Genomic DNA, 56,073 nt, shown 5'->3' on the forward strand with positions numbered 1-56,073 from the left:
CCATCCGAGAGTTCGAATCTCTCCTCCTCCGCCACATTTTACAGGCCAGCACGCAGTGCTGGCCTGTTTCGTTTCTGCTCTCTCTGTAACTTCTTCCTGTCTGAAAAAAGCGTGCCACTCTCTGTGACGCGTGGCTGCGCATTCATCTCTCCGGTGCATCTCTGCTATAGTCCACTCACCGTTTTTGCAAACATCTGGCGCTTTTCTGAGGCGAGCTGAGTTACACTGTTGATTACATCGCTCTGAGGCGAGCTAATCGGTTGATAGCCAGAGTGTTTCTTTACTGAATGAATGGAATAGGCACAATGATCAAGAAACTGAGTCTTTGCGCATTGTCAGTGCTCGCTGCATTGCCGGTCGGAACGGTAGCATTTGCTGCTGAGGGTGATATGCAGCTGCAACAGGTGCTGATGTTAAGTCGTCACAATCTGCGTGCACCGCTGGCTGATAATGGCAGCGTGCTGGCGCAGTCGACCAAAAAAAGCTGGCCGCAGTGGGATGTTCCCGGCGGACAGCTGACCACGAAAGGTGGTGTGCTGGAAGTCTACATGGGTAACTACACCCGTCAGTGGCTGGCACAGCAGGGCCTGGTGAAGAACGGCAGCTGTCCTGACAGCAATAACGTCTTTGTTTACGCCAACAGCCTGCAGCGCACTGTGGCCACCGCCCAGTTCTTTGTTAATGGCGCCTTCCCGGGCTGTGACGTCGCTGTTTCTCATCAGGATGAAATGGGCTCCATGGATCCTATCTTCAATCCGGTTATTACAGATGGCAGTGAAGCATTCAATAAGAAAGCGCTGGCTGAGATGGCCGCTGCGAATGAAAAACTGTCGCTGAAGCCTGCCTTCCAGCGCCTGGAAAAGATTGTTGACTACAAAGCATCGCCTGCCTGCAACAATAAAAAGCAGTGCGATCTCAGCAGTGGTCAGAACACCTTCAGCGCTGAAAATGGTAAAGAACCGAATGTCAGTGGCCCGCTGAAAACGGGGAATTCCCTGATGGATGCGTTCACGCTGCAATATTACGAAGGTTTCCCGCTGGATCAGGTTGCATGGGGTCAGATCAAAACGCCTGAGCAGTGGAAAGAGCTGTCAGCGATTAAAAATGGTTACCAGGATGCGCTGTTTACCAGCCCGGACATTTCCCGTGAAGTGGCGGCACCGCTGGTGGACTACATCCGCAGTCAGTTAGTGGACCAGGACAAAGCCAACGCGCCAAAAATTACGCTGATGGTAGGCCATGACTCAAACATCGCCTCGCTGCTGAGCGCGTTGCAGGTTAAGCCTTATGAACTGCCTGATACGTTCGAAAAAACGCCGATTGGCGGTCAGGTTGTTTTCGAACGCTGGCATGATGCGAAAAATGATAAAGACCTGCTCAAAGTTGAGTATGTCTATCAGAGCGCCGATCAGCTGCGCAACGCAGACGTGCTGAGCCTGAAGAACCCACCGAAGCGCGTTACGCTGCAGCTGGCGGGTTGTGAGACCGATGCAAACGGCTATTGCAGCTGGGATCAGTTCTCTCAGGTGCTGAATGCTGCGCTGCAGGGCACGCCAATGCAGCCAGCGGCGGCACCACAACCGGCAGCCCAGTCTGACGACGACAGTGCGAAAGCCGCAGCGACCAATGACGCTGCTGCTGATAAGGCTGAAGCGGATAAAGCGACCGCGGCGAAAGAGAAGGCTGACGCCGATAAAGCTGCCGCTGAGAAGTCTGAAGCCGATAAAGCCGCCGCTGAAAAAGCAAAAGCGGACAAGGCAGCAGCCGATAAAGCAGCAGCCGAGAAGGCAAAAGCGGACAAGGCAGCAGCCGATAAAGACGCCGCTGAGAAGGCAAAAGCGGACAAGGCAGCAGCGGATAAAGCCGCCGCTGAGAAAGCGAAAGTGGACAACGCGGCAGCGAAATCAGCCAGTGCCGATAAAGGTGCGGCTGACCAGGCTAACGCCTCGAACACGCCTGCAACAGCGCACAACGACGAATCAAAGTCAGCGGCTGTGGCAACACAGTAATCGTGCTTTCCGGCTGATAATAAAAAACCCCGTCGAGACGGGGTTTTTTTATGGCTGCAAGGCGATTAACCGGCCACGACCACCAGTTTCTGGTTAGCAAACTCTTTGATGCCCAGATCAGACAGCTCACGGCCATAACCTGAACGTTTCACGCCACCAAAGGGCAGCTCCGCTGAGGTGTCGCTCTGAGAGTTGATAAACACCATGCCGGTTTCAATGGCAGAGGCCAGTTTACGACCGCGTGCAATATCGCGTGTCCAGACCGAGCCGCCCAGACCATAGTGAGAGTCGTTCGCCAGCGCCACAGCCGCCTGATCGTCACCTATGACATAAACCTGCGCGACCGGACCGAAGAACTCCTGATAATAGGCGGGATTATCCGGGGTAATGCCAGTGAGAATGGTTGGCTGATAGTAGCAACCTGCACCGTCAACGGCTTTGCCGCCCGTAACCAGTTTTGCGCCATTGGCGACGGCTTCGTCTACCTGTTTCACCAGGCGATCACGCGCGTCAGCGGAGGAGAGCGGGCCAAGCGTGGTCTTTTCATCCAGCGGATCGCCCAGCGTAGCGGAACTCAGCGCGGCGCTGAACTGGCTGATAAAGCGATCGGCAATCTTCTCATGCAGAATAAAACGTTTTGCGGCGGTACAGACCTGTCCGCAGTTGCTGAGGCGAGCCTGCACGCCCTGACGTACCGCTTCATCAAGATCGGCATCATCCAGCACCACAAACACGTCATTGCCACCCAGCTCCAGCGTCGATTTCTTAAGATGCTTACCGGCCTGCTCAGCCACGGCGCTGCCCGCGCGCTCGGAACCAGTCAGGGCGACACCCTGTACGCGGTCGTCAGCAATCAGATCGGCGACCTGATCGGTGGAGATGAACAGGTTAGTCCAGGCCCCTTCAGGCGCACCCGCTTCACGAACCAGCTTCTCAAAGACATCGGCACAGTGCGGCACGATATTGGCATGTTTTGCCAGCACCGGGTTACCCAGCGCCAGGTTAGGTGCCAGCACGCGCATCAGCTGATAGTAAGGGAAGTTCCACGGCTCGACGGCGACTAAAACGCCAATCGGGTGATACTCAACCCAGGCTTCGCCCAGATCGCTGGGATAGGACTGCGGCTGCAGAATACGTTCCGCATTCTCTGCGTAGTAGCGGGCAATCTGCGAGCAGATTTTCACTTCTCCGCGGCTCTGACCAATCAGTTTACCCATCTCTTTACTGGCGATGGTGGCCAGTTCTTCCGCGCGGCTATCAATCAGGTCAGCCAGTTTTTTCAGTACCTGCAGACGCGGCTGAATATCACCTTTGCTCCATGAAGAATGGAAAAGGCGATCGGCCACTTCGAGGGCATGGCTGACGGCGGCTTCATCGTGTGACGGCCAGCTTTTCAGCAACTGGTTGTTTGCGGGATTAATGCTTTGATAGGAAGACATAGCGTACTCCTTGGTGAGCTAAAAATTGAGGGCGGGAAAGTCCCGCCCCTGAATCAGACGTTCTTACGTTCTACGGGCTTATCATCCCAGGTCAGGAGATCTTTATCGGTTTTTTCAAAGGCGCGAATCAGCACGTCATCACTGCCTTGCTGACGCCAGATCTCTTCTGCCAGTTTTTCATCGTAGTCAGCCACTTCGAAAATGGCCTCGGCAATTTCAGGGGAGGTATGACGCAGACTTGCCCATTCGCCAACGTGATGTGCTTTCGATTGTTCAGTAGACATACTTTTCTCCTTTGATTAAATCAGTCCTGCAGTTTGACGGTCAGTCCGGCAACATGTTCGCCCTGAAAACGGGCGATATTCAGTTCCGCTTCGGTAGGCTGACGCGAACCATCGCCGCCCGCCAGGGTGGTGGCTCCATAAGGCGTTCCACCGCGAACCTGTGAAATATCGAACAACTCTTTGGTTCCGTAGCCGATTGGCACAATCACCATGCCGTGATGCGCCAGGGTGGTCCAGACAGACGTGATGGTCTGTTCCTGACCGCCGCCGGTGCCGGTTGAGGTAAAGACGCTGGCAACCTTGCCAAACAGCGCGCCTGACGCCCAGAGTCCGCCGGTGCGATCCCAGAATGTCCGCATCTGTCCGGCCATGTTGCCGAAGCGGGTCGGGGTACCGACGATAATCGCGTCATAGTGCGGCAGTACCTCAGGCGTGGCTTCTGCTGCCTGCTGATCGGTTTTGCCACCCACCTGGGCAAAGCGATCGGCCTCCATCGTTTCTGGTACCCGCAGGATATCCACTTCCGCGCCGGGAACCCGACGAGCGCCTTCTGCAACCGCGTTCGCCATTGTTTCAATATGTCCGTACATCGAGTAGTAGAGCACCAGAATCTTAGCCATTGATCTCTCCAGATGGTTTTGACGTCCAGAAAAAGTATAGAAGAGCTTTCATTTTACGCAGGCGATGCCGAAGCCGGAACGGAGGAGTCGGGCAATAAATCAGCAGCTAATCGGTTGTAAGTCGGCAGAGTGTTCGTTGTTTAGCCAAATTTCTGGTGATTACTCTGTTGCTAAATGTGACTGGCGGACGAGTGAAAGGATAATCTGGCTATTATTTAAACATGGGCTGAGCTCGCGTTTCGGGCCGTCAGCCCTCTGTTTTTAATTCTTAATTATCGCACTACGCGACAGGAGCAAATCATGACAACACATCGTGGGGGTTCTGGAAATTTTGCTGAAAACCGTGAACGTGCCGCAGAAGCGGGACGTAAAGGGGGGAAAAACAGCGGCGGTAATTTTAAAAACGATCCGCAGCGCGCCGCGCGTGCCGGGGAGAAAGGGGGACGCAGCAGTCCTAAAAAACCGGACGCATAACCCCACACTGCCGCCGGTTGAGACCGGCGGTTAACGTCGTTGCTTTTCCCCCTCGCTCTCCCCACAATATTGTCCGGACACATCATCAGGTGAATTATGTCGGACACACTCCGCGGTTTAACCCTGCGCCTGACGCGGCAGGAGCTGGTATTACTTTTCATCACCATGATCTGGGGCGGCACCTTTCTGGTGGTGCATCGTGCGATGCAGCACTCCGGCCCGTTCTTCTTTGTCGGCCTGCGTTTTGCCACCGCCGCGCTGCTGCTGGCGCTCTTTTTCCGCCGCTATCTGGCAGGCATGACCTGGCTGGAGGTGAAAGCGGGCGCGCTGATTGGCCTGTCGATCGCCGGGGGCTATGGTCTTCAGACGTGGGGAATGCAGACCATTTCCAGCAGTCAGTCCGCCTTTCTCACCGCGCTCTATGTCCCTGTCGTGCCGTTGCTGCAATGGCTGTTTCTGCGCCGTCCGCCGGGATTGATGTCGTGGCTGGGGATTGTACTGGCGTTTACCGGCCTGCTGCTGGTGGCCGGGCCGCAGGATGGTCGCATCACTCTGAATGCAGGTGAAATAGCGACGCTGATCAGTACCCTGGCGATCGCCGCCGAGATCATCTTAATCAGCCGCTATGCCGGTAAGGTCGATGTGCGCCGTGTGACCCTGATCCAGCTGGCGGTGGCATCGCTGTGCGCCTTTGGTCTGATGATCCCCAATGGGGAAACGGTGCCTGCCATCTCAACGCCGCTGCTGCTCAGCGCGCTGGGGCTGGGTGCAGCCAGCGCCCTGATTCAGGTCACCATGAACTGGGCGCAACGCAGCGTTTCGCCAACCCGCGCTACGGTGATTTATGCCGGGGAACCGGTCTGGGCCGGCGTCGTGGGGCGTATTGCGGGTGAGCGCCTGCCTGCGCTGGCGTTGCTGGGCGGCGCGCTGATCGTCTGCGGGGTGATCGTCAGTGAGCTGCGGCTGAAACGAAAAAAAGCGGTGCAGCCTGCTGCCACACCGCTGGAGTAGGTCGTTAACCCTGCTGTCGCGCCAGTGGCTTGTCCTGCTTTGCCGCACTGCGTCGGCGCAGAATCGCATTGAGGATAATCGCGCCAAAGGTGGCGGTACCGATACCCCCCAGCGTGAAAGAACCGATTTTCAGCGCGAAATCACCGGCACCGAGCACCAGTGTGGTCGCCACCATGATCAGGTTACTGTTCTGGCCTAAATCAACATGGTTCTGTACCCAGATGCGGGCACCCGCTACCGCAATCAGCCCGAACACCACAATGGATGCGCCGCCAATCACCGGGGCCGGAATAGTGTGGATCAGCGCACCAAACTTCGGCGAGAAACCGGCGAGGATGGCGATGACCGCCGCGGCGACAAATGCCAGCGTAGAATAGACTTTGGTCACCGCCATCACCCCGATATTTTCGGCATAGGTGGTGACGCCACTGCCGCCGATCGAGCCGGAGAGCATGGTGGCCAGGCCATCGCCAACAAAAGCGCGTCCCATGTAAGGATCGAGATTGCGTCCGGTCATACCCGCCACCGCTTTCAGATGCCCGAGGTTTTCAGCCACCAGAATGATCGCCACCGGGGCGATAAGCACCATCGCCTGCAGATCAAAGGTGGGTGCAGTGGTGTGCGGCAGACCAAACCAGGCAGCCTGTGACAGCATCGTAAAATCGACCGGCTTACCCAGCCCCAGACCGTTGGTCAGCAGCGCATAGATCGCCCAGGCCAGAATCAGGCCGACCAGAATCAGCAGTCGCTGAATCATCCCGTGGGTAAATACCGCTACCAGACCAATGCAGAGTACGGTCATCACCGCAACCCAGCTGTCGAACGACGAGGCGGAGACGCTGTGAACCGCAATCGGGGCCAGATTCAGCCCGATAGCCATTACCACTGCACCGGTCACGACCGGCGGCATCAGATTTTCAATCCAGCGCGTGCCGGACTTCATCACCACCAGACCAATCAGCGTGTAGAGCAGGCCGCAGGCTATCACGCCGCCCAGCGCCACGCTGAGATTGGGATTCAGCCCCTGACCGCTGAAGCCGGTTACCGCAATGACCACGCCGACAAAGGCAGCGCTCGACCCGAGATAACTGGGCACACGACCGCCGGTGATAAAGAAGAACAGCAGCGTGCCTATACCCGAGACCAGAATGGCCAGATTGGGATCCAGCCCCATCAGCAGGGGCATCAGCACCGTTGCGCCAAACATCGCCACCGCATGCTGTAAACCCAGCACCAGCGTCTGCCCCAGAGGCAGGGTCTCATCCGGGGCGATAATACCGTTTTCTGTTAATGCCGACTTCTTTTGCCATTGCGGAAACCAGGATCGTGCCATCGTCTACTCCAGAGCGTTATGAATGCCGGTGGGATTCAGGGAAGCGTTAACAGGCATCCTGCCGCAACAGGGGATGGTATCCCCGGTCAAACCACGCCAGACCGTGGGTGTCATCATTGCGCACTAACCCCACGACTTCGCAGAACAGCGTGTCATGCGTACCGACGCTGACAATCTGAGTAATGCGGCAGTCAAAGGACGCGACGGCGCCGCTCAGCACCGGCGAGCCGGTCACGGCCGTTGACCACTCAGCGGCAATAAAACGATCAGCCATTGGCGTTTTGCCGCCGAACAGATTGGAGAGCGTTTCATGGCCCGCCGCCAGCGTATTGACGCAGAGCTGCATGTTTTCGCGGAACACCGGGTAAACCGAGGCAGAGCGGTTAAGGCAGACCAGCAGCGTCGGCGGCGAATCCGTGACGCTGCACACCGCCGAGGCCGTAAAGCCTGCGCGTCCGGCCGGGCCTTCAGTGGTGATGATGTTGACCGCAGCACCCAGCCGCGACATCGCATTACGAAACTCAGTTTTCTCAACGGCAGGGGTAAGGGTATCCAGGCTCATCGTGTTCTCCGCGAAAAGGTTATCCGACGACGCGCTGCAGCGGCTGCACGTCATCAGTCTGATCCAGCCACTGCAGCAGCAGGGCATTAAAGTTTTCGGGGGCGGTGACGCTCATGGCGTGGCCGCCCCAGGCCATCATCTGTTCAGTCGCATTGGGCAGGGCCGCGGCCAGCTCAGTTGAGCAGCTCCACGGCACCAGCAGATCGTCCTGGCTGGCGATCACCAGTACCGGTTGTGGAATGGCAGCAGCCCGCGCGCTGAAGTCGGCGCTCATCAGGGCGTGCAGCCGGCGCATCAGATTTTCCATCCCCTGAAAATGTGCGACGTGATAGCTATCTTCCTGATCCAGCCGCGTCTGATGCTGCGCCATCCACTCCGCAGGATAGAGAAACAGCGGCTGAGCGCGGACAAATGCCTCGACGCCGACGTTGAGCAGCAGGTCCTGGCGTACCTGAAAGCAGCGACGGGTATGGGGATGCAGCGTCAGCCAGCCATTGATCACCGCGATCCGTTCGATCCGATCCGGATAATCCAGCGCCAACTGCATCCCCATCAGACCGCCCAGCGCGTGACCGATCAGGCTGAAACGCAGGATGCCGTGCTGCGCCAGCGCGGCGGCCAGTTCTGACGCCATCATCGCCATGCTGTAGCCTTCCGGCAGGCTGTCAGCGCTGCGACCGGTGCCGCGCTGGTCATAGATCACCACCCGATAGCGTGCCGTTAGCGCGGCCAGCTGCGGCTGCCAGAAACCTGCCACGCCGCCCAGACCGGATGAGAGCACCAGTGTCGGTGCATCGGGATTTTGCAGACCCAGAATATCCAGCTGCATCAGACCTCCGCTTTGCCGATGTGCGCCACGCTGGCGATCTCAATCAGCGCATCAGGCTTGACCAGACCGCACTGAATACAGAAGCGCGCCGGTTTTTCGCCGGGAAAGTACTCGGCATAAACCTGATTCACCGCGGCGTAGTTCGACCAGTCGGTGATAAAAATCGAATTAAACGTCACATCGGTCATGCTGCCACCGGCGGTCTCGATCACCTTTTTAATGGTTTCCAGCACGTGGCGGGTCTGCGCTGCGGCATCACCCACATGCACCACGTTGTTGTCAGCATCAAACGGCAGCGTACCCGAGACATAGACCACGCCATCCGCCAGCGTGCCGGGAACGAACGGGGCGATGGGGGTGGAGGTGCCTGGCGGAACAATAATACTTTTCGGCATAGCGTCGTCCTTATCGTGGATTAGCGGGCATTCAGGCTTTCGCAGAAGGTATCGACATCCGATACCCAGCCAAAAAAGGTTTCGATATTGAACAGGGCAGCCTGCTGAGCAAAGGGCGGGCCGGCCTGATAAGTGGCGTCTTCCAGCACCACGCCGAAGTACTCCAGAAAGAAGCCGTCGCGCAGCGTCGATTCAACGCAGACGTTGGTGGCGATGCCGGTAAACATCAGATGACGGATCCCGCGGCTGCGCAGCATGCTGTCGAGCGGGGTGTTATAGAAGCCGCTGTAACGTGATTTCGGCAGCACGATGTCACCGGGTTGTGGCACCAGTTCATCGACCAGCGCGTAATCCCAGCCGCCTTTCGACAGCAGCGACCCCTGCAGTTCAGGCCGTTTACGCATGGTTTTCAGGGCATTCGATTTGTGGAAATTGGGGGAACCGGCGTCGCCCGCTTCTACATAGTCACTGTCCCAGCCGTTCTGGAACCAGATGATCTGGACACCTGCCGCACGGGCTGCCGTCACCGCCTGATGGATTTTCGCAATCACCGGCTTGGTGGCGGAAACATCGAAGCCCGCCAGATCGAGATAGCCGCCTTCAGTGGCGTAGGCGTTCTGCATATCCACGACAATCAGCGCGGTCTGGCCAGGCGGAAAGGCGATCGGCTCTGGCCGCGCCGGCAGTTCAACCTGGGGAACATCCGGCGTGTGAGCACAATAAACGGTAGCCATCATGCCACCTCCTGCTGTGCGTCGAGCAGGGCGCTGCGACAGGCCATCAGCGGCTGAATGTGCTGCCCGAAGTTCTCGATACCCTGCAGGAAGTCATCAAACGTCAGCAGCACGCCGTGGGTGCCTTCGACCTGCGCAACCTCATCCAGCATCCGCGCCACGCTGGCATACGACCCCACCAGGGTGCCCATATTGATATTGACTGCCGAGGTCGGATCCGCCATCTGGCGCACATTGGTGTCGCTGCCCGATTTGGTGTCCTGCTGACTCTGAGTGGTGAGCCAGGAGAGCGCCTCTTCATCCGCACCGGCTTTGTAGTGTTCCCACTTCGCCCGCGCTTCTTCGTCCGTTTCAGCAGCGATGATCATAAACAGCACATAGGAGCCGACATCGCGGCCCGCTTTTTCAGCGGCCTGCTTCATGCGAATCGAGGTAGAGCTGAACGCGGCAGGCGTGTTAACACCTTTACCAAAGCAGAAGTTGTAATCGGCGTGCTGAGCAGAGAAGGCCATACCGGCATCGCTCTGTCCGGCGCAGATCACCTTCATCGGGCGCTGCGGCTGCGGACTCACCCGGCAGTCGTTCATGGTGAAGAACTCACCTTTAAAGTCCGATTTTCCGGTGCCCCACAGGTCGCGCAGCACGGTAACGTATTCGGTCAGATAAGCGTAGCGGCTGCTGAAGTACTCATCGCCAGGCCACATTCCCATCTGTTCATATTCCGGCTTCTGCCAGCCGGTCACCAGGTTGACGCCAAAGCGACCGCCTGAAATGGAATCGATGGTGGAGGCCATGCGCGCCACAATCGCCGGAGGCAGCGTCAGGGTGGCGGCGGTGGCGTAGATCTCAATGCGTGATGTCACGGCGGCCAGGCCTGCCATCAGGGTGAACGACTCGAGATTATGATCCCAGAACTCGGTTTTTCCGCCGAAGCCGCGCAGTTTGATCATCGAGAGCGCAAAATCGAAATGGTAATGCTCTGCTTTCAGCACGATCGCTTTGTTCAGTTCAAAAGTCGGCATGTACTGCGGCGCATTGGACGAAATCAGCCAGCCATTGTTACCAATCGGAATAAAGACGCCTATCTTCATGTGAAACCTCGTTGCGATGGGGGAAAGGTGTTTCACGCGCTGCACTGCATCCTGCATCGTCCGTGTGGGCCGCGCTCAGTCACAATTCTGCAAACTGTGTGCCACTTTTTTTATTCTTTTAGATAACAATGAGTTAAAATTAACCCGAAAGAGGTAAGTGGAGTAACTGGTCCATTTCAGACCGTCTGGTCAAAATTCGCTGCACGTTTTCCATGCAGGCTGAGCAAAAAAGGTGCAGGGCGCGGATTGGGCAGCGATGAATCCCTTTGCTATGATGCGCTGACACCAGAAGGATGAGGTAAACGTGTGAATACCGATGAAAAAAAGCCAACGCGACGTTCGCGTGCGGTCGCAGCGAAGCGGGCCGCCATACTGGAAGCGGCATTAACCTTCTTCTCACAGTTTGGCATTCACGGCACCAGCCTCGATAAGGTGGCCGAACTGGCCGATGTCTCTAAAACCAATCTGCTCTACTATTTTCCCTCTAAAGAAGTGCTCTATGTGGCCGTGCTTAAGCAGATTCTGGATGTCTGGCTGGCACCGTTGCGCGCGCTGGCGCACGATCAGGATCCACTGGTCGCGATTCGGCGCTACATCCGGCTGAAGCTGGAAGTGTCGCGCGATCATCCTCAGGCTTCCCGGCTCTTCTGTCTGGAGATGCTGCAGGGTGCTCCGCTTCTGAAAGGGGAGCTGGCAGGCGATCTTAAGCAGCTGGTGGATGACAAAGCGGCAATTATTGAACGCTGGATTGATGAAGGACGACTGGCGGGCGTACAGCCGCAGCATCTGATCTTTATGCTGTGGGCCACCACGCAGCATTACGCCGATTTTGCCACTCAGGTTGAGGCCGTTACCGGCCAGACGCTCAGCGATCCGGCGTTTTTCGATCAGGCTGTTGATAACGTGCAGCGCATGATCATCGAAGGGATTCGCGTACGCTAATTCAGGATACATCCACGGTTCAGGTACGGAGTTAATCAATGGATTCTGTTTCGCAACTGGTGCTGGGTGCCTCAGTCAGTGTCGCAGTGATGGGACGTCGGGTGCCGGTCTGGCAGGCCGCGCTGGTGGGCGGCGTCTGCGGCACCTTACCCGATCTCGATGTCTTTCTTGATCATGGCGATGCGATACGCAACATGACCCTGCATCGCACGGAAACGCATGCGCTGCTCTGGCTCACGCTGCTCTCGCCACTGATTGCATGGCTGGTGGCGGGTCTGTTTCGCCAGCGGGTGAAGTGGGCAGCATGGTGGCCTGCCATCTGGCTGGCGCTGATTACCCATCCGCTGCTCGATTTGATGACGGTGTATGGCACCCAGCTTGGCCTGCCGATCACCGATTATCCTTATGCCATCGGCAGTATCTACATCGTCGATCCACTCTATACCCTGCCGCTGCTGGCAGGCCTGGGCGTCGCGCTCTGGCGGCGCAGTGATAAAGGGCTGCGCGGAAACCGGCTCGGGCTGATGCTGAGTACCCTTTATCTGGTCTGGAGTGTGGTGATTCAGGGCGTCGCAGGCTGGCAGATCAGAGCGTCGCTGGCGGAGCAGGGTATTCCGGTCAATAAAGTACTGGTGACGCCCACGGCCTTTAATACGCTGGTATGGCGCAGCGTGATTATGACGCCGGATCGCTATGGCGAAGTTTACTGGTCGCTGTTGTCGCCCTCACGGCCACTGCAGGTGGCGTGGTACCCGCGTCATCCTGAACTGTTCGACGCCTTTCGGGGCAGCTGGTATGCAGAACGTGTCGCCTGGTTCAGCCACGGCTTCTACGCGCTGCGGGAGCAGGACGGGCAGACGACGATTGCCGACCTGCGCATGGGCGAAGGCGATAAGTATACCTTCACCTTTGGTCTGGGCACGCCTCAGCAGCCCGATCCCCGGCCGCAGCGCTTACCTAATGAACGCCCCTCTTTATCCGCCATTTTCTCTGCGCTGGGCGATCGCCTGTAAAAAAAAGCCCGGTCATCTGACCGGGCTTTGTTCATGATATTACCGATTAGCGGCTACGACGATTACGCAGCATCCAGCCGACACCCAGCAGGGCAAACCAGAGTGGCGTAACCATCAGCGCCTGGCGCGTATCTTCCTGCAGCGTCAGCAGCACCAGCACAAATGCGAAGAATGCCATGCAGACCCAGCACATGAATTTGCCCAGCGGCATCTTAAATGCCGACTCCGCATGGCGCTGCGGATGCTTTTTACGGTAGGCCAGATAGCTGCACAGAATGATGGTCCAGACGAACATAAACAGAATGGCCGAGACGGTGGTCACCAGCGTGAAGACCTTCATTACATCCGGGATCAGGTAGATCAACGCCACACCAATCAGCAGGCACAGGCAGGAGAAAAACAGGCCGGTAGTCGGCACCGCACGGGCAGAGAGTCGGCCAAAGGCGCGGCTGGCCACACCCTGCTGCGACAGGCCATAGAGCATACGGCTGGTGGAGAAGATGCCGCTGTTGGCTGAGGAGGCGGCAGAAGTCAGCACCACAAAGTTAACGATACTCGCAGCCGCAGGCAGACCAATCAGAACGAACATCTCAACAAACGGACTGCGATCGGCCATCACCTGGGTCCAGGGCGTTACCGCCATAATCACCATCAGCGCCAGCACGTAAAACATAATGACCCGCAACGGAATCGCATTAATTGCGCGCGGTAAAACTTTATGCGGATTGTGGGTTTCAGCCGCTGCCGTGCCCACCAGTTCAATGCCGACAAAGGCAAACACCGCAATCTGGAAGCCGGCAAAGAAGCCGCTGAGGCCTTTCGGGAACATGCCGCCGTGATCCCAGATGTTGCTGAGTGACGCTGTGCCGCCGCCCGGTGAGGGGTAGTGAATCGATACCAGCACAATCCCGGTTACGATCAGTGCCACAATGGCGACGATTTTAATGATCGCAAACCAGAACTCCATCTCGCCAAACAGCTTGACGGTGGCAATATTGAGCGCCAGAAAAACCACCACGCAAAGCAGGGCGCTCATCCAGATCGAGAAGCCCGGAAACCAGAGCTGGAAATAGGCGCTGATTGCCACCACGTCGGCAATGCCGGTTACCACCCAACAGAACCAGTAGGTCCAGCCGGTAAAGTAGCCCGCCCACGGGCCAAGCAGATCAGCGGCAAAATCGCTAAAGGATTTGTACTCAAGGTTGGAGAGCAGCAGCTCCCCCATGGCGCGCATCACAAAGAACAGCATAAAACCGATGATCATATAGACAAAAATGATCGAGGGGCCAGCCAGGCTGATGGTTTTACCTGAGCCCATAAACAGGCCGGTACCGATAGCGCCACCAATGGCGATCAGCTGGATGTGACGATTGTGCAGATTGCGCTGGAGTTTATCGGGCGTCTCGTGGGTGCTTGCGGTTTCTTTAGATTGATCAACCATAGAATTGTCTTTCCTGTCGTGATGTTGTGTTCAGCTCTGCTGGCTGTTAGTCAAGGCGTCTGCCTGAGGGCAAGTCGGCATAAGATAGAGGAAGAGAGCCGGAATCGGGTAACGCTTTTTTACCAATTGTGATGCCTGCCATCCCGGAAGCGGCAATAAAGCGCGATTTTGTTCAAACCTTCGTCAGCCTGGGTAATTATTCATCACGTTATGTCAGTCAGGCGGCGTGAAGGGCGATGGGCTTCTACACTTTTTGTTTGCTAATCATCATGCTGCGAGAGGGACTATGCGCACGCTTATCCTGTTTTTGCTATTGCTTGCGCTGGGATGGGTCAGCTTACCCTGGCTTAAGCAGCATCTGCCGCCGCAGTTTAATCCCTTTACGCCACTCTCTGTTACCGATCCGCCGGGCTGGATGACGCAGATTAAGATGAAAAGGCTGGCCAGCGATCCTGACGCATGTCTGGCGGTGATGCGCCGCGCTCAACAGGCGGGCTGGGTCAGCTTCAGCGAGCGTCCGGACGTCACGGGTCACTGTCCGCTCAGTCATCCGCTGCGGGTTCAGAAATTTGGCCCGGTCAGCCTCAGCAGCAGCTTTCTGGCCAGCTGTCCTATGGCCGTCGCCAGCACCATGTATGCTCTGCGCAGTCGTGAACAGACCGCCAGAGAGATGCATAGTCCACTGGTACGAATTACGCATGTCGGCAGTTACGCCTGCCGTAATATTTATCATCGTGCCCAGGGGCGGCTCAGTGAACATGCCACCGCCGATGCCTGGGATGTGACAGGCTTTCAGCTGGCTGATGGTCAGCGGCTTGAGGTCAGTCGTCACTGGCAACAGCCGGAAGAAAAAGCGGCAATGCTTCATACGCTGTGGCGTGGCGGCTGTGAGGTATTCGGCAATGCGCTGGGGCCGGACTATAACGCCGCTCACGCCTCACATTTTCATCTGGGTATGCGAGGTGCAGGCTACTGCCGATAAATCATCAGACAGGATTAATACCGTGTTTGATTAAGAAATGTTCTTATGGTGCCAGTAAAACCCATCCAGTTATCATTGCTGAACCTGATCCCTTACTGAAATAGTCTGACAACAGGTCAGGATGCTCCTAAAAAAACCGATTTCAGGGCCATTTGTAAGAATAAAACGATGCCTGCGGGATAAAACTCTTGCGCAAATTCTCAGCGTCATTTGCTCAGCGCCTGCTGGCGGCATGATGAAATTATTTCATGATTGCGCTGGCAGAAATAAGGGAAAGGTATCGCATAAATAAAAAAGTGCGTGATTAAGAAAAGAACGGATTTTACCTGCAAATTTATTTTCAGATGATTTAGTTGCGTGACTATCGGTAAAGTGATTTAACTGATTAAAATAGAGTCAGTGCTGAGCATTACGCCGTAAATAGTGATCTCCGCCACGTATTGCGGTCAGACAGCAGATTAAGTAAAGGTGACTATTACGGACGTGCTGTCCTGGGTCAGGTACCCGCAGTCAGATAAGTGGATAAACCACAGCAGGATATGAATCGACTGGCACAGAGCACGGTCGGGCAGGGGAGAGCAGAAAAGGTTTATTAAACAGCACATCGTTACGCTTACAGGGCTGCCACTGAAAACCGGGACAGGTCTTTCACCGGCAAGCGCGTGGCGCGGGCAGCATGCCGGTTAGCTGCCTCAACAGACGCCACAGGGGCTGCGGGGTCGTCTGACGAAACCGGTCCTGATGCTGCAAAGAGAGAGCCGGGCTTATTTCCTGATAAAAATATGTCAGAAATTTGTCATTGCCGCTTCGCTTATAACGGAGTAATTAACGCCTTGTTTACTCGTTATTTACCCAACAATCAGCATCGCGATTCAATATTTTCAGCAGACTTTTCAAGTCCGAGAAAAAATTGCACTGGAGGTCAGGGATTGAAATCCTATCAGAAAAATCTTATTCTTCTGGGGTGATTGAAATTGCTGTGATCGGCCTCACCTTGTAAAGGCAGGAACACTTTTTCACTCCGCTCCAACGGTGAAAGGTTAAATGCGCTGTAGATCGGGACGGGTTCGTCCTGAACGATAAATTAGTTTTCTTCTGCAAATTTATTTTATCCGATGAATCTGAATGAATATTACCGGAAGGGCGAGTGAAATTAACGCTGAGGCAATATGAGTACTGAAAATTATTTCGCCTGGCGAGCTGAGGCGAAAGAACAATTTCAGGCATTAACGGTTTCTTCTGAATTGAAGCCGTTATTGCAACAATTTATTGAATCATTAGGCTTCGATTATTTTGCCTTTTTGATTCAGCACCCGGTGCCTTTTACCCGACCGCGTATTCATTTACATAGCACCTATCCCAAACTATGGGTTAAACGCTATGAGAAGCAGAATTATTACGCTGTCGATCCGGTGCTCAGGTTGTGTCAGCGACCGGGCAGAGGCATGGCGTGGACGGAGGAACTGTTCGCTGACGCCGGCAATTTGTGGCGTGAGGCGAGAGAATATGGGCTGCAGAGCGGATTTTCTTGCTCTGCAATGGCACCAAATCGCGTCATTGGTATATTATCTATATCGTCGCAACAGCCCATTTCTGTCCAGCTCTGCCATGCTGAGCTGGAGGTGAAACTACACCTTTTAGCGGAACTAAGTCTGGATACGCTGGAACGCTTTAGCGATGATGCAATGATGGTACTAAAAAAAGAGTTTAGTCAGCGCGAGCTGGAAATTTTGAAATGGACAGCCGAAGGAAAAACGGCGGTCGAAATTTCACTTATTTTATCCATCTCTGAACATACCGTTAACTTTCACCAAAAAAATATGCAAAAGCGTTTCAATGTTTCCAATAAAACGCAGATTGCCTGCTATGCAGCGGCAATCGGACTGATCTGAACTTAAAGGAATGGCTACATTTAGCTGTTCCTTTGCACAGGTCTGTTGTCTATTCTGCGCCGGGACTTTGCCAGGCTGGCGCAAAGAAATCATTGCAAACATGGGGATGTCAGAGGCGCATGATGAAAATAGTGCAAACGCAATTAAAGGATATGCCATCCTCTTTGCTTGCCGAACTCGGCAGCTACCGATACAGCGTCTTTGCGCGCGGCGAAGGGTGGTCAATTCCGCCACGTCTGAGCACGCCAGGACAGGAATATGATCGCTACGATCGTTCAGATGTCACCTGGCTGATCGCATGGAATGCGCGGGAGGGCATCAGCGGCTGTGCGCGTCTGATGCCCTGGTTCGAACCTGAACTGAGTGAAGGCATCGTACTGCCTTTCAGCCATGAGAAAGTGTGGGAAATGTCGCGCTTCTCGGCACGGCTGGATGTGGACGCTGAACTGCCACTGAATATTCTCTGGCACGCCGTGCAGCTGGCAGAATTGAACGGTATGGAATACATCATCAGTTCGGCAACGCCGATGCTGGAGAAGATGTTTGAAGAGCATCAGGTGGTGTATGAGCCGCTGACGCCGGGACTTATTCTGTCAGAAGATAATCTGTTTGCGATCCGTATTCCGGTGGTTCAGCCAGCGCTGGCTGAAAAGTATCGGGGAACGCGGCGCTTTAGTCCGGAAGAGGTGCTGCCTACGCTGGGCGTTTCGGTTAACTGGCAGGCGCACAGTTAATTAATTTGCCCCCGCGGCTGTGGGGGCAAGCAAGCTTACTGACGGTAGGCTGTTTTGATCTGCTTAATGGTATTGCTGAATACTTCCGCCTGAGGCTTGTCGCCCAGCGTCTGTACATAGCGTTCCATGTTGATAATCACTTTGCCGGCATCAGCCTGGCCCATACCTTTCAGGATCAGGGTGATCATCATCTTCAGACCCGCGATTTCATCCGCTAATTTCCGGGCTTCCTGCGAAGTTGCAAAATCTTCATCGCTCATGCGTTTCTCCTTGGTGAATGACAATGTGTCGGCAATCTGTCCGAACAGCAGTGCGTGAGTATATCACAGGGTCAGTAAGTTGCTGGAGCAGCCGGTTCGCTTCGCTATAAACAGCTGGTTTGTCCAGTACAACTAATCAATCGCTGAAAGTAATTACAGGTGTTGCCGGGCCAGATATCACAAGGGCCTGCAGCGATAAGGCACAGCAAAGTCTGGTGTTAATACCATGAAATAGTAAGAGTTTAAGGATTATTCAGTACGCCTGTCGGTTGTAAGAAATCTCTGTTATTGCTGGCTGCACGGGGCTGGAAATCGTTATGCGAAGCGTCGACTGTTTTGCTTTGTTGATGTGCTTTTGAGGTAAAAGCGGGTATGATTATCGCCTGTATTCGTTAATTGATTCCTCTTTTTTTAGCCTCTGGAGTTTCCCCGTTGATCAGTGTGCTTCTTGTTGATGACCATGAACTTGTCCGTGCCGGAATCCGTCGCATCCTTGAGGATGTCAAAGGTCTGGCCGTGGTCGGAGAGGTCAACTGTGGCGAGGATGCCGCTAAGTGGTGCCGTGCCAATCAGGTTGATGTGATCCTCATGGATATGAACATGCCGGGCATCGGTGGACTGGAGGCGACGCGCAAAATCGTGCGTTACAATCCCGATATCAAAATCATCATGCTGACCATTCACACGGAAAATCCGCTGCCTGCGAAAGTGATGCAGGCGGGGGCTGCAGGCTACCTCAGTAAAGGGGCTGCGCCGCAGGAGGTGATCAATGCGATTCGCTCGGTCAATGCCGGACAGCGCTACATCGCTTCAGATATCGCTCAGCAGATGGCGCTGAGCCAGATTGAGCCACAAAAAGCGGAATCCCCCTTCAGCTGTTTGTCGGAAAGGGAATTGCAGATTATGCTGATGATCACCCGTGGACAAAAGGTGACGGAAATTTCCGAGCAGTTAAATCTCAGTCCTAAAACCGTTAACAGTTACCGCTACAGGATGTTCAGCAAGCTGAATATCAGTGGCGATGTAGAGTTAACGCATCTGGCCATTCGACATGGCCTCTATAATGCGGAGCCGTTAATCAGTAGTGAATGACGTTTTTGATTCCAAAGCCTTTCTGAGTACGGTAACCAGCAAGCCCGGTGTTTACCGCATGTATGACGCCTCAGGCACCGTCATCTATGTGGGCAAAGCCAAAGACCTGAAGAAGCGTCTGACCAGCTACTTCCGCACTCAGGTCGGCAGCCGCAAAACCGAAGCGCTGGTTAGTAATATCCAGCACATCGATGTCACCGTAACCCACACCGAAACCGAAGCGCTGCTGCTTGAGCATAACTACATCAAGCTCTACCAGCCGCGCTACAACGTGCTGCTGCGCGACGATAAATCTTACCCCTACATCTTTCTTAGCAGCGATACCCATCCGCGACTGGCGATGCACCGTGGTGCAAAGCATGCCAAAGGCGAATACTTTGGCCCGTTCCCCAACGGCTATGCGGTGCGTGAAACGCTGGGGCTGCTGCAAAAAGTTTTCCCTATCCGCCAGTGCGAAAACAGCGTCTACCGCAATCGCTCCCGGCCCTGTCTGCAATATCAGATTGGTCGCTGTCTGGGTCCCTGTGTCGCGGGACTGGTCAGTGAGGAGGAGTATGCACAGCAGACCGATTACGTGCGCTTGTTCCTGGCGGGTAAAGACGATCAGGTTCTTAACCAGCTGGTCAAACGGATGGAAGAGGCGAGCACGGGCCTGCGCTTTGAAGAGGCGGCACGCCTGCGCGATCAGATTCAGGCTGTGCGACGGATCACCGAAAAGCAGTTTGTCTCGAATCAGGGTGATGACCTTGATGTGATGGGTGTGGCTTATGAAGCGGGCATGGCCTGTCTCCACGTGCTGTTTATCCGTCAGGGCAAAGTGTTAGGCAGCCGCAGCTACTTCCCGAAAGTGCCCGTCGATACCGATCTGGCTGAGGTCGTTCAGACCTTTGTCGGGCAGTTCTACCTGCAGGGCAGCGAGGCACGTACGCTGCCTGGCGATATTTTGCTGGACTTCACCTTGCCAGAGCGTGAACTGCTGGCTGAGTCGCTCAGTGAGCTGGCCGGACGTCGGGTGAGTATTCAGAGCAAGCCGCGCGGGGATCGCGCCCGTTATCTCAAACTGGCGCGCACCAACGCCGCGACGGCGTTAACCACGCGTCTGTCACAGCACTCCACAATTCATCAGCGGCTGATGGCGCTGGCGGAGTTTCTTGAGCTGGACAAAATTAAACGCATGGAGTGTTTCGATATCAGTCATACCATGGGTGAGCAGACCATCGCCTCCTGCGTAGTGTTCGACCAGAATGGTCCGCTGCGTGCCGATTATCGTCGCTACAACATCAGCGGCATTACGCCGGGTGATGACTACGCCGCCATGAATCAGGTGTTACGCCGCCGTTATGGTAAAGCCATAGAAGAAGATAAGATTCCGGATGTGATTCTGATCGATGGCGGTAAAGGCCAGCTGTCTCAGGCGAAGCAGGTCTTCGCGGAACTGGATGTGCCCTGGGACAAAAGCCGGCCGATTTTACTCGGCGTAGCGAAAGGCAGCGATCGTAAAGCCGGACTGGAAACGCTGTTCTTTGAAGCGGAAGGTGAGGGCGTTTCGCTGCCACCCGATGCACCCGCGCTGCATGTGATCCAGCATATTCGTGATGACGCTCACAATCATGCCATTTCAGGCCACCGTAAAAAACGGGCCAAAGTAAAGAACACCAGCGCACTGGAAAGCATCGAAGGGGTGGGGCCGAAACGGCGTCAGCAACTGCTTAAGTACATGGGGGGCCTGCAACCGCTGATGAACGCGTCGGTGGAGGAGATCGCCAATGTACCCGGTATCTCACATGCTCTGGCAGAAAAAATATACTACTCGTTGAAACACTAGCATTGAAACGGGGGGGGCAATGTAGGAACATAGGCTAAATTCTACCTATATCCAGACAGTTACCGGCATATGCAATTAAACATTCCGACGTGTCTCACCCTGTTTCGAGTCGTGCTCATCCCGTTCTTTGTGCTGGCTTTCTATCTGCCGTTCACCTGGGCGCCGCTGGCGACTGCACTGATTTTTGTTTTTGCTGCCATCACCGACTGGTTTGATGGCTTTCTGGCGCGCCGCTGGAAGCAGACAACACGCTTTGGTGCGTTTCTCGATCCGGTAGCGGATAAAGTGATGGTGGCCATTGCGCTGGTGCTGGTGGCGGAATATTTCCACGCCTGGTGGATTACGCTGCCCGCCGCCACCATGATTGCACGCGAGATCATTATCTCTGCGCTGCGTGAATGGATGGCGGAGATTGGTAAACGCAGCAGCGTGTCGGTTTCCTGGATTGGTAAAGTGAAAACCACTGCCCAGATGTTCTCACTGTTTGCCTTGCTGTGGCGTCCTGATGCGACCGTCGTGGCGATTGGTGTGGTGGCGTTATACATTGCTGCCGTGCTGACTTTCTGGTCTATGTTCCAGTATTTAAGCGCCGCGCGCGGTGATCTGCTCGAACCGTGATCGATACGATTTAAAAAGCAGCAAACGGACGCGCTGTGAGGATAATTTTATTGACTCATTGCGTCATCTAAGTAGAATGCATCGCATCGAACGGCAGCCAGGCTGCCAGAAGATAAACAAAATCAGCAGGTTCGACGAAATTGCTGAATTGCGGGAATAGCTCAGTTGGTAGAGCACGACCTTGCCAAGGTCGGGGTCGCGAGTTCGAGTCTCGTTTCCCGCTCCAGATTCGCAGGTCAGGTTAACCTGACGGCACATCAGTTTAAGGCGCGTTGGCAGAGTGGCTATGCAGCGGATTGCAAATCCGTGTACCTCGGTTCGACTCCGGGACGCGCCTCCAGTTACACCCTGCCCGGGTGGTGAAATCGGTAGACACAAGGGATTTAAAATCCCTCGGCTGTAAGGCTGTGCGGGTTCAAGTCCCGCCCCGGGCACCATATTTCTGCCGAAGAAAATCTAATAAAATAAAAGCAATATGCAGTAATGTCGTAACCGCCCAAGGGCGGTTTTTTTGTGCCTGCTATCTGGCGGATACGGCGACTGCAACCTCCGTTTAGCGGTATAAGCCGGCATCAGCCCCGGGAGCTGAACACCAGCTCATCATCAGTGTCACTCACCAGCACCATCCGTTGCGCCTCACCACTGGAAGAGACAAAGGTCACTTCATGGCCGATGCTGATATCATCAAAGGCGTCGGTCGGCTGTGACTGCTTCCGGATCTCCAGTACCATCCGCGAGGGGTAGGGTTTATCATTAACCGTATCAATATGATAATTGGCGGTAAAATTCAGTTCGGGTTGATCAACCACGTAAAATTGTCCTGACGGCATAGTCTTGACCTCTGCAAAATGTTGGCCATAAGTCCCGGTCGGAACAGGCTGCCTGAAACTTAAGGTTAGCGGAATAATCAATGCCTACAGGCAGCAGCACCTCTTTTTTGATTTCATACGACGGTTGCAATATACCTGCCGCTTGCGCTTGCCTGGTCAGAAAGTCGTACTACGCTTCTTGTTCACACAGCGCGGCTTTTCCAGGCACGCCATTCGGGCATGGTATAAAGGTATTACTGCAACTCTTAACGGGTTGACGATGCGGGTTCAACTCCTGCTGCCCGGTCCCTCTCCTGCATCTACGTTAACGCCAGCCTGGCCCTTTTGGGGTTCTGCCGATTCATCCCAATTACATCCGATTTCACTCATTTTTGCGGCCTGTGTCGAACTCTGTAACCTGTTGAAACGTTGTGGTTTACCGTATTGTGGTGGCTATTGTTTGCCGTCGCAGAGAATTAATGCCAATGATTACACCTTCCACACCTGACTTAACTGAACCGGCGGTCCCTCCGGTTATCGGTGTTGTCGCCAGTCAGTTGCTCAATCCGTTTCAACAAAAAATGCTGGACGAAGTGATGCGCCAGCTTAACGCGCGCGGTGTTATCTCGGTGCTACTGAGTGCCGAAACCGACGTCACACTGACCGCACTCATCCGGCAGGCTACACCGCTCGGGCTGCGTGGTTTGCTGTTACTCCCCGGTAACCGCGTTACTGATGCCTGCAATTTGCCAGTGCTTCAGATTGATGCTGAGCCTGAACTGCAGGCGGATGCACTGCGGGCGGGTGAGGTGACAGCGGAATTATTGCTTAAACAAGGGCATCAGCGGTTTGGCTTTATGCAGGCTCAGCCAGGCGAACTGGCGCAAAAACAGGGCTATCGCGCCTCTCTGCTGGCGGCGGGCATGGCGCTGAACGCTGAACTGACTGTGGGGAGTGATGATCGTGACTGCGCTTATCGGGCGATGATGTCTTACCTGAAAAAGACACGTGCTGCTGAGCGTATCCAGGCACTCTTCTGTGAAAGCGATCTGATGGCCTTTGGTGCAATGCAGGCGATTCGGGATTTTGGTCAGGGTATCCATCTGGCAGTGGCAGGTTTTGGCGATAGTGAAGAAGCCCGCAGCTCAACCTGGCATCTTACCAGCTGGTCACCTGACATCCGGCAGATCGCTGGCCGCGCGCTGGATCGCTGGCTGGGACAGCAGGCAGGCAACAGCAGTGCTGAAGAGCAGGGGCAATTACAGCGGCGTCACTCTCACGCAGGCAAAGTGCTGCCGGGTGAGATGTCAGCCTGCGGCTGCGCCTTCCGGCATTAACCAGCCCGCAACGCAGGCTGGCAGAATAATGTCAGGCCTGCGGTTGTCCTGCCGGGCCGCTGCCGCCGGGTGCGCCCACCGGCTGCTGCCCGCCAGGTGGAGGCGGTGGCGGGGCATCTCTGCCCGGTGGCGGCGGTGCACAGGCCGTAAGCGTGGCGAGGATAGCCAGTGTGGATAACAGATAAGCAGTACGTTTCATCGTAATTCCCCGATCAGGTAAGCGGAACGTTGAGTATAGAGAATCGCAACAAAATCGCCCGGACAGGACTAAATCATCAATACGCATGGCAAATTGTCGACGATTATTTGAGACGCCTCGCATCTCGCGCATGCTGGCAATGCGTTTCAGGCCGGAGCGCGCTAAGGTAGCGCTTCATTTAAGAGGAGTTGTTATGAATGGCATGATGAAGTTCGTCCGCGGGTGGCTGGTGTTCTCTGTACTGTGGGGCGTATTCATGTGGTTTATGTCATGGCAGCAGCAGGGCAAAGAGCCTGGTCTGGCGATTCTGACAAGTCTCTACGCCGGTTTAATCTACCAGGCGCTGATTACCATGGTTGGCCGCTACCGCGCGCGGCGGCAACAGGCTGAGTGAGTTCTGCTGCCGGAGAGGCAGCAGAACGGCGTTTTTAGCCGAAATTACCGGTCAGGCGCTGATGGAAGTCCGTGCTGCGTGGGTCCAGCCCCTCAATCGTCACCTCTGCACCATAACGCTGATAGCGATACTCAATGCCATCCAGCGCCGCGACGCTGGACGCATCCCAGATTTGCGCATGCGTTAAATCGATAGTGATCTTTTTAGGGTCGTGGGCATAATCGAAATGCTCGAACAGGTCGTTGCTGCTGGCGAAAAACAGCGGGCCGCGCACCACATAGCGCACCGACTCGCCATCTTCGCTCAGCTGACGCTCCGCATGAATAACGTGCGCAATACGGCGGGCAAACAGCAGCATAGCCAGGATTACCCCAGCCAGAACGCCCAGTGCCAGATTACCTGTCCAGACAGTCACCGCTACCGTCAGCACCATAATCAGCGTCTCTGACCACGGCATACGTTTCAGGGTAGCGGGTTGCAGGCTATGCCAGTTAACGGTTTTCACGGCCACTACCATCATGATCCCGGCCAGTACCACCATCGGGATTTGCGCCATAATCCGGCTCAGTCCGGTCACCAGTAACAGCAGCACCAGACCGGCGGCCACGGTGGAAACCCGGCTGCGCGCCCGGCCCAGTTCAACATTGACGATGGTCTGACCTATCATCGCGCACCCGGCGATACCACCATAAAAACCCGCCAGAATATTCGCCACGCCCAGGCCCCAGGATTCACGACGCTTACTGGAGGGGGTATCGGTCAGGTCATCGACCAGTTTGGCGGTCAGCAGTGACTCCATCAGCCCGACAAAGGCGATGCTCAGGGCCGTGGGCCAGATAATCTGCAGGGTCTGCAGGTTAAGTGGCACCAGCAGGCTGTTAAAACCGGGCAGACCGGGACTCATCGGCCCTTCATCGCCCACGTTCGGCATGCGATAGCCCATTAACAGCGCGACGGCAGTCACTACCACAATGGCAACCAGCGGTGAAGGAACACTTTTTATCAGACGCGGCAACAACAGCACGATAGCCAGTGTGACGGCAAAGAAGATCCACACCAGTGATGACTGTCCCCAGACGTGCGGCACCTGAGCAAAGAAAATCAGCACCCCGAGCGCATTCACAAATCCCAGCATCACCGAACGGGGAATATAACGCATCATGCGCGCCAGACCGGCCACACCAAACAGAATCTGAATGACGCCGCCCATCACCACCGCGGGCAGAATATATTCAACGCCATGCAGATGGACCATTGGCCCGATAACCAGCGCCACTGAACCCGCAGCCGCTGTTACCATCGCCGGACGTCCGCCCAGTATCGACAGGGTCAGGCAGAGCACCACCGAGGCGACGAGGCTGACTTTAGGGTCTACACCGGCAATAACGGAAAAGGAGATCACTTCAGGGATCAGCGCCAGCGCGGTAATCACCCCGGCCAGGCATTCGCGGGTCAGCAGCGCAGGCGAACGCAGAACGCGCCCTACACTGATATCGCCCGCCACAACGTCGGTTGCGGCAATATCATTGGTTTGAGTCATAAAAGATTGCAGGCTCTTTAGTTATTTTGCTCCCGCGCGAGGGGCGGGAAGATCAGGATAAACAGTGAGGGGCAGATAGTACCGGGCGACTGGCGAAGATACCAGAAAAAGGCGGATGACTCCTTCCGTGGAGTCGATGCTACAGTGAAAAATCGTCCGGGGTTTTATGGACCACCAGTTCAAGCAGCTGTCGGTAGATATCCAGTAATTCCCTGTCGCTTTCCAGCTCCAGCCGATGAATAAGCTTTGAGATAATCGCTTTATTGTTCACTGGCATGCCTGACTGCAAAATTTCTGCAACCAGGATACCCAGCATCTCCATCTCGCTGGCGGGTTTATTGGCGGCAGGATTAAAATAATCAGCAATTTCCTGATTGGTCCGGGGAAGAATATATTGCATGTGTAAGCCCTTCAGAACAGCCCGATTCCGGTTCGGATGTCAGGACAAAAGCGATCAAAAAAACCACCGCATGGACAGATGCGATGGTACCAGTGTCACAAATTGAACAGAAAAAATAACCTCTGAAGGTGGAAATCCACTGACACCTTCAGAGGCGACGCAAGTGCATCATTCGTTACAGAGTCGCATGACAACTCGTGGCAGTAAACTTATACAATGAAGCCCAATCTGTACAATCGGATTCTTTAACAAAGTGTGCTATTTGAAATTTATCAGCAGCTTATAAGGACTATTCCGAAACGAAAGCTGTACAAGTAACCTGTACAAACGGCGGAGTCGAGGGGCAGGAGGGGAAAAACAGGAAGCCATGAACAGCTTCCCGCAAAAAGATTAGCTGAATAGCGCCAGTTTTGCCGTCAGCTTTCGCAGGGCTTTTTTATCGCCGACGATGGCGACGCCCAGCAGGCGCCACTGCTGACGCAGTTGCTGTCGCAGGACGGCGCTCAGCGCCTGATAATCGGTGGTGGTCTGACCCTCTTCCGGAAACAGCACCAGATCGTATTCAGCCTGTTCGCACTGTTCCCGCAATGCACTGAGCTGCTCGTCAGTCGCGGCCAGCACCGGAATGCCGGTGGTGATCAAACCGGGAGAAGGGCGCCTGTCAGCATCCTCCAGGGCGTCGCCAACCAGCGCCGGATGTCGCTGTCCCAGGGTTAATGCCATCACGGCGGCAGCATTGGTGGCTTTGCCAGGCGGCAGAGCGGCATTGAGTATCATTACACAGCGTGGGTCTTGCATTGCGCTTCTCCTGACTAAAAAAACGCATTGTGGCAAGTGGCTTAACCCAGGTCTGGAAGATTTGTGCAGGCGTGCTGATAACGGGAAGGGGTAAGCTGGCAGGCGCGTTTGAACCAGCGGCCCAGGTGACTCTGATCGGCGAAACCCAGCGCAGCTGCCACATCGGCGACGGGCTGGCCCTGCGCCAGCTGACGACGCGCCTGGCTCAGCCGCCACTGCACCAGCCAGGCGTGGGGCGGTAAACCCCAGTGAGCCTGGAACAGACGCGATAACCGGAAGCGATCTACCTGCAGATGCTGCGCCATCTGCTCCAGACCGGGATTATCCGCATGATGGGCAATCAGCCAGTCACGCGCCTGCAGCGCCAGCCGCGCATCTTTATCCGGGGGCTGAGCGGGCTGTGACCACTGCCGGTGCGGGATGAGCTGACCAAACATCCGGTCCAGCGCCGCCTCTTTGATGATGGCGGGATGGTTGTGCCACAGCGCATCAAACGCATGCCAGACGGCATAAGCCAGTGGACGCTCGTCACGCAGCGTGGCGGCAAAACGTAGCTCACGCAGTGAGGGTTTATCAGCCAGCATCGGAGCCAGGTGCTGCGCAATCTGCTGCGGTGAAAGATAGAGCATCCGGTAGGTAAAACCGCTGTCGTTGATGGCATCACCATCATGCAGCTCCTCCGGCTCCAGCATAAAGACCGTGCCTGGTCGGCTCTGATGCTGTTTGCGCCGTGAATGAAACTGCTGTACACCTTGCTCGGTCACGCCAATCAGATAACTGTCGTGCCAGTGAGGATCATAGGCGTGTCCGGTAAAATGGGCGCGTAGCGCCTCAATACCGCTGACGGCGTCACGGCGCAGATCGACCCAGTTTGCTGATGCCTGTTTCATGTTATCCGGCTCCCGGTTGCGGCCTCTGGACATTCTGCCGCGATCCACTAATTTTTAACAGACCGGACGCTTTTCATTGGCGTTTCGCTTTGCGTATAATAACGCCACCACTCAATTAGAACTCTTACTATTAGGCTGCTAACATTTGTCTCAGCACACGCGTACCTTTACCCACTTATTGCATCTGACCGCACATGCCTGGCGCCTGGCGGTGGATCGTCACCTTAAAGATAGCGGCTTAAGCATGAGCAGCTGGATGGCCATCGGGCTGATTGCCAGTGAGCCGCAACGCATGACCCAGACCGAGCTGGCACAGCTGCTGGGGCTGGAAGATGCCAGCATGGTACCGCTGGTGGATCGGCTGGTGAAACAGTCACTGCTGATGCGGGTACAGCCGCCAGAAGATCGACGTAAGCGTCACCTGGTGCTGACTGATAAGGGTAACGAAGCGTTCGCCAAAGTGAAAACCGAGGCTGACGCACTCCGTACTGAAATGCTGGCCGATATTGAACCTCAGGATCTGGCCGTGACCGAGCGCGTATTGCAACAACTCCTGAGCCGCATGGGAAGTATGTAGCAGTGGCAAAGCGAAATCCCTACGCTGCACGCGAGTGGTTGCCGCACGAAAAACCGATGCTGCCGGGATCGCCCTCGACGCCGCTGCATCCGATGCCAAAACGCCTGGCGTTTGGCCTGATCGGTTTACTTATTTCGCTGACCGGTGCGCTGAGTAACGCGCTGGTCACGGCGAATCTGGTCAACCTGCAGGGGACTTTTGGTGCCTGGTCGAATGAGATTGCCTGGCTGCCTGCGGTCTATGTGATGGGCAACATCTCTATTAACCTGCTGCTGGTGAAATTCCGCCAGCAGTTTGGCCTGCGTGTCTTTACCGAGGCGTTTCTGGTGCTGTATGTACTGGTGGCGTTTTTCCATCTCTTCGCCAACGATCTCAGTTCGGCAATCATTGTGCGCATCGCTCACGGTATGGTGGCGGCGGCGCTCAGCTCTCTGGGCATCTACTATCAGGTACAGGCCTGGCCTGCGAAACATCGCCTGAAAGCGCTGGTGATTGGCCTGACGGTATCGCAACTGGCTATCCCGCTGGCCCGCTTATTCTCTTCGGAATTACTGCAGCTCAACGAGTGGCGCGGCCTCTATCTGTTTGAACTCGGTCTGGCGCTGATTGCGCTGGGCGGGGTACTACTGGTGAAACTGCCACCGGGCGATCGCATCAAAACCTTTGAAAAGATGGATTTCGTCACCTTTATCCTGCTGGCACCCGGTATGGCGCTGCTGTGCGGCGTACTGACGCTGGGCCGTATTGAGTGGTGGTTTACCACGCCCTGGCTCGGTATCTGTACCGCGATCGCCCTGACGCTGATTGTCGCTGCGATCGTCATTGAGCATAACCGGCGCAACCCGCTGATCAATACCCGCTGGCTCAGCAGCGGCATGATGGTGCGGCTTGGCATTGTGATGATCATGATCCGTATCGTACTGGCGGAACAGAACACCGGTGCAATCGGCTTTCTGCAGCAGATTGGCTTGCAGAACGATCAGATGCGCGGTCTGGCGCTGGCGATCATGGCCGGGGTTATTGCGGGCATCGCCGCCAGTGCGCTGACTATCAAGCCCAATCATCTCAACTGGCCGATTGTCACCTCGCTGGTGGTGATGATTATCGCCTCGCTGATGGATGCGCAATCCAGTCCGCTGACCCGCGCCAGCAATATGTATTTCAGTCAGTTTCTGCTGGGCTTCAGCAGCGCCTTTTTCATGGCACCCGCGATGCTGATGGGCATTGGCAGCGTGGTGACTCAGCCGAAAAATCTGGTGAGCTTTGTGGTGCTGTTTGGCATGAGTCAGAACCTCGGCGGGCTGATCGGCTCGGCTATTCTTGGCACGTTTCAGGTCTGGCGGGAAAAATATCACTCCAGCCTGCTGGGCGATCAGCTCTCACTGCTCGATCCCAACGTCACCGAACGGCTCAGCCAGTATAATGCGCTGTTTAATTCGCTGGTGGGTGACGACGTTCTGCGCGGCGCGCAGAGCACCAGCCAGTTACAGGTAATCGCCACGCTGCAGGCCAACGTGCTCGCTTATAACGACACCTACCTGTTAACCGCTGCGCTGGCACTGGTCACCCTGATGTGGGTGATCTGGCGTTTGACCCGTCGTCGTTATCTTGACTGGCGTCAGGCGCAATTTAACCTGCGTGAGCAGCAACAGCTGGCCGCATTACAGGAATCAACGGAGAAACAATGAGTCAGCAGGATGAGCTTCAGGCGGCGGAACGCGAACGCGCGAATCGCCGCCGTATTCTTTCTATCGCCGCAGGCAGCGGCATTGTGGTGATTGGTGTACTGGTTATTCTTTATGCCTGGCAACTCTGGCCCTTCACCAGCGCAATACAAAGCACCGAGAATGCCTATGTGCGCGGTCAGGTGACCTTTATCAGCCCGCAGGTTAATGGCTATCTCACCTCAGTCGAGGTGATCGATCTGCAGCCGGTGAAAAAAGGGCAGTTGCTGATGACGATTGACGACCGTATCTATCGCCAGCGGGTGCATCAGGCGCAGGCGCAGCTGGCGATGAAGCAGGCGGCGCTGAACAATAACCTGCAGCAGCGTCGCAGCGCAGAAGCGACCATCCAGAGCAATAAAGCGGCACTGGAGAATGCCAAAGCACAGGCGCTGAAAAGCGGCTTCGATCTGAAGCGCGTCGAAAATCTCACGGCGGATGGATCCCTGTCAGTGCGCGAGCGCGATGCCGCCCGGGCCGCAGACGCCCAGGCGCAGGCGCAGGTACGTCAGACTGCGGCGCAGATCGCCGTCGCCCAGCAGAATCTGCAAACTGTCATCGTTAACCGTGACGCGCTGAAAGGCGATGTCGACAGCGCCCGCGCCGCGCTGGAGCTGGCGGAGATCGATCTGGCGAATACCCGGATTACCGCGCCCGATGATGGCCAGCTCGGCCAGCTGGCGGTGCGCACCGGCGCCTATGTCACGGCAGGTACGCGCCTGACCTCGGTAGTGCCTAATCACAAATGGATTATCGCGAATCTGAAAGAGACCCAGCTGGCAAATATTCGTCCTGGCCTGCCGGTGACGATTCGGGTCGATGCGCTGGATGGCAAACGCTTTACGGGTCAGGTTGAATTTATCTCTCCGGCCGCAGGCTCAGAGTTCAGCGCGATTTCGCCCGACAACGCCACCGGTAACTTCGTTAAAATTGCGCAGCGCATTCCGGTTCGCATCCGCATCAATGACCAGGATATGCATCAGTTACGCCCGGGTATGTCGGTCGAAGTCAACATCGACACCGCCGCACAACCCGCTGGTGAGGGTGCGCCATGATGCGGCGCAGCTTAATGGTAAGCGCACTGGCACTCCTTCTGACCGGCTGTGCCACGCAGGTTGAAAAGGCACCGGCCTCTCTGCCGATCCCTGACGCCTGGCGCAATAGTGTCGGGCCATCTGCTGCACCGGAGGCGGAGTGGTGGCGCGCTTTTCATGATGAAAATCTCAACCGGCTGGTGACGCAGGCGCTGCGCAATAACCCCGATATCCTCACGGCGCGATCCCGGGTTGACCAGTATCGCGCCCAGCTGCGCGCCACGCAGGGCGATAACTTTCCGACCCTGAGCGCCGGTGTGGCCGCGACCCGTGAGCGTACGCTCTCGTCAGTGACGGGCCAGCCCTATGAAACCGATATTTTTCAGGGCTTATTACAGGCGAACTACGAGGTCGATCTCTGGGGAGCACGCAGCAGCAGCATCACAGCATCGCAGGCGAGTCTAGCGGCGCAGCAGGCCGCTGCGTCTGCCGCCGAGCTGACCATCGCCAGTTCGGTGGCGTCAGGTTATCTCAACCTGTGCGCGCTGGATGAGCAGTTACGGGTCACGGAGGCAACGCTGGCGACCCGCAACAATTCGCTGAAGCTGGCACAGCGTCAGTTTGAAACCGGCTACACTTCCAGGCTGGAGTGGATGCAGGCCGCCTCGGAATATCAGTCGGCCAAAGCGCAGATGCCCCAGTTGCAGCACCAGATCACTCAGCAGGAGAATGCGCTGAGTCTTCTGGTGGGTATGAACCCGCGCAGCATCGCCCGTCGTCAGCAGTTTGACCAGATTGCACCGCAGCGGATGCCGTCACTGCTGCCATCAGAGCTACTCAATCGCCGTCCGGATATTGTGCAGGCTCAGCGCCAGTTACTGGCCGCAGATGCCAGCCTGGCATCGTCGCGCGCTAAGCTGCTGCCTGGGCTTAACCTCACCGCGACCGGCACCCTGCAGAGTTCGGTGCTGCACCAGCTCGCGGATGATCCGTTCCGGCTGTGGAGCGTGGGCGGCAGCATTCTGGCACCGCTGCTGAACCGTGAAGCGCTGACGGCGCAGGTGGATGTCTCAATGGCGACGCGAAATCAGGCACTTTATGGCTATGAAAAAGTGGTGCGCAACGCCTTCTCGGAAGTTAACGATGCAATAGACGCTATCAGGCAGCGTGAGGCACAACTTCAGGAGCTGCAAAAGCAGGAAGCCTATGTGACGGAAGCGCTGCGCATTGCCCGCAATCGCTATCAGAACGGCTACGCCTCCTATCTGGATGAACTGGATGCGCAGCGCACCCTGTTTTCAACGCAGCTGAATCGGGTGACTGTCAAAAATAACCTGCTGCTGGCGCAGATCGATCTCTACCGCGCGCTGGGCGGTGGCTGGACACCCGCCTCCACACAGTAATCCCCAGACCGATCCAGCCGCAGCCAGAGTTTCTGCGGCCGGGATCGGCCTCTGCGCTGTCGCGGCGACTGCGTATATTCCCCGCTTTAATCCCCCAAATAACCCCCTAAAACCCATGCATACTTCTGCTTACCTGTCTTTACATTCGGTGGTATCATGCGCGGGTTTTAAGCCAGCCAGATGGAAAAGCGCACTGAAAGCTTAGCCTGCGCGAGACGGATTATCCGTTTAACTTACTGATATAAAAATAAAAGAAGGGATTCATCATGAATAAAAAAACTATTTTCGCACTGGCCGTGGTCGCTGCGTTATTAACCGGCTGTGCGCGCACTGCGCCGATTCATAACGTGAATCAAACGCTCACTCAGCGTTACAGCGACAACCAGATGAAACTGGCGATCATTGAAGCGGGTATTGGCCGGAAATGGGTCATGACTCCCGTTTCGCCTGGCGTGATCAATGGTCGTCTGGCCCAGCGTGATTTCGTGGCGACTATTCGCATCACGTATACCAGCCAGAACTACCGCATCGATTATGTCAGCAGTGAGAACCTGAAAGCGGGGCAGGGCGAGATCCACAATAACTACAACCGCTGGATTGCCAATCTCGATCAGGATATTCAGTTACGACTCTCTGCTCTTGCCGCTCAGTAATGCGTGCGCTGTCGCAATGATGTGTCGACAGCCGATCAAAGCATAAAGATCTCCGGCAGCCGGCCGACAAATCAGATGAGCTGCTATTGCTGAACCACTGAGTAACCCTCTACCGTGAAGGCCTGATGCGGAATCGGCAGAGGGTTTCCCGGACGCACTTTTTTTGCAGGGGGCCGGGGTGACGCCCCGATGAACGCCGACGCCACACATATGACAAAAAGAGTGTTGAGATGAGACTCGCTTACTCACTGGTCGACTGGCAGGCTCTGGCTCCGGGATTACACGGGGGCGAGGGCTGGCAGCACTGGGCGCAACAGGGCACCGTCATAGACCCTAAAGAGGCGATGGCAAAGCCGAAATTTTTACCGATGATGACAGCACGTCGTCTGAGCGGCGGCAGTCGTGCGGCGGTAGAGTGTGGGCTGGCGCTGCTTGCGCGTCAGCAGGTTGACGCTATCGTGTTCACCAGTCGTCATGGTGAACTGGAACGTAATCTGCGCATCCTCACTACACTGGCCGATCAGCAGTCAATGTCACCCACGGATTTTGCCATGTCGGTTCACAATTCGGCGGTCGGTAGCCTGACCATTGCAGCCAAAGCACCACTGGTCTCCACCTCAATCGCCGCCGGAGTCGACTCGTTTCAGCAGGGATTGATCGAAGTCAGCGCGCTGCATCAGGCGGGTTATCAGCAGGTACTGCTGGTCGATTTCGACGGCATCGTGCCTGACTACTATCTGCCGTGGCTGCCGGAACAGCGTGTGAACTTTCCCTATGCGGTGGCGCTGCTGCTGCGCCCGGGCGACCAGCTGCACTGCACTGGCCGTCCTGGCAGAGAGGAGAGGGCAGACACAGGGTTACCGCAGAGCCTGCGCTTTCTGCAGGAGTGGCTGGCGGAATCGCCCACCTTCAGCCTGCCGGGCGAACGCCTGACATGGCACTGGGAGAGACATCATGGCTGATTGTTCACAACCGGCGCACTACACCGGCAGCCGTATGAACTATTGCTGGCGGCTGGTGATGACGGCGGTGAGTTTTACGCTGTTTGGCATAGGCGGGCTGCTGCTGTCGCTGATTGGCTTCAACCTGCTGCTGCTGGTACAGCGCGATTCGCTGCGCCGCCGCCTGCTGGCCCGACGCGCTATCGCCTTTAGCTTCCGTTGCTTTCTGCGATTCTGCCGGATGACCGGGGTCTATGACTACCGGATTGAAGGCGCAGAGCTGCTGCAACAGGATCGCGGATGCCTGATTGTCGCCAATCATCCATCACTGATCGACTACGTGATGATCGCTTCGGTACTGCCAGAGATGGATTGTCTGGTTAAAGCCGATCTGCAAAAGAACCCCTTTATGCGTGGGGTGATCCGCGCCGCGGACTATCTGATCAACAGTGAAGCGGAGACGCTGTTGCCGGACAGCCAGCAGCGACTGGCGCGCGGCGACAATATCCTGATCTTTCCGGAAGGCACCCGCACCCGCTACGGTCATCCACTGACTCTGCAGCGCGGGGCAGCCAATATTGCGGTGCGCGCCGGATGCGATCTGCGTGTGGTTCACATCACCTGTAGCCAGCGTATGCTCGATAAACAGAGCCGCTGGTATCAGATTCCGCCGGTTAAACCGCTGTTTACCGTGCGTGTACAAACGCGAATCGACAGTCAGTCGTTTTGTGAAAGCAATCCCGATGCGCAGCCGCTGGCCGCGCGTCGCCTGACCCGCCATTTACAGCAGGCGCTGGTCCCCCAGAACAGGTAAGACGAAAACCGGTATGGATTCATTAATTAACGATATCAAACAGATGATTATCGACACGCTGAACCTTGAAGATCTCAGTCCCGATGATATAGAGACCGACGCTGCACTGTTTGGCGACGGACTGGGGCTGGACTCGATTGATGCACTGGAACTTGGCCTGGCAGTGAAAAATCGCTACGGCGTGGCGCTGTCCGCTGAGAGTGAAACCCTGCGCGCCCACTTTTTCTCTGTTGCGACGCTGGCTGCGTTCGTCAACCAACAGCGCGGCTGAAAGCGGAGACAACCTTATGATGAACAAAGAACAGATCTATCAGGAAGTGGCTTCGCTGCTGACCAGCCTGTTTGAAATTGCGCCTGAGGATATCCATCCCGAGGCACGTCTGTATGAAGATCTCGAACTCGACAGCATTGATGCCGTCGATATGGTGGTTCATCTGCAAAAACGTACCGGCCGTAAAATTAAACCGGAAACCTTCCGCGCAGTGCGCACCGTGCAGGATGTGGTGGATGCCGTGGAACAACTGATGCGCGAAGACGCCTGATCCCGCCGTGCCTGCTGCTACGCTTCGCCTGCTGAATCTGCTTACGCTACTGGCCTGGCCACTACTGGTCTGGCTGGCGCTGACCCAGCCGCGCTGGCAGGGGCTTTTCTGGCTGCTGGCACTGCTGTTTGGCCTGCGCTGGCTGCAGCTGCGTCGTCAGCAAAACGCCATGGGCGCGGTCATGGGCTGGCTGGCGCTGCTCGGTGCACTGCTCTGTGTCAGCAGCCAGCTATTACGCACTCAGCATCTGCTGCTGTGGTATCCGGTGGCGGTCAATCTGGCGATGCTGCTGGTGTTTGGCGCCTCACTCTGGAGTGCGATGCCGCTGGTGGAACGCATCGCCCGGCTGCGTGAGCCCGTGCTTCCCCCTGCGGCAGTGCGCTATACCCGCCGCGTCACCCAAATCTGGTGCCTGTTTTTTATCGGCAACGGCAGCATGGCGATCTATACCTGTTTGCTGGGCGATCTGCGGCTCTGGACGCTGTGGAATGGCGGCATAAGTTATCTGCTAATCGCAGCGCTGATGAGTGCTGAATGGCTGGTACGTCAGCGCGTGAGGCGAAAAGCATGAGAGTGGCCGACTGGCTGACGGGAGACGATCGCGAGGTCGCCTGGCGCGGCGATCAACGTTTGATGCTCAGCGCGATGCATCGTCAGGTCGTGGCGCTCCGCCAGCGCTTGGCAGCACAACCGGGCAGCCACTGGGCGCTCTGTTTTGATGACAGTTACCGTTTTTGTGTGGCGCTGCTGGCATGCTGGTATGCCGGTAAAACGCCGGTGATGCCGGGTCACTGCCGCGCCGCGCTGCTGGATGAGAGGCAGGATCGGCTGGATGGCGTGCTGTGCGACATGCCGCTGGCGGTCAGCCTGCCGCTGCTGGCGTGGGACGACGCAGAAGCGCAGGGGCCGCTGCCGCCGCTGCCGGAGAGTGCAGAACTGGTGCTCTTCACCTCGGGATCCACCGGCGCACCGCGTCAGGTAGTGAAGTCGCTGGCGGTGATGGAGCAGGAGAGTCGCTGGCTCAGCAGCCTGTGGGCCGAACAGTTGCGGGGGTGCCGGGTCATCGCCTCGGTCAGCCATCAGCATCTCTACGGTTTATCGTTTCGACTTTTCCTGCCGATGATGCTCAGGCTGCCGTTTGCCGCCCAGCCGCTATTTTACGGTGAACAACTGGCCCAGCTTCCGCGCGACGTTCGCTATGCCTTTATCAGCAGCCCGGCCTTTTTATCGCGGCTGGACAGCACGCTGAAAGCGCCTGCCTGTGAACTGATTGTCTCTGCCGGTGGCGCACTGCGCGAATCTGATGCGGAGCAGGTCTGGCAGCGATTTGGCTGTCAGGTCAGTGAAATCTACGGCAGCACCGAAACCGGCATTCTGGCCTGGCGTCAATGCGATCGGGCGGAGGCGCCGTGGCGCCGCTTCCCGCAGATCAGGCTGGAGCAGGTGACGCCCGATCGCTGGCAGGTCTGGTCGCCGCTGATTGCCGTTGACAGCGGGCTGCAGCTCGACGATCGACTGACTATGCAGCCGGACGGCGGATTTCAGCTGGCAGGCCGCCACGATCGCATCGTAAAAATCGGTGACAAGCGCATCTCATTAAGCGAGATAGAGCGCCGTCTGACCGACCTGCCGGAAATTGAGGATGCTGTGGCGCTGGTGGTCACGCGTCATGAGCGTCAGGCGATTGGCGTCGTGCTGGCGCTGAACAACGCACTGGATGAGGCGGCTCTGCATCAGCGCAGGCAGCAGTGGAAACGCCAGCTGCAGCGCTGGCTGGAACCGCTGGCGATGCCGCGCTACTGGCGGATTGTGGCCACTATTCCGGTGACCACCCAAAGCAAACGCGCCTGGCCGCAAATAGAGGAACTTTTTCATGTTGCCGATTGAACGCAGCCGGGAGCTGCGGGCTGACAGCGTCACGCTGACCCTGCAGATTGATGCCGGACTCTTCTGGTTTCAGGGCCACTTTCCGCATCTGCCCATTCTGCCCGGTGTGGCTCAGCTCGACTGGGTAATGCACTACGGCGTATCACTGCTTGCGCCCGGTAAACAGTTTGCCGCCGTTGATAACATTAAATTTCAGCAGCCGGTATTACCCGACTCGCTATTGCAACTGCATCTGGACTGGGACGCTGAAAAATCCCGCCTGAGTTTCCGTTACAGCCTGCTGAAGAACGACGGCGAGCAGATCGCCAGCAGCGGGAAGATCGCGCTGTGTTAAGCGCCCCGTTTTCACCCTGCGTGGTGATCCCCTGCTACAACCACGGCGCGATGATGGCGTCAGTGCTGGCACGGCTGGCACCCTTTAATCTGCCGGTAATCGTGGTGGATGATGGTAGCGATGCGGCCACTCAGCTTCAGCTGGCGACGCTGCACGCCCCGCAGCTCAGCCTGCTGCGACTCGACAGCAATCAGGGTAAAGGCGCGGCGGTGATCCACGGACTGCGGGCTGCGGCGGCACGCGGCTTCACCCATGCGGTGCAGCTCGACGCGGACGGCCAGCATCAGGCAGAAGATTTGCCGCTGATGCTGGCGGAAGCGGAGCGTTATCCCGACGCGCTGATCTCCGGTCAGCCGCTCTATGACGACTCGATCCCCAAATCACGCCTTTACGGTCGCTATATCACCCACTTCTGGGTCTGGATTGAAACGCTGTCGCTGTCGATCCGTGACAGCATGTGCGGCTTCCGCGTCTATCCCCTGGCCGCGACGCTGGCGCTGTGCGATCGCCGGGCCATCGGTCAGCGCATGGATTTTGATACCGAGATCATGGTGCGGCTCTACTGGCAGGGAACCCGCAGTCGCTTTATCCCGACCCGCGTCACCTATCCGGCCAGCGGGCTGTCACACTTCGATGCGCTCTACGACAACCTGCGCATCTCCTGGATGCATACCCGGCTGTTTTTCGGCATGCTGCCGCGCATTCCTCGTCTGCTGGCGATGCGTAAACCGCCGACGCACTGGTCTGCGGAAACGGAGCGGCGCGGACAGTGGGGATTACGTTTTATGCTGGCGGTCTATCGCTACGGCGGGCGGCTGCCCTTTACGCTGCTACTCTGGCCGGTAGTGGCGGTCTACTGGCTGAGCGGTCAGCGCGCGCGACGCGCTTCCCGGCAGTGGCTGGCGCAGGTCACTACCGCCGCGCAGCAGCAGCAGATTGCGTTACCGCCACGGCTTAACAGCTACCGCCATTTCCTGCGGTTCGCCGGGGCAATGCTGGATAAAGTGGCCAGCTGGCGCGGCGATCTGCGCTGGGGACGTGACATCGATTTTGCGCCAGGCGCAGAAGCGGTGATCCGCACACCCACGCCGCAGGGCAAGCTGATTCTCGCTTCCCATCTTGGCGATATTGAAGCCTGTCGCGCGATGGCGCAGCAGGTCAGCGGGCTGGTGATTAATGCGCTGGTGTTTACCGACAACGCCCGGCGTTTTCGGGCGGTGCTGGAAACCATCGCCCCGCAGGCGGGGGTGAATCTGATGCCGGTGAGCGATATCGGGCCGGAGACCGCTATCCTGCTGCAACAGAAGTTGGATGCGGGCGAATGGGTGGCGATTGTCGGGGATCGCACCGCGGTCAATCCGCAGCGCGGCGGCGAGCGGCGGGTGATCTGGAGCGACTTTCTGGGCCGCGCCGCGCCCTTTCCACAGGGGCCGTTTGTACTGGCGGCCGCGTTGCGCTGTCCGGTGCTGCTGATGTTCGCCCTGCAGCAACAGGGTAAACTGCGTATTCACTGTGAGCCTTTCGCCGATCCGCTGCTGCTGCCGCGTGCGCAACGTCAGCAGGCACTGCAACAGGCGGTCGATCGTTACGCAGCGCGGCTGGCCCATTACGCACTGCTGGCGCCGCTCGACTGGTTTAACTTTTTCGATTTCTGGACGCTGCCTGATCAACAGGCGCACCACAAGGAGTCTGACCATGACTGAACATCATGCTGAAGTCGTGCTGACCGTCTCATTCCACGACTGCGATCCTATGGGCGTGGTCTGGCACGGCAACTATTTCCGCTTTTTCGAAGTGGCGCGTGAAGCCCTGCTGCGCAGCATTAACTACAGCTATGTCGAGATGGCCGCCAGCGGCTACGTCTGGCCGGTGGTCGATACCCGGGTCAAATACCGCCAGCCACTGCGCTGCGAAGAGACGATTCGCGTCAGCGCCCGGATTACGGAATATGAGAACCGTCTGCGCATCGACTATGAAGTGCGAAATGCTGCCGGCCAGATCACCACCAAAGCGCATACTCTGCAGGTGGCGGTGGAGCAGGAGAGTCAGGCGTTGTGCTTTGTTTCACCCGATATTTTACTGGAACGTTTAGGAGTGAAAGGATGCTGAAAATTGTGCTTACCAGCCTGCTGCTGTGGGCCAGTGCCGCCAGCGCGGTCACGCTGGATCAGCTGCAGCAGCGTTTTGCCAGCCAGCCGGTGATTCGGGCAGACTTTATCCAGACGCGTACCATTTCCGGCATGCGTCAGCCGCTGGTCTCGCACGGGCAGATGCTGATCGCTCGCGAGCAGGGCTTATGGTGGCATCAGCAGACACCCTTTGTGATGACGCTGCTGCTGGATGATAAACGCATGGTGCAGAGCCTCAGCGGCCAGAAGCCTCAGGTAATCACCTCCGACAGCAACCCGCAGATGTTCCAGTTCAACCATCTATTGCGGGCGCTGTTCCAGGCCGACCAGAAAGTGCTGAACGAGAACTTCAGCGTGGCCTTCAGCGATCGCGGCAACGGAGCCTGGACGCTGGAGCTGACGCCCAAAGCGGCGCCGCTCAACAAAATCTTCAACCGTATCTCGCTGGCGGGCAGCGCCTACCTGGACAGCATCAACCTGGATGATAAGCAGGGCGATAAAACGCAAATAGAGCTCAGCAACACCCGAATTGAACCGCCGCAGTTAAGCGACGAGGAGCAGGCGCGTTTTGCCGGGCCGTAACGATCGGCTGCTGGCCCTCCTGTGGCTGGCCCTCTGTCTGCTGCTGGCGGCTGCGCTCTCTTTTTTGCTGCCGCGTAGTCAGCTCAACAGCAGCGTGCTGGCGCTGCTGCCGCAGCAGAATCTGGGGGCGGCACCGCCTGCGCTGCAGCAGGGCTTTATGCAGCGGCTGGATCGCCAGCTGGTGTGGCTGGTTTCACCCGGTGAGCAGGACGATCCCCAGGTCGCCGCCTGGTGGCTGGCCCAGCTGCGCGCGCTGCCTGACCTGAAACAGGTGCAGGGTGATCTCGACGGGCAACAGCAGCAGCAGTGGGGCCGCTTTGCCTGGCAACACCGTAACGGCCTGATCGATGAGGTGACGCGCGACCGCTTGCAGAACGGCGGCGAGGCGCAGGCTGACTGGCTGCTGGCGCAGCTCTTTTCGGCCTTCTCTGGCGTCAGCAGCAAAGAGTTGCAGGGCGATCCCCTGATGCTGGTGCGGGGTTCGCAGCTGGCGCTGGCACAAAACGCCGGGCGCATGACGCTGCATGATGGCTGGCTGACAGTAAAAGATGCACAGGGTCAGCAGTGGTATTTTCTGCATGGCGAACTGGGGAACAACGCCTTCAGTATGCAGCAAAGTCATGCGCTGGTTACCCGACTTAGCGCGCTGGAGCAACAGCTTAAAAGCCGCTGGCCGCAGGCGAAACTGCTGACGCGTGGCACGGTGCTGTTCAGCGACAACGCCAGCCAGCGTGCGCAGCATGACGTTAAAACGCTGGGCAGTGTGACGCTGGGTGGCGTCGTCCTGCTGGTGCTGCTGGTCTTTCGCTCACTGCGCCCGCTGTTGCTGACGGTCACGTCTGTGGCCATCGGCGCGATGGCGGGCACGGTGATGACGCTGCTTTGCTTCGGTGAACTGCATCTGATGACGCTGGTGATGAGCCTGAGTATTGTCGGCATCTCTGCGGATTACACGCTCTATTATCTCACCGAGCGCATGGTTCACGGCGATCAGCAGACGCCGTGGCAGAGCCTGCGAAAAGTCCGCGGCACGCTGCTGCTGGCGCTCGGGACCACCGCCATCGCCTGGCTGCTGATGCTGCTGGCACCGTTCCCGGGGCTGCGGCAGCTGGCGGTGTTTGCCGCCAGCGGATTAACGGCCTCCTGTCTGACGGTGATTCTCATCTATCCGTGGCTGGTACGCGGATTACCGGTGCGTCCGGTGCCGCTGATGGTGCCGCTGGCGCGCTGGCTTGCCGCCTGGCGTCGCCAGCGCGGGCTGCGCGTCGGATTACCGGTGGCGATGGCGATCTTCGCGCTGGCCGGTATCGCCCAGTTAAAGGTGGATGATGATATCGCCCATCTGCAAAGTGCGCCTGCGCATCTGCTGGAGCAGGATCGCCAGCTGGCAACCCTGACCGGACAGCGCGCCGATCAGACCTGGTTTGTGGTCTGGGGCGATGATGCACAGCAGACGCTGCAGCGGCTGGAAAAACTGGCACCGGATCTGCACCAGGCGCAGCAGCAGGGCTGGCTGCAGCACTATCGTCTGCTGCCGCTGACGTCGCTGGCGCAGCAACAGCGGGATCTTCAGCTGTTGAAACAGGCAGCACCGGATATTACGGCCCGCCTGCAGCAGGCGGGTATCACGCTGCCGGCACCGGATCTGACCCCGATGCCGGTAACACCAGAGGCGTGGCTGTCGAGTCCGCTGAGTGAAGGCTGGCGACTGCTGTGGCTGACGCTGCCAGACGGGCGCAGCGGTGTTTTGATCCCCACCAGCGGCGTAAAAAACAGCGCTGCACTCGCGGAGCTGACCAAACAGCATCCGGGCGTCAGCTGGATTGACCGCAAATCAGGTTACGATTCGCTGTTCAGCTTCTGGCGCACCCTGCTGAGCGGGTTACTGGCGCTGGCGCTGCTGCTGATCACCCTGAGTTTCGTCCTGCGACTGGGGTTAAAGGCGGGCTTACGCAGCGCGCTGCCGTCAGTGCTGTCGCTGGCGATGGCGCTGGCAACGCTGGGCTGGATCGGCGCGTCGCTGAATCTGTTTGCCCTGCTGGCACTGATTCTGGTGCTGGGCATCGGCATTAATTACACGCTCTTTTTCAGCAACCCGCAGGGTACGCCGCTGACCTCGTTGCTGGCAGTGTCGCTGGCGATGATTACCACCTTACTGACGCTGGGTATGCTGGTATTCAGCAGCACCAGCGCGATTGCCAGTTTTGGCACAGTGTTATGCAGCGGCATCTTCAGCGCTTTCCTGCTGTCGCCGCTGGCGATGCGACCCACCCGATCAAGGAGTAAACGATGATCCGCGCCGCTCTTATTCTGCTGACGGCTCTGCTGCTCAGCGCCTGTGCCGGACCTGCACCCGACAGCAGCCGTCCCACCGCCTGGCTGAAACCGGGAGTGAAGGTGACGCTGCCACCGCCGGGCATCCGTCCCGCCTTCCAGCAGCAGCAGTTGCTGACCGGACAGGTGAAAGGCCAGAGTCAGTCACTGCTGGTACTGCTCAGCGCCGATGAACAGCAAATTGATCTGGCCGGACTCTCCTCGGTGGGTATTCGCCTGTTCAGCCTGCGCTACGATGCCAGCGGTATTCACACCCAGCAGCTGATGCCGCTGCCGCAGATGCCGCCTGCCAGTCAGGTGCTGGCGGATATTATGCTCAGCTACTGGCCACGGGATCTGTGGCAAAAACAGCTGCCGCCAGGCTGGACGTTGCAGGATCAGGGGTTAAAGCGACGGCTGATCGATGCCGATAATAAGCTGGTTACCGAAATCGATTATCTGCAACGCGGTAATCAGCGCCAGCCCATCAGCATTCAGCAGCATGCGTTTGGCTATCAGATCCGCATTCAACATCTGGACGGCTCATGATTTACATCTCTGCCATCGGCATGCTGAATGCCCTGGGGAACAACACTCAGCAGATTGCGGCCAGCCTTACCAGGGGTGAGGCACCCGGCATGCAGTTGCGTCATGGCTGGCTGAGCGGCGACCGCGCCTGCTGGCTTGGCAGGGTTGAAGGCGATTTGCCATTGATTCCTGCTGCCCTGAGCGCGCACAACACCCGTAATAACCAGCTGCTGCTGGCCGCGCTGGCGCAAATCCGTCCGGCGCTCGATGCGGCGATTGCGCACTATGGTGCCAGCAGAGTGGCAATTGTGTTGGGAACCAGCACCTCGGGCGTGGATGAGGGCGATCAGCAGATTGGCGGCAGTCAGTCCGGTTATCACTATCAGATGCAGGAGCTGGGCGATCCCTCCCGTTTCCTGGCTCACTATCTGCGCCTGGATGGCCCGGCCTATACCATTTCAACCGCCTGCTCCTCCAGCGCCCGCGCCATTATCAGTGGTGAGCGGCTGATCGCGGCGGGGCTGGTGGATGTGGCGCTGGTGGGCGGTGCGGACTCGCTGAGCCGGATGCCGATCAACGGATTCGACAGCCTGGAGTCGCTCTCTGAACGTCGCTGCGCCCCTTTCAGCCGCGATCGCGACGGCATCTCGATTGGCGAAGGGGCCGCACTGATGCTGCTGACGCGGGAACCGCAGCCGCTGGCGCTACTGGGAGCTGGCGAATCGTCTGACGCCTGGCACATGTCCGCTCCCCATCCGCAGGGTGAGGGCGCTGAACGGGCGATGCGTATGGCGCTGCAACAGGCGAATCTGTTGCCAGAGCAGGTGGGTTATATCAATCTGCACGGCACTGCAACGCCGCTTAACGACCAGATGGAAGCCGCCGTGATTCAGCGCCTGTTTGGCAATGCAGTGCCGTGCAGCTCGACCAAACATCTGACCGGCCATACGCTCGGCGCGGCGGGAGTGTGTGAAGCCGCTCTCAGTGCGCTGATCCTGCAAAACAATCTGCCGCTGCCCGCGCAGGATTTCAGTGAGATGGCGCCGGATGAGACGCTGCCGGATTGCGGATTGTTATTACAGCCGCAGGCGCTGCAACGGCCGGTCATCGCCTCTAACTCCTTCGCCTTTGGCGGCAACAACACCTGTCTGATTCTGGGACGCCAACATGGTTATTAATTCTCCCGCGGCACGCTGGCTGCCGCACGCTGCGCCGATGCTGCTGCTTGATCAGCTGATCGCCGTGGATGATGAGCAGGTTCACTGTCAGGTGTCGACCTGCGCCGGTGGCGTACTGACACCGTTTCTGACGCCTCAGGGTGAACTGCCCGCCTGGTTTGGCGTCGAGATGATGGCGCAAACCGTGGGCGTCTGGTCGGGCTGGCATGCAAAGCAGGGCGGCGCCACCCTTATCTCGCCCGGCATGCTGCTGGGCGGACGCGGCTGGCGGGCAGAGCGATCCCTCTTTCCCGCCAGTGTTACGCTGGATATCAGAATGACGCTGCTGATGCGCGATGACCGCATGGGCAGCTTTGAGGGCGACATTCATTACGGCACCCAGCGGCTTGCCAGCGGTCGTCTGAATACGTATCAACCCAATGAAGCAGAATTACAGCAATTGATGTCACAAGGAAATCAGCCATGACAGATTCGGTATTAGTGACGGGCGCCAGTAAAGGGATTGGCCGCGCGATTGCGTTGCGTCTCGCCCAGGATGGCTATCAGGTTATCGTCCATTTCAACCGTGACCGCGCAGGCGCTGAGCAGTGCCTGCAGCAGATCGAAACCGCAGGCGGCAGCGGCCGTGTGCTGGGATTTGATGTGGCCGATCGGGCGGCAACCCGCGCTGCGCTGGAGGCGGATATTGAGCAATATGGCGCCTATTATGGTGTGGTGAGCAACGCCGGTATCACCCGCGATGCGGCGTTTCCTGCCCTGACGGATCAGGAGTGGGACAGCGTCATCCACACCAATCTCGACAGTTTTTACAATGTGATCCAGCCCTGCGTGATGCCGATGATCGGTCTGCGGCGCGGCGGCCGCATTATCACCCTCTCGTCGGTGTCGGGGATAATGGGCAATCGTGGTCAGGTGAACTACAGCGCGGCGAAAGCGGGCATTATTGGTGCCACTAAGGCGCTGGCGATTGAGCTGGCGAAACGCAAAATCACCGTTAACTGCATTGCGCCAGGCCTGATTGATACCGGAATGGAGGGGCTGGAACCTCAGATGATTGAGGAAGCGATGAAGATCGTGCCGATGAAGCGCATGGGCGCGGCTGAAGAGGTCGCCGGACTGGCGAGCTATCTGATGTCCGATATCGCAGGCTACGTGACGCGTCAGGTCATTTCTATAAACGGAGGCATGCTGTGATCCAGCGGGTAGTCGTAACCGGCATGGGCGGCGTAACCGCCTTTGGGGAGTCCTGGGCTGAGGTTTCGGCACGGATCCGTGCGGGCCGCAATGCGGTGCGCTTTATGCCGGAGTGGCAGATCTACGACGGGCTGCATACGCTGCTCGGCGCACCGGTGGATGACTTTGTGCTGCCTGCGCACTACACCCGCAAGCGTATCCGCGCCATGGGCCGCGTTTCGCTGCTGGCAACGCGCGCGACCGAGCTGGCGCTGACCCAGGCGGGCCTGATTGACCATCCGGTGCTGACCAGCGGAGAAACGGGTATCGCCTACGGTTCTTCCACCGGCAGCACCGGGCCGGTCAGCGAGTTCGCCACCATGCTGACCGAAAAGCACACCAACAATATCACCGGCACCACCTATGTGCAGATGATGCCGCATACCACGGCCGTCAATGCCGGACTCTTTTTCGGCCTGCGCGGCCGGGTGATCCCGACCTCCAGCGCCTGTACCTCTGGCAGCCAGGCGATTGGCTATGCCTGGGAAGCGATTCGTCACGGGTATCAGACGGTGATGGTGGCTGGCGGCGCAGAAGAGCTCTGTCCGTCGGAAGCCGCGGTGTTTGACACCCTGTTTGCCACCAGCCAGCGTAATGACGCGCCGCACACCACGCCTGCACCTTTTGATCAGCAGCGCGATGGTCTGGTAATTGGCGAAGGGGCGGGCACGCTGATCCTTGAGTCGCTGGAACATGCCCTGGCACGCGGTGCAACGATCTACGCAGAGATCACCGGTTTTCATACCAACTGCGATGCCGCCCATATTACTCAGCCGCAGCGGGAAACCATGCAGATCTGCATCGAGCGGGCGTTGCAAAGCGCCGGTATCACGGCCGCAGACGTTGGTTATGTAAATGCGCACGGCACCGCCACTGAACGGGGTGATATGGCCGAAAGTCTGGCGACGGCGGCGGTGTTTGGCGAAACGACGCCGATCTCCTCGCTGAAGTCCTATTTTGGCCATACGCTGGGTGCCTGTGGGGCGCTGGAAGCCTGGATGAGCATTGAGATGATGCGGGAAGGGTGGTTTGCGCCAACCCTGAACCTGACGCAACCGGCAGCAGATGGCGGCCAGCTGGATTACATCATGGGTGAGCCGCGTGAGATTGAAACCGACTATATCCAGAGCAACAACTTTGCCTTTGGTGGCATTAATACTTCACTGATCTTCAAACGCTGGCGCGGCGTCTGATCTCAGGCCCGTGCCGCGCTGGCACGGGCCAGTTTATTTTTCGGACGAAAGAACCGGACGATAATCAGCCTTTCATCTACACTGTCACTCACCGCATCACTCCCGGCGGCCCATGTTTTTCACAGGATAGTTATGTCTTTACCCTTGCCGCCCGACGATCACGATGAGCCAATTCGCCAGTCACTTGACGATGCGCACTTTGCGATAGTGGTGCTTGCGGTGACCTCGGTAACGCTTATAATCTTTGTCCTGATGATTACGCTCTGGATGAGCTGACACGCACAGGGATTCAACGGATTGAATAAGGAGAAGGCGATGGACTCCGGAGATGACAAATTAATCGCAATTATCGGTTTGCTGGCGGCCTGCCTGATCGGGGTGACCTTCCTGTTTACCATGGTCTGGCTGACCGACGTACGTCATCCTGCCGATCCCTCTCTCGACGTTCGCTCCTGTTACCCTAAAAAGCCACCTTCTCAGCACGTCTGATTTCGTGTCGCAAACTTAATCTGCTGACTGCGCAATACCAGCGCCAGCGGCTCATGTAGATTACGGTTGCCATTGGGATCGGCTAATCCCAGCAGCGGGCCAGGGGAACGCCGGTCATCGGCCCAGGCCGGATACTCCACTACCGGATAGAGCGAAATCCCCTCCACCGCAATGCCCTGATCCAGCGCCACCGCCACATTTTCACTGATCTCCTGCAGCCAGGGGGCGCGCGATTCACCCTCAGCGCCAGTTTCAGCAATCAGCATCGGACGCTGGTAGCGCTGCCAGCACTGCGCCAGCAGAATATGCAGCGGCACACGCTCCGGATCCTCCAGCGACATCGGCTGGTCGGGGAAAAACCAGTGGTTATCGGGATAGTAGTTCAGGCCGAGGATATCCAGGCAATCTTCACTGCCGCCTAGCTCCTTATCGACGCGACCAGCCAGCATGTCCCAGGCTTCGAACTGCGCCTGATGCTGCGCATCGGCATAGGGTTTGCTGTCCGGATTATCGGGATGATGAGCGATCTGCACCAGCGGGTCAGTCAGCACAAAGCGCGCCTCCGGATAGACCTCGCGAATGGCATGTATCGCCGCCAGCGAGGCGCGAACCAGCTGGCGCTTCAGCTCTTTACCGCGCTGCGCAGCATGAGGATTAAACCAGGCCACATCCGCCCCGGCCCATGACCAGAATGAGATTTGATTAACCGGTGTAAAGAAGGGGCGTTCGATGCCCTGATCGCGCATCAGTTGTGCCATCGCACGGGCGAAACGACTAAAATGGTCAACAAATTCGGCTTTCCAGATATTAAGATGATCGGGATAACCGAAATGAGCCAGCTCCCAGATGATCTCCATCTGCTGACGTCGCGCGGCGTCGACCATCGGCAGAAAGCTCTGCCAGTCATACTGGCCAGGGATCTTTTCGATCAGATGCCAGCGCGCACCGTCGCGGGCGGTGAGCAGATGCTGCTCAGCCAGGGCGGCATAATCTTTTTCCAGCAGCATATCGTGTCCGCTGCTGATCACCATATCCAGCCGTTTACCGGGCGTACGGCAGGCTGTGGAACAGGGGAAACTGCCCTGGAAAAAGCTGCGAAACAGGCTGGGATGATAGCGCTGGCGGGCATCTGTAAGGGATTGATGAGACATATTCCTCTCCTGCCGGGATAATACCGGTCACAGATCGTCCGGTTAAGTCTAGACTAAAAAACGCCCGTGACCCCTCAATAACTCAGAACAGAGGAATAGCATCAGAGGTCGGACCGGGGAATAATAAAAATAACTGCATTTTACAGGGAAATGTCATGACCGAAGCGTTTGAGCTCTCCCAGCCATTGGAACGGTCCAGCTGGCTGGAAACACAGCTGGAGCCAGAGTGTCTGCGCCATCCGGGTCTGAGCGGCGTCCATCAGCTGAGCGACGGGCTGGATGCTTTTGCTGCCCGCTATCTGCTGATGCAAAAAGCGGAGCGTTCACTCGATATCCAGTATTACATCTGGCAAAACGATCTCTCTGGCCGGTTGCTGTTCAGCGCCGTGCTGGAAGCTGCCCGACGCGGGGTGAAAGTGCGGCTGCTGCTGGATGACAACAATACGCCGGGCCTGGACGACACGCTGGCCCAGCTCAACCGCCATCCCAACATTGAGGTGCGACTGTTTAATCCATTCTCGTTTCGCACCCTGCGCGCGCTGGGTTATCTCACCGACTTTGCCCGTCTGAACCGCCGCATGCACAACAAAAGCTTTACGGTGGATGGCGTCACGACCGTGGTCGGTGGGCGCAATATCGGCGACGAATATTTCGGCACTGGCAATGAACCGCTGTTTGCCGATCTCGACGTCATGGCAATAGGCCCGGTGGTTAAAGAAGTCGCAGAGGATTTTGAGCGCTACTGGCGCAGCAAGCCGGTCTCTCCGCTGCAGCAGGTGCTGGATGAAGAGGAGCCGGAAGAGGACAGTGTGAGTCTGCCAGCAGAGTGGCGTCACAGTGAACCGGTGCAGCGCTATCTTCAGCGGCTGGAAAATTCTTCGCTGCTGCAGGAGCTGGAAGAGGGCACGCTGGCTCTGACCTGGGCAAAAGCGCGACTGCTGAGCGATGATCCGCGTAAAGGGCTGGGCAAAGCGCGTGCCAGAAGCCTGCTGCCGCAGCGAATGCTGGAGGTGATAGGCACGCCGCAAAAGCAGTTCGACATCATCTCGGCCTATTTCGTGCCGACCCGCGCAGGGGTCGCTCAGCTGCTGTCGCTGAAGCGCAAAGGGGTAAAAATTGCCATTCTGACCAATTCGCTGGCGGCTAACGATGTGTCGATTGTCCATGCCGGCTACGCTAAGTGGCGCAAAAAATTGCTGCGTCATGGTATTGCGCTCTATGAGCTGAAACCGCAGGCGGGCGTGCCTGATGCCCCGCACGACCGGGGATTAACCGGTAACTCCGGCTCCAGCCTGCATGCCAAAACCTTCTCAGTGGATCAACAGACGCTGTTTATCGGCTCGTTTAACTTCGATCCCCGTTCAGCGGTGCTGAATACGGAAATGGGACTGGTGATTGAGAGTGCGGCGCTCGCCGGAGAGACGCATCAGCGTTTCAGCCAGTCAATGCGCGATCGGGCATGGACGCTGCGGCTGGATAAGTGGGGCAGGGTAAACTGGCTGGAGTATCCGGGTGAGCCGGAGCAGATTGTGCATAAACACGAGCCAGGCTGCTCCTGGTGGCAGCGCCTGCAGGTACGCCTGGTGTGGCGACTGCCGATTGAGTGGCTGCTGTAAGCTGGACCTTGCCTGGGTACAGGCGCTGGCTCAGGAAGCATGCGCCCTCCGTAAAGACGCAAAACCCGCCATCCCTGGCGGGCTCAGCGCGGGCGATTACGCACCTCATCCCTGAGGTGCGCCCGTTGCCGGGCCAACGCGTTGCGTTGTTCAAAAACGCTCCCGGCGTTTTTGTCCCTGGCCCGCTATGCTTTGCTACTGGCGTATGCGCCCATCGCTTTAAACTCTTAAGCTGTCTGTGAGACACATCATTTATAGCCTGACCTCACTTATGGCCCGAGGTCACTGATCGCCTGTCATTGTGCTTGTTTACGCTCAAATTTCCCCGAGAACAGGAACCGCAGCAGCGGAATGCGCAGGTGAATCTCATACAGCAGAAACGCGATGCCAAACACCATCAGCAGGCCAACGAAGAAGCCCAGCGTGTTGTTTTCAATCCGTGGCGTCACGTAAATGCCATACAGCAGCGTCAGCGGATGGTGCACCAGATAGATAAACAGTGACGCATTGACCAGATACATAATGCGCGGCGAATGTGAATTCAGCAGCTTATGACCAAAGCAGAAGCAGACGTTCAGCATGCAAATGCCCATCAGCGTCGAGATAATCGCATCCAGCTCATACAACCAGCCCTCACCGCTGCTCAGTCGCTGGTTGGCGCAATAGGCCGCAAACATCAGCAGCGCACCGACCCACATCACCAGATTGAAGCGGACAAACAGCTGCTTCAGCGGGGGATGTTTCCACGCCAGCGCTCCCAGCATAAAGAACGGCAGATAGAAGAGCGTCTGCATCACTATGATGCTAAACAAACCATCCATCAGCCACGCAGGCTGGAAAATAAACACCAGACGCCGGAACACGCACCAGAGCAGTGCCCACGCCAGTACGCCCGCCGTCAGCGATCCCCAGCCAACCCGCGAATAATCAATGGTGCGATGCTGATCGCGCAACCAGCGGAAGGTCACCATCCCCAGCGTGGTCAGCATCACCAGCACCACCAGGAACCACAGGTGTGAAATCAGCTCCCACATCAGGTTATTAAACTTCTGATAGGGCGTGAAGCGGGGCCAGTCAGCCAGCTTATCCGTCCACTCTTTCAGCATAAAAAATTGCGGCAGCGTCAGCAGCGGAATGGCGGTCAGCATTGGGATACCTACCCGTTCCAGACGCACCTTCAGGAAGCGACGTGGCTGATAGCGCAGATACAGCATGTAGGAGAAATAGCCCGAAATGACGAAAAACACCTGCATACGAAACGCATGAATAAAATCATTAAGCAGCGTCAGCCATAACGACGCTTCATGACTATTTACTGCCCATTTCTGCGCGGAGTAGATGAGGGAAACGTGAAACGGCACCCCCAGTAACATCAGATAGGCGCGGATGGAGTCGAGGAAGTATTCACGTTCAGGTTTTACAGTACTCATAAAGTTCCAGTTCGTTAGTACGTTTAACCGGTTTCACCCTGAAACCGGATTATGCTCTGTGAAAATTCTACCTGGGATAAACCAGGTATACTATCAGTGGAATCCGTAGTGTCTAATTGTCCTAAAAGCAGGGTTAAGCCTGACGAAATGCGGGAACAATGTTGCGCATAAGCTGTCGGAAAACCGAATAATCCTTTAAGATAAACGGGTTTGATTTAAGCACACGAAAGGGGGGGATGTGCTGACTAAAGAAAAAAATAAAGCCGGACTGATGAAGGTACGCTGGATTGGTACTGCAGTTCTGCTGGCGTTGTACGCCAATAACAGTTGGGCGTTTAACATCGACGATGTTGCCAAACAAGCCAAAGCGTTGGCAGGGAAAAGCTTCGAAGCGCCTAAAAGCAATTTACCCTCTCAATTTCGTGAAATGAAATTTGCTGATTATCAGCAGATCCAGTTTAACCACGATAAAGCGTATTGGGGCAAACTGCGCACGCCGTTCAAGCTGGAGTTTTATCATCAGGGAATGTATTTCGATACCCCGGTGCAGATCAACGAAGTGACCGCCAGCGCGGTGCGCGAGATTAAATACAACCCCGATTATTTTAATTTCGGTAATGTAAAACATGACGCAGATGCGGTAAAAAACCTCGGTTTTGCCGGTTTCAAAGTACTTTACCCACTCAACAACAAGGGTAAAAACGATGAGATCGCCAGCTTCCTGGGCGCGAGCTATTTCCGTGTCATCGGTGCCGGTCAGGTTTATGGCCTGTCGGCGCGTGGACTTGCCATCGATACGGCGCTGCCGTCCGGTGAAGAGTTCCCGCGCTTTAAAGAGTTCTGGATTCAGCGTCCTAAACCACAGGACAAACAGCTGGTGATCTACGCACTGCTCGATTCGCCGCGTGCGGCTGGTGCGTATCGCTTTGTGCTGCATCCGGGTGACGCTTCAACGGTTGATGTGCAGTCAAAAGTTTACCTGCGTGATAACGTCGGCAAACTGGGTGTTGCACCGCTGACCAGTATGTTCCTGTTTGGTCAGAACCAGCCATCGACGGTGAACAACTTCCGTCCGGCACTGCACGACTCTGACGGTCTCTCTATCCACAATGGCAACGGGGAGTGGATTTGGCGTCCGCTGAACAACCCGCGTCATCTGGCAGTGAGCACCTTCACCATCGAGAATCCGAAAGGGTTTGGTCTGCTGCAGCGTGGGCGTGACTTTAACAACTATCAGGATCTTGATGACCGCTATGATCTTCGTCCAAGCGGCTGGGTTGAGCCAATAGGCGACTGGGGTAAAGGCCGGGTTGAACTGGTTGAAATCCCGACGGCAGATGAAACCAACGACAACATCGTTGCGTTCTGGACGCCGGAGACGCTGCCAGAGCCTGGCAAAGAGATGAACTTCAAATATCGTCTGCACTTCTCGCGCGACGAAAACCAGCTGCACTCCGATGATACCGCCTGGGTCAAAAATACCCTGCGTTCAGCGGGTGACGTGAAGCAGTCTAATCTGGTGCGTCAGCCGGATGGCACCGTGGCTTTCACCATCGACTTCGTGGGTAAAGACATGAGCAAGATGGCGGAAAACAGTCAGGTGGCACCGCAGGTCAGCGTGGGTAAAAATGCTGATGTGGTTGAGCAGAGCGTACGTTATAACCCGGTCACCAAAGGCTGGCGTCTGGTGTTGCGTCTGCGTGTGAAAGATGCCAAGCAGTCCACCGAAATGCGTGCGGCCTTGGTTAGCGGCGACAAGACATTGACGGAAACCTGGAGCTATCAGTTACCTGCCAATGAATAAATCGACTTTTACACCTCAACGTTATGTGGAATCTCTGCCGCTGGATGCGGCAGGGAAGGCCCGCCTGAGCGTCTCATTGCAGAATGCCAGCGAGTTCCACTTCATCCATGATGTGCTGGGCAGGGATGTCGCAGCCAGTGACCGTCCCGACGATGCGCCGTTAAAATCGGTCTCATCGCGGGTTGAAATGGCCTGGCCCGATTCGCTGGCCGAAGGTCAGCAGTTGGGTAAAGATTACCTCGACCGCACCACGCTAAAGGCGATGCCGAAGGTCAAACGCTCACTGATGTTCCCGGAAGCCTGGCGTACCAACCCGGTCGCCCGTGCCTGGGACTCACTGCGTGGACACAAATCGGTGCCGCGTTATAGCAATGCCGAAGAGCGGCGTGCCGAGGAGAAGTGGCGTCATGTCGGTTCAATTCGCCGCTACATTCTGCTGATCCTGACCATTTTCCAGACCGTGGTCGCCACCTGGTACATGAAGAGTATTCTGCCGTATCAGGGCTGGACGCTTCTGGATCCGATGGAGATGATCAATCAGAACTGGCAGCAGTCAGTGATGCAGATCCTGCCTTATTTGTTGCAGACCGGCATCCTGTTCCTGTTCGCCATACTTTTCTGCTGGGTCTCTGCCGGTTTCTGGACGGCGTTGATGGGCTTCCTGCAGCTGCTGATTGGACGTGATAAATATAGTATCTCTTACTCAACGGTCGGAGATGAACCGCTTAACCCGGAACATCGTACCGCGCTGATTATGCCGATCTGTAATGAAGACGTTGAGCGTGTTTACGCCGGTCTGCGTGCGACCTGGGAGTCGGTGGTTCGTACCGGTAACGCTGAACACTTCGACGTCTACATCCTCAGCGACAGTTACGATGCGGATATCGCGATTGCCGAACAGAAAGCCTGGATGGAACTGGTGCGGGATGTTGGCGGGGCAGGCAAGATTTTCTATCGCCGTCGTCGTCGTCGCGTGAAGCGTAAAAGCGGAAACATCGATGACTTCTGCCGTCGCTGGGGCAGCAACTACAGCTACATGGTGGTGCTGGATGCCGATAGCGTCATGAGCGGAGAGTGTCTCACCGGTCTGGTACGCATGATGGATGCCAACCCGAATGCCGGGATCATCCAGTCGTCGCCGAAAGCATCGGGTATGGATACGCTTTATGCGCGCTGTCAGCAGTTTGCGACCCGCGTCTACGGTCCGTTATTTACCGCCGGTCTGCACTTCTGGCAGCTGGGCGAGTCTCACTACTGGGGTCACAACGCCATTATCCGCGTGAAACCCTTTATTGAGCACTGTGCCCTGGCACCGTTACCGGGAGAGGGCTCCTTTGCGGGTTCAATCATGTCGCATGACTTCGTAGAAGCTGCGCTGATGCGTCGTGCCGGTTGGGGCGTCTGGATTGCCTATGACCTGCCGGGATCCTATGAAGAACTGCCACCGAACCTGCTGGATGAGCTGAAACGTGACCGCCGCTGGTGTCACGGCAACCTGATGAACTTCCGCCTGTTCCTGGTGAAAGGGATGCACCCGGTACACCGTGCGGTGTTCCTGACGGGTGTGATGTCCTACCTCTCGGCTCCGCTGTGGTTTATGTTCCTGGCGCTCTCCACTGCCCTGCAGGTAGTGCATACGCTGATGGAACCGACCTACTTCCTGCAACCGCGGCAGCTCTTCCCGGTCTGGCCGCAGTGGCGTCCGGAGCTGGCGATAGCGCTGTTCTCGACCACCATGGTGCTGCTGTTCCTGCCGAAAATGCTGAGTGTCGTGTTGATCTGGTTTAAAGGGTCGAAGGCCTACGGCGGACCTCTGCGGCTGCTGGCTTCACTGGTGCTGGAAACGCTGTTCTCGGTGCTGCTGGCACCGGTGCGTATGCTGTTCCATACGGTGTTTGTGGTCAGCGCCTTCCTCGGCTGGGAAGTGGTGTGGAACTCACCGCAGCGTGATGACGATGCGACACCGTGGAGCGAGGCGTTTAAACGTCACGGTTCGCAGATGGCATTGGGTCTGGTGTGGGCGATTGGTATGGGACTGCTGGATCTTAACTTCCTGTGGTGGCTGGCACCGATCGTCTTCTCACTGATTCTGTCGCCGTTTGTCTCGGTCATGTCGAGCCGCGCAACGCTGGGCATTAAGAGCAAGAAAGCGAAGCTGTTCCTGATCCCGGAAGAGTACTCGCCGCCGCAGGAGCTGGTGGATACCGATCGCTATGTGGTGCTGAACCGTGAGCGCGCGCTGGAAAATGGCTTTATGCATGCCTTATTCCATCCTGCCTTCAACGCGCTGGCAACGGCACTGGCCACATCACGCCACAAGCAGAGTCAGTTACTGGACTATGCGCGTGACCGTCGGGTTGATCAGGCGCTGAGCGATGCGCCGGATAAACTGGGCCGCGAACAGCGTCTGCAGTTGATCAGCGATCCGGTGGTGCTGGCCCGTGTTCATACCCGACTGTGGGAAGATGCGGACAAGTATCATCAGTGGGTTGAGAGTTATCAAAAACTCACGCTCAACCCCAACGCGCTGGCAAACAACGCGTAATCTGAAAAAGCGGCAGCGATGCCGCT

At 57.0% G+C, this 56,073-nt stretch carries 58 protein-coding genes and 5 tRNA genes (1 of these 63 cut by a window edge); 44 read left to right on the plus strand and 19 right to left on the minus strand.

The window, feature by feature from the left end:
* A tRNA-Ser gene (locus tag ACK13D_RS10320) sits at nt 1–34 on the plus strand; it begins 154 nt to the left of the window's first position.
* Between the two features lie 271 nt (nt 35–305).
* Nucleotides 306–2,009, plus strand: coding sequence for a bifunctional glucose-1-phosphatase/inositol phosphatase (agp, locus tag ACK13D_RS10325; RefSeq protein ID WP_418796292.1), 1,704 nt, complete (start codon nt 306–308; stop codon nt 2,007–2,009).
* A 65-nt stretch (nt 2,010–2,074) separates the two neighbouring features.
* On the opposite strand, the gene ACK13D_RS10330 is transcribed toward agp, so the two are convergent.
* From ACK13D_RS10330 to wrbA, 3 genes are read right to left on the minus strand one after another with little or no spacing between them, the layout of a single operon-like run.
* Nucleotides 2,075–3,448 carry an NAD-dependent succinate-semialdehyde dehydrogenase gene (locus ACK13D_RS10330; protein ID WP_050680307.1) on the minus strand — a complete coding sequence of 458 codons (1,374 nt, stop codon included), beginning with the start codon at nt 3,446–3,448 and terminating at the stop codon, nt 2,075–2,077.
* A gap of 53 nt (nt 3,449–3,501) precedes the next feature.
* Nucleotides 3,502–3,732, minus strand: a complete 231-nt coding sequence (locus tag ACK13D_RS10335) for a YccJ family protein (RefSeq protein WP_010246639.1) — start codon at nt 3,730–3,732, stop codon at nt 3,502–3,504.
* A gap of 20 nt (nt 3,733–3,752) precedes the next feature.
* On the minus strand, nt 3,753–4,352 hold the full coding sequence (gene wrbA, locus ACK13D_RS10340) for an NAD(P)H:quinone oxidoreductase (protein WP_022625914.1): 600 nt from the start codon (nt 4,350–4,352) through the stop codon (nt 3,753–3,755).
* Nucleotides 4,353–4,652: 300 nt separating this feature from the next.
* Between wrbA and ACK13D_RS10345 the strand changes: the two genes are divergently transcribed.
* Both ACK13D_RS10345 and ACK13D_RS10350 read left to right on the plus strand, forming a co-directional pair.
* Complete coding sequence (locus ACK13D_RS10345) at nt 4,653–4,826, plus strand: con-10 family general stress protein (RefSeq protein ID WP_010246636.1); 174 nt, start codon at nt 4,653–4,655, stop codon at nt 4,824–4,826.
* Between the two features lie 96 nt (nt 4,827–4,922).
* Complete coding sequence (locus ACK13D_RS10350) at nt 4,923–5,837, plus strand: DMT family transporter (RefSeq protein ID WP_010669796.1); 915 nt, start codon at nt 4,923–4,925, stop codon at nt 5,835–5,837.
* A gap of 4 nt (nt 5,838–5,841) precedes the next feature.
* Here ACK13D_RS10350 and rutG read toward each other — a convergent pair whose 3' ends face one another.
* The 6 genes from rutG to rutA are packed head-to-tail and all read right to left on the minus strand — an operon-like array spanning nt 5,842 to nt 10,781.
* Nucleotides 5,842–7,170, minus strand: a complete 1,329-nt coding sequence (gene rutG / locus ACK13D_RS10355) for a pyrimidine utilization transport protein G (RefSeq protein WP_033779456.1) — start codon at nt 7,168–7,170, stop codon at nt 5,842–5,844.
* A gap of 46 nt (nt 7,171–7,216) precedes the next feature.
* Nucleotides 7,217–7,732, minus strand: a complete 516-nt coding sequence (gene rutF, locus ACK13D_RS10360; protein WP_029518970.1) for an NADH-dependent FMN reductase RutF — start codon at nt 7,730–7,732, stop codon at nt 7,217–7,219.
* Between the two features lie 19 nt (nt 7,733–7,751).
* Nucleotides 7,752–8,561 (minus strand): pyrimidine utilization protein D, encoded by an 810-nt coding sequence (rutD, locus tag ACK13D_RS10365; RefSeq protein WP_346549771.1) that lies wholly within the window; start codon nt 8,559–8,561, stop codon nt 7,752–7,754.
* A complete protein-coding gene (gene rutC, locus ACK13D_RS10370) occupies nt 8,561–8,956 on the minus strand; it encodes a pyrimidine utilization protein C (RefSeq protein ID WP_022625912.1) in 396 nt (131 codons plus the stop codon). Before rutC ends, rutD begins: the two co-directional genes overlap by 1 nt.
* A 20-nt stretch (nt 8,957–8,976) precedes the next feature.
* The gene (rutB, locus tag ACK13D_RS10375; RefSeq protein ID WP_010246624.1) at nt 8,977–9,690 is read right to left on the minus strand and encodes a pyrimidine utilization protein B; all 714 of its coding nucleotides are present in this window, start codon (nt 9,688–9,690) and stop codon (nt 8,977–8,979) included.
* Nucleotides 9,690–10,781: a pyrimidine utilization protein A gene (gene rutA, locus ACK13D_RS10380; RefSeq protein ID WP_010669800.1), complete on the minus strand. Its 1,092-nt coding sequence runs from the start codon at nt 10,779–10,781 to the stop codon at nt 9,690–9,692. Before rutA ends, rutB begins: the two co-directional genes overlap by 1 nt.
* Nucleotides 10,782–11,087: 306 nt before the next feature.
* Here rutA and rutR point away from each other — a divergent pair, with 306 nt between their 5' ends.
* On the plus strand, nt 11,088–11,723 hold the full coding sequence (rutR, locus tag ACK13D_RS10385; RefSeq protein ID WP_003849991.1) for an HTH-type transcriptional regulator RutR: 636 nt from the start codon (nt 11,088–11,090) through the stop codon (nt 11,721–11,723).
* Between the two features lie 38 nt (nt 11,724–11,761).
* Nucleotides 11,762–12,736: a metal-dependent hydrolase gene (locus ACK13D_RS10390; RefSeq protein WP_418796297.1), complete on the plus strand. Its 975-nt coding sequence runs from the start codon at nt 11,762–11,764 to the stop codon at nt 12,734–12,736.
* Nucleotides 12,737–12,782: 46 nt separating this feature from the next.
* On the opposite strand, the gene cycA is transcribed toward ACK13D_RS10390, so the two are convergent.
* Entirely contained in the window at nt 12,783–14,177 is a 1,395-nt protein-coding gene (cycA, locus tag ACK13D_RS10395) for a D-serine/D-alanine/glycine transporter (RefSeq protein WP_022625909.1), read from the minus strand.
* 286 nt (nt 14,178–14,463) lie between these two features.
* Between cycA and ACK13D_RS10400 the strand changes: the two genes are divergently transcribed.
* The 3 genes from ACK13D_RS10400 to ACK13D_RS10410 all read left to right on the plus strand — a co-directional run bounded on the left by ACK13D_RS10400 (nt 14,464) and on the right by ACK13D_RS10410 (nt 17,785).
* Nucleotides 14,464–15,159: an extensin-like domain-containing protein gene (locus ACK13D_RS10400; protein WP_010669801.1), complete on the plus strand. Its 696-nt coding sequence runs from the start codon at nt 14,464–14,466 to the stop codon at nt 15,157–15,159.
* Between the two features lie 1,169 nt (nt 15,160–16,328).
* Nucleotides 16,329–17,051 (plus strand): transcriptional regulator SdiA, encoded by a 723-nt coding sequence (sdiA, locus tag ACK13D_RS10405; protein ID WP_022625907.1) that lies wholly within the window; start codon nt 16,329–16,331, stop codon nt 17,049–17,051.
* Nucleotides 17,052–17,173: 122 nt separating this feature from the next.
* Nucleotides 17,174–17,785, plus strand: coding sequence for an acyl-homoserine-lactone synthase (locus tag ACK13D_RS10410; protein ID WP_029518973.1), 612 nt, complete (start codon nt 17,174–17,176; stop codon nt 17,783–17,785).
* Between the two features lie 35 nt (nt 17,786–17,820).
* On the opposite strand, the gene ACK13D_RS10415 is transcribed toward ACK13D_RS10410, so the two are convergent.
* Nucleotides 17,821–18,045 carry a DUF2594 family protein gene (locus ACK13D_RS10415; RefSeq protein WP_003849983.1) on the minus strand — a complete coding sequence of 75 codons (225 nt, stop codon included), beginning with the start codon at nt 18,043–18,045 and terminating at the stop codon, nt 17,821–17,823.
* Nucleotides 18,046–18,477: 432 nt separating this feature from the next.
* On the opposite strand from ACK13D_RS10415, the gene uvrY reads away from it, so the two are divergent.
* From uvrY to ACK13D_RS10445, 6 genes are all read left to right on the plus strand, one after another.
* On the plus strand, nt 18,478–19,137 hold the full coding sequence (uvrY, locus tag ACK13D_RS10420) for a UvrY/SirA/GacA family response regulator transcription factor (RefSeq protein WP_010246608.1): 660 nt from the start codon (nt 18,478–18,480) through the stop codon (nt 19,135–19,137).
* Complete coding sequence (gene uvrC / locus ACK13D_RS10425) at nt 19,130–20,962, plus strand: excinuclease ABC subunit UvrC (protein WP_010246606.1); 1,833 nt, start codon at nt 19,130–19,132, stop codon at nt 20,960–20,962. Before uvrY ends, uvrC begins: the two co-directional genes overlap by 8 nt.
* Nucleotides 20,963–21,031: 69 nt before the next feature.
* A complete protein-coding gene (pgsA, locus tag ACK13D_RS10430) occupies nt 21,032–21,580 on the plus strand; it encodes a CDP-diacylglycerol--glycerol-3-phosphate 3-phosphatidyltransferase (RefSeq protein ID WP_010246604.1) in 549 nt (182 codons plus the stop codon).
* Nucleotides 21,581–21,730: 150 nt separating this feature from the next.
* A tRNA-Gly gene (locus ACK13D_RS10435) sits at nt 21,731–21,806 on the plus strand.
* A 40-nt stretch (nt 21,807–21,846) separates the two neighbouring features.
* Nucleotides 21,847–21,920 (plus strand) — tRNA-Cys (locus ACK13D_RS10440).
* Between the two features lie 10 nt (nt 21,921–21,930).
* Nucleotides 21,931–22,017 (plus strand) — tRNA-Leu (locus ACK13D_RS10445).
* A 135-nt stretch (nt 22,018–22,152) separates the two neighbouring features.
* On the opposite strand, the gene ACK13D_RS10450 is transcribed toward ACK13D_RS10445, so the two are convergent.
* Nucleotides 22,153–22,389 carry a hypothetical protein gene (locus tag ACK13D_RS10450; RefSeq protein WP_223565690.1) on the minus strand — a complete coding sequence of 79 codons (237 nt, stop codon included), beginning with the start codon at nt 22,387–22,389 and terminating at the stop codon, nt 22,153–22,155.
* Nucleotides 22,390–22,623: 234 nt separating this feature from the next.
* Here ACK13D_RS10450 and ACK13D_RS10455 point away from each other — a divergent pair.
* A tRNA-OTHER gene (locus tag ACK13D_RS10455) sits at nt 22,624–22,696 on the plus strand.
* A 178-nt stretch (nt 22,697–22,874) separates the two neighbouring features.
* A complete protein-coding gene (locus tag ACK13D_RS10460) occupies nt 22,875–23,726 on the plus strand; it encodes a substrate-binding domain-containing protein (protein WP_163851339.1) in 852 nt (283 codons plus the stop codon).
* Nucleotides 23,727–23,757: 31 nt separating this feature from the next.
* Here ACK13D_RS10460 and ACK13D_RS10465 read toward each other — a convergent pair whose 3' ends face one another.
* Entirely contained in the window at nt 23,758–23,925 is a 168-nt protein-coding gene (locus ACK13D_RS10465) for a hypothetical protein (RefSeq protein WP_010246480.1), read from the minus strand.
* Between the two features lie 193 nt (nt 23,926–24,118).
* Between ACK13D_RS10465 and ACK13D_RS10470 the strand changes: the two genes are divergently transcribed.
* Complete coding sequence (locus ACK13D_RS10470; RefSeq protein WP_010246478.1) at nt 24,119–24,319, plus strand: DUF6404 family protein; 201 nt, start codon at nt 24,119–24,121, stop codon at nt 24,317–24,319.
* A 34-nt stretch (nt 24,320–24,353) separates the two neighbouring features.
* Here ACK13D_RS10470 and ACK13D_RS10475 read toward each other — a convergent pair whose 3' ends face one another.
* The 4 genes from ACK13D_RS10475 to ACK13D_RS10490 form a co-directional block, all read right to left on the minus strand.
* Nucleotides 24,354–25,859: a SulP family inorganic anion transporter gene (locus ACK13D_RS10475; protein WP_010246475.1), complete on the minus strand. Its 1,506-nt coding sequence runs from the start codon at nt 25,857–25,859 to the stop codon at nt 24,354–24,356.
* A 139-nt stretch (nt 25,860–25,998) separates the two neighbouring features.
* On the minus strand, nt 25,999–26,259 hold the full coding sequence (locus ACK13D_RS10480) for a biofilm/acid-resistance regulator YmgB/AriR (RefSeq protein WP_010246474.1): 261 nt from the start codon (nt 26,257–26,259) through the stop codon (nt 25,999–26,001).
* A 390-nt stretch (nt 26,260–26,649) separates the two neighbouring features.
* Nucleotides 26,650–27,057: a DUF2000 domain-containing protein gene (locus ACK13D_RS10485; RefSeq protein ID WP_033786587.1), complete on the minus strand. Its 408-nt coding sequence runs from the start codon at nt 27,055–27,057 to the stop codon at nt 26,650–26,652.
* A gap of 41 nt (nt 27,058–27,098) precedes the next feature.
* Nucleotides 27,099–27,947 carry an AraC family transcriptional regulator gene (locus tag ACK13D_RS10490; protein WP_010669810.1) on the minus strand — a complete coding sequence of 283 codons (849 nt, stop codon included), beginning with the start codon at nt 27,945–27,947 and terminating at the stop codon, nt 27,099–27,101.
* A 145-nt stretch (nt 27,948–28,092) separates the two neighbouring features.
* Here ACK13D_RS10490 and ACK13D_RS10495 point away from each other — a divergent pair, with 145 nt between their 5' ends.
* The 23 genes from ACK13D_RS10495 (at nt 28,093) to ACK13D_RS10605 (ending at nt 47,501) form a co-directional block, all read left to right on the plus strand.
* Nucleotides 28,093–28,524 (plus strand): MarR family winged helix-turn-helix transcriptional regulator, encoded by a 432-nt coding sequence (locus tag ACK13D_RS10495; RefSeq protein ID WP_187495688.1) that lies wholly within the window; start codon nt 28,093–28,095, stop codon nt 28,522–28,524.
* A 2-nt stretch (nt 28,525–28,526) separates the two neighbouring features.
* Entirely contained in the window at nt 28,527–30,212 is a 1,686-nt protein-coding gene (locus ACK13D_RS10500) for an MFS transporter (RefSeq protein WP_418796300.1), read from the plus strand.
* Nucleotides 30,209–31,303 carry an HlyD family secretion protein gene (locus ACK13D_RS10505; protein ID WP_111533656.1) on the plus strand — a complete coding sequence of 365 codons (1,095 nt, stop codon included), beginning with the start codon at nt 30,209–30,211 and terminating at the stop codon, nt 31,301–31,303. The genes ACK13D_RS10500 and ACK13D_RS10505 overlap by 4 nt, the downstream gene beginning before the upstream one ends.
* Entirely contained in the window at nt 31,300–32,685 is a 1,386-nt protein-coding gene (locus ACK13D_RS10510; protein ID WP_029518978.1) for an efflux transporter outer membrane subunit, read from the plus strand. Before ACK13D_RS10505 ends, ACK13D_RS10510 begins: the two co-directional genes overlap by 4 nt.
* A gap of 266 nt (nt 32,686–32,951) precedes the next feature.
* The gene (locus ACK13D_RS10515) at nt 32,952–33,338 is read left to right on the plus strand and encodes a hypothetical protein (RefSeq protein WP_191924301.1); all 387 of its coding nucleotides are present in this window, start codon (nt 32,952–32,954) and stop codon (nt 33,336–33,338) included.
* Between the two features lie 230 nt (nt 33,339–33,568).
* Entirely contained in the window at nt 33,569–34,300 is a 732-nt protein-coding gene (locus tag ACK13D_RS10520) for a beta-ketoacyl synthase chain length factor (protein ID WP_418796302.1), read from the plus strand.
* A complete protein-coding gene (locus ACK13D_RS10525) occupies nt 34,293–35,093 on the plus strand; it encodes a lysophospholipid acyltransferase family protein (RefSeq protein WP_022625895.1) in 801 nt (266 codons plus the stop codon). The genes ACK13D_RS10520 and ACK13D_RS10525 overlap by 8 nt, the downstream gene beginning before the upstream one ends.
* A gap of 13 nt (nt 35,094–35,106) precedes the next feature.
* Nucleotides 35,107–35,364, plus strand: a complete 258-nt coding sequence (locus ACK13D_RS10530; RefSeq protein WP_010669816.1) for a phosphopantetheine-binding protein — start codon at nt 35,107–35,109, stop codon at nt 35,362–35,364.
* 16 nt (nt 35,365–35,380) lie between these two features.
* The gene (locus ACK13D_RS10535) at nt 35,381–35,635 is read left to right on the plus strand and encodes an acyl carrier protein (RefSeq protein ID WP_010246453.1); all 255 of its coding nucleotides are present in this window, start codon (nt 35,381–35,383) and stop codon (nt 35,633–35,635) included.
* Between the two features lie 7 nt (nt 35,636–35,642).
* Complete coding sequence (locus ACK13D_RS10540) at nt 35,643–36,206, plus strand: COG4648 family protein (RefSeq protein ID WP_033757233.1); 564 nt, start codon at nt 35,643–35,645, stop codon at nt 36,204–36,206.
* Nucleotides 36,203–37,522, plus strand: a complete 1,320-nt coding sequence (locus ACK13D_RS10545; protein WP_418796315.1) for an AMP-binding protein — start codon at nt 36,203–36,205, stop codon at nt 37,520–37,522. Before ACK13D_RS10540 ends, ACK13D_RS10545 begins: the two co-directional genes overlap by 4 nt.
* Nucleotides 37,509–37,856, plus strand: a complete 348-nt coding sequence (locus ACK13D_RS10550; protein WP_033786574.1) for a 3-hydroxyacyl-ACP dehydratase FabZ family protein — start codon at nt 37,509–37,511, stop codon at nt 37,854–37,856. The genes ACK13D_RS10545 and ACK13D_RS10550 overlap by 14 nt, the downstream gene beginning before the upstream one ends.
* Nucleotides 37,850–39,559, plus strand: coding sequence for a glycosyltransferase family 2 protein (locus ACK13D_RS10555; protein ID WP_033786573.1), 1,710 nt, complete (start codon nt 37,850–37,852; stop codon nt 39,557–39,559). Before ACK13D_RS10550 ends, ACK13D_RS10555 begins: the two co-directional genes overlap by 7 nt.
* On the plus strand, nt 39,552–39,965 hold the full coding sequence (locus ACK13D_RS10560) for an acyl-CoA thioesterase (RefSeq protein WP_064704819.1): 414 nt from the start codon (nt 39,552–39,554) through the stop codon (nt 39,963–39,965). The genes ACK13D_RS10555 and ACK13D_RS10560 overlap by 8 nt, the downstream gene beginning before the upstream one ends.
* The gene (locus ACK13D_RS10565; protein WP_418796306.1) at nt 39,959–40,567 is read left to right on the plus strand and encodes an outer membrane lipoprotein carrier protein LolA; all 609 of its coding nucleotides are present in this window, start codon (nt 39,959–39,961) and stop codon (nt 40,565–40,567) included. The genes ACK13D_RS10560 and ACK13D_RS10565 overlap by 7 nt, the downstream gene beginning before the upstream one ends.
* Nucleotides 40,554–42,860, plus strand: coding sequence for an MMPL family transporter (locus ACK13D_RS10570; RefSeq protein ID WP_418796307.1), 2,307 nt, complete (start codon nt 40,554–40,556; stop codon nt 42,858–42,860). Before ACK13D_RS10565 ends, ACK13D_RS10570 begins: the two co-directional genes overlap by 14 nt.
* Nucleotides 42,857–43,429, plus strand: a complete 573-nt coding sequence (locus ACK13D_RS10575) for a DUF3261 domain-containing protein (RefSeq protein WP_033771418.1) — start codon at nt 42,857–42,859, stop codon at nt 43,427–43,429. Before ACK13D_RS10570 ends, ACK13D_RS10575 begins: the two co-directional genes overlap by 4 nt.
* Nucleotides 43,426–44,586: a beta-ketoacyl-[acyl-carrier-protein] synthase family protein gene (locus ACK13D_RS10580; protein WP_163798254.1), complete on the plus strand. Its 1,161-nt coding sequence runs from the start codon at nt 43,426–43,428 to the stop codon at nt 44,584–44,586. Before ACK13D_RS10575 ends, ACK13D_RS10580 begins: the two co-directional genes overlap by 4 nt.
* Nucleotides 44,576–45,052, plus strand: coding sequence for an ApeP family dehydratase (locus tag ACK13D_RS10585; protein ID WP_132498783.1), 477 nt, complete (start codon nt 44,576–44,578; stop codon nt 45,050–45,052). The genes ACK13D_RS10580 and ACK13D_RS10585 overlap by 11 nt, the downstream gene beginning before the upstream one ends.
* Nucleotides 45,049–45,780, plus strand: coding sequence for a 3-ketoacyl-ACP reductase FabG2 (locus tag ACK13D_RS10590; RefSeq protein WP_061901586.1), 732 nt, complete (start codon nt 45,049–45,051; stop codon nt 45,778–45,780). Before ACK13D_RS10585 ends, ACK13D_RS10590 begins: the two co-directional genes overlap by 4 nt.
* Entirely contained in the window at nt 45,777–47,012 is a 1,236-nt protein-coding gene (locus ACK13D_RS10595) for a beta-ketoacyl-ACP synthase (RefSeq protein WP_171820328.1), read from the plus strand. Before ACK13D_RS10590 ends, ACK13D_RS10595 begins: the two co-directional genes overlap by 4 nt.
* Before the next feature lie 132 nt (nt 47,013–47,144).
* Entirely contained in the window at nt 47,145–47,288 is a 144-nt protein-coding gene (locus ACK13D_RS10600; protein ID WP_010246429.1) for a hypothetical protein, read from the plus strand.
* 39 nt (nt 47,289–47,327) lie between these two features.
* Nucleotides 47,328–47,501: a hypothetical protein gene (locus ACK13D_RS10605; RefSeq protein ID WP_010246427.1), complete on the plus strand. Its 174-nt coding sequence runs from the start codon at nt 47,328–47,330 to the stop codon at nt 47,499–47,501.
* Here ACK13D_RS10605 and ACK13D_RS10610 read toward each other — a convergent pair.
* Entirely contained in the window at nt 47,489–48,652 is a 1,164-nt protein-coding gene (locus ACK13D_RS10610; RefSeq protein WP_187491696.1) for a beta-glucosidase, read from the minus strand. The two genes, ACK13D_RS10605 and ACK13D_RS10610, sit on opposite strands and share 13 nt — an antisense overlap.
* 155 nt (nt 48,653–48,807) lie before the next feature.
* Here ACK13D_RS10610 and ACK13D_RS10615 point away from each other — a divergent pair, with 155 nt between their 5' ends.
* Nucleotides 48,808–50,268 carry a phospholipase D family protein gene (locus ACK13D_RS10615; protein WP_010246423.1) on the plus strand — a complete coding sequence of 487 codons (1,461 nt, stop codon included), beginning with the start codon at nt 48,808–48,810 and terminating at the stop codon, nt 50,266–50,268.
* 296 nt (nt 50,269–50,564) lie between these two features.
* Here the strand turns inward: ACK13D_RS10615 and mdoC are convergent, their stop codons facing one another.
* Complete coding sequence (gene mdoC / locus ACK13D_RS10620) at nt 50,565–51,698, minus strand: glucans biosynthesis protein MdoC (RefSeq protein ID WP_010246421.1); 1,134 nt, start codon at nt 51,696–51,698, stop codon at nt 50,565–50,567.
* A gap of 268 nt (nt 51,699–51,966) precedes the next feature.
* Between mdoC and ACK13D_RS10625 the strand changes: the two genes are divergently transcribed.
* Nucleotides 51,967–53,502 (plus strand): glucan biosynthesis protein G, encoded by a 1,536-nt coding sequence (locus tag ACK13D_RS10625; RefSeq protein ID WP_170933489.1) that lies wholly within the window; start codon nt 51,967–51,969, stop codon nt 53,500–53,502.
* Nucleotides 53,495–56,047: a glucans biosynthesis glucosyltransferase MdoH gene (gene mdoH, locus ACK13D_RS10630; protein ID WP_010669828.1), complete on the plus strand. Its 2,553-nt coding sequence runs from the start codon at nt 53,495–53,497 to the stop codon at nt 56,045–56,047. The genes ACK13D_RS10625 and mdoH overlap by 8 nt, the downstream gene beginning before the upstream one ends.
* Nucleotides 56,048–56,073 lie beyond the last annotated feature (26 nt).

Origin of the sequence: Pantoea sp. K16 (assembly GCF_048452805.1) — a bacterium.
GTDB lineage: Bacteria > Pseudomonadota > Gammaproteobacteria > Enterobacterales > Enterobacteriaceae > Pantoea > Pantoea agglomerans.

Coding starts and splice junctions, on each gene's coding strand:
- ACK13D_RS10530 (WP_010669816.1), top strand. CDS start 35,107: ATGGATTCATTAATTAACGATATCAAACAGATGATTATCGACACGCTG.
- ACK13D_RS10550 (WP_033786574.1), top strand. CDS start 37,509: ATGTTGCCGATTGAACGCAGCCGGGAGCTGCGGGCTGACAGCGTCACG.
- ACK13D_RS10410 (WP_029518973.1), top strand. CDS start 17,174: ATGAAAATAGTGCAAACGCAATTAAAGGATATGCCATCCTCTTTGCTT.
- wrbA (WP_022625914.1), bottom strand. CDS start 4,352: ATGGCTAAGATTCTGGTGCTCTACTACTCGATGTACGGACATATTGAA.
- ACK13D_RS10400 (WP_010669801.1), top strand. CDS start 14,464: ATGCGCACGCTTATCCTGTTTTTGCTATTGCTTGCGCTGGGATGGGTC.
- ACK13D_RS10330 (WP_050680307.1), bottom strand. CDS start 3,448: ATGTCTTCCTATCAAAGCATTAATCCCGCAAACAACCAGTTGCTGAAA.
- ACK13D_RS10580 (WP_163798254.1), top strand. CDS start 43,426: ATGATTTACATCTCTGCCATCGGCATGCTGAATGCCCTGGGGAACAAC.
- ACK13D_RS10520 (WP_418796302.1), top strand. CDS start 33,569: ATGAGACTCGCTTACTCACTGGTCGACTGGCAGGCTCTGGCTCCGGGA.
- cycA (WP_022625909.1), bottom strand. CDS start 14,177: ATGGTTGATCAATCTAAAGAAACCGCAAGCACCCACGAGACGCCCGAT.
- sdiA (WP_022625907.1), top strand. CDS start 16,329: ATGAGTACTGAAAATTATTTCGCCTGGCGAGCTGAGGCGAAAGAACAA.
- ACK13D_RS10465 (WP_010246480.1), bottom strand. CDS start 23,925: ATGAAACGTACTGCTTATCTGTTATCCACACTGGCTATCCTCGCCACG.
- ACK13D_RS10490 (WP_010669810.1), bottom strand. CDS start 27,947: ATGAAACAGGCATCAGCAAACTGGGTCGATCTGCGCCGTGACGCCGTC.
- rutA (WP_010669800.1), bottom strand. CDS start 10,781: ATGAAGATAGGCGTCTTTATTCCGATTGGTAACAATGGCTGGCTGATT.
- ACK13D_RS10515 (WP_191924301.1), top strand. CDS start 32,952: ATGAATAAAAAAACTATTTTCGCACTGGCCGTGGTCGCTGCGTTATTA.
- agp (WP_418796292.1), top strand. CDS start 306: ATGATCAAGAAACTGAGTCTTTGCGCATTGTCAGTGCTCGCTGCATTG.
- ACK13D_RS10335 (WP_010246639.1), bottom strand. CDS start 3,732: ATGTCTACTGAACAATCGAAAGCACATCACGTTGGCGAATGGGCAAGT.
- mdoC (WP_010246421.1), bottom strand. CDS start 51,698: ATGAGTACTGTAAAACCTGAACGTGAATACTTCCTCGACTCCATCCGC.
- ACK13D_RS10615 (WP_010246423.1), top strand. CDS start 48,808: ATGACCGAAGCGTTTGAGCTCTCCCAGCCATTGGAACGGTCCAGCTGG.
- ACK13D_RS10610 (WP_187491696.1), bottom strand. CDS start 48,652: ATGTCTCATCAATCCCTTACAGATGCCCGCCAGCGCTATCATCCCAGC.
- ACK13D_RS10585 (WP_132498783.1), top strand. CDS start 44,576: ATGGTTATTAATTCTCCCGCGGCACGCTGGCTGCCGCACGCTGCGCCG.
- ACK13D_RS10390 (WP_418796297.1), top strand. CDS start 11,762: ATGGATTCTGTTTCGCAACTGGTGCTGGGTGCCTCAGTCAGTGTCGCA.
- ACK13D_RS10475 (WP_010246475.1), bottom strand. CDS start 25,859: ATGACTCAAACCAATGATATTGCCGCAACCGACGTTGTGGCGGGCGAT.
- ACK13D_RS10345 (WP_010246636.1), top strand. CDS start 4,653: ATGACAACACATCGTGGGGGTTCTGGAAATTTTGCTGAAAACCGTGAA.
- rutB (WP_010246624.1), bottom strand. CDS start 9,690: ATGGCTACCGTTTATTGTGCTCACACGCCGGATGTTCCCCAGGTTGAA.
- pgsA (WP_010246604.1), top strand. CDS start 21,032: ATGCAATTAAACATTCCGACGTGTCTCACCCTGTTTCGAGTCGTGCTC.
- mdoH (WP_010669828.1), top strand. CDS start 53,495: ATGAATAAATCGACTTTTACACCTCAACGTTATGTGGAATCTCTGCCG.
- rutD (WP_346549771.1), bottom strand. CDS start 8,561: ATGCAGCTGGATATTCTGGGTCTGCAAAATCCCGATGCACCGACACTG.
- ACK13D_RS10575 (WP_033771418.1), top strand. CDS start 42,857: ATGATCCGCGCCGCTCTTATTCTGCTGACGGCTCTGCTGCTCAGCGCC.
- ACK13D_RS10460 (WP_163851339.1), top strand. CDS start 22,875: ATGATTACACCTTCCACACCTGACTTAACTGAACCGGCGGTCCCTCCG.
- ACK13D_RS10480 (WP_010246474.1), bottom strand. CDS start 26,259: ATGCAATATATTCTTCCCCGGACCAATCAGGAAATTGCTGATTATTTT.
- ACK13D_RS10505 (WP_111533656.1), top strand. CDS start 30,209: ATGAGTCAGCAGGATGAGCTTCAGGCGGCGGAACGCGAACGCGCGAAT.
- ACK13D_RS10545 (WP_418796315.1), top strand. CDS start 36,203: ATGAGAGTGGCCGACTGGCTGACGGGAGACGATCGCGAGGTCGCCTGG.
- ACK13D_RS10560 (WP_064704819.1), top strand. CDS start 39,552: ATGACTGAACATCATGCTGAAGTCGTGCTGACCGTCTCATTCCACGAC.
- ACK13D_RS10525 (WP_022625895.1), top strand. CDS start 34,293: ATGGCTGATTGTTCACAACCGGCGCACTACACCGGCAGCCGTATGAAC.
- ACK13D_RS10605 (WP_010246427.1), top strand. CDS start 47,328: ATGGACTCCGGAGATGACAAATTAATCGCAATTATCGGTTTGCTGGCG.
- rutG (WP_033779456.1), bottom strand. CDS start 7,170: ATGGCACGATCCTGGTTTCCGCAATGGCAAAAGAAGTCGGCATTAACA.
- ACK13D_RS10535 (WP_010246453.1), top strand. CDS start 35,381: ATGATGAACAAAGAACAGATCTATCAGGAAGTGGCTTCGCTGCTGACC.
- ACK13D_RS10470 (WP_010246478.1), top strand. CDS start 24,119: ATGAATGGCATGATGAAGTTCGTCCGCGGGTGGCTGGTGTTCTCTGTA.
- ACK13D_RS10590 (WP_061901586.1), top strand. CDS start 45,049: ATGACAGATTCGGTATTAGTGACGGGCGCCAGTAAAGGGATTGGCCGC.
- ACK13D_RS10510 (WP_029518978.1), top strand. CDS start 31,300: ATGATGCGGCGCAGCTTAATGGTAAGCGCACTGGCACTCCTTCTGACC.
- ACK13D_RS10600 (WP_010246429.1), top strand. CDS start 47,145: ATGTCTTTACCCTTGCCGCCCGACGATCACGATGAGCCAATTCGCCAG.
- ACK13D_RS10350 (WP_010669796.1), top strand. CDS start 4,923: ATGTCGGACACACTCCGCGGTTTAACCCTGCGCCTGACGCGGCAGGAG.
- ACK13D_RS10415 (WP_003849983.1), bottom strand. CDS start 18,045: ATGAGCGATGAAGATTTTGCAACTTCGCAGGAAGCCCGGAAATTAGCG.
- ACK13D_RS10485 (WP_033786587.1), bottom strand. CDS start 27,057: ATGCAAGACCCACGCTGTGTAATGATACTCAATGCCGCTCTGCCGCCT.
- rutF (WP_029518970.1), bottom strand. CDS start 7,732: ATGAGCCTGGATACCCTTACCCCTGCCGTTGAGAAAACTGAGTTTCGT.
- ACK13D_RS10565 (WP_418796306.1), top strand. CDS start 39,959: ATGCTGAAAATTGTGCTTACCAGCCTGCTGCTGTGGGCCAGTGCCGCC.
- rutC (WP_022625912.1), bottom strand. CDS start 8,956: ATGCCGAAAAGTATTATTGTTCCGCCAGGCACCTCCACCCCCATCGCC.